The 57,671-nt window shown below is 35.7% G+C and carries 50 protein-coding genes and 2 pseudogenes; 34 read left to right on the forward strand and 18 right to left on the reverse strand.

Features of this window, described 5'->3' with window-relative positions; genetic code table 11:
* Positions 1–81: 81 nt before the first annotated feature.
* A complete protein-coding gene (locus tag AC1Q6O_RS21180) occupies positions 82–990 on the reverse strand; it encodes a C40 family peptidase (protein ID WP_090001490.1) in 909 nt (302 codons plus the stop codon).
* 951 nt (positions 991–1,941) lie between these two features.
* Here AC1Q6O_RS21180 and AC1Q6O_RS21185 point away from each other — a divergent pair.
* The 3 genes from AC1Q6O_RS21185 (at position 1,942) to AC1Q6O_RS21195 (ending at position 5,063) form a co-directional block, all read left to right on the forward strand.
* Positions 1,942–2,901, forward strand: coding sequence for a 2-hydroxyacid dehydrogenase (locus AC1Q6O_RS21185; protein ID WP_492402145.1), 960 nt, complete (start codon positions 1,942–1,944; stop codon positions 2,899–2,901).
* Between the two features lie 65 nt (positions 2,902–2,966).
* Positions 2,967–3,350, forward strand: coding sequence for a cupin domain-containing protein (locus AC1Q6O_RS21190; protein WP_008177563.1), 384 nt, complete (start codon positions 2,967–2,969; stop codon positions 3,348–3,350).
* A 459-nt stretch (positions 3,351–3,809) separates the two neighbouring features.
* Entirely contained in the window at positions 3,810–5,063 is a 1,254-nt protein-coding gene (locus tag AC1Q6O_RS21195) for an MFS transporter (protein ID WP_008177559.1), read from the forward strand.
* A gap of 230 nt (positions 5,064–5,293) precedes the next feature.
* Here AC1Q6O_RS21195 and AC1Q6O_RS21200 read toward each other — a convergent pair whose 3' ends face one another.
* Positions 5,294–6,907 (reverse strand): PucR family transcriptional regulator, encoded by a 1,614-nt coding sequence (locus tag AC1Q6O_RS21200; protein ID WP_008177556.1) that lies wholly within the window; start codon positions 6,905–6,907, stop codon positions 5,294–5,296.
* A gap of 826 nt (positions 6,908–7,733) precedes the next feature.
* Between AC1Q6O_RS21200 and allC the strand changes: the two genes are divergently transcribed.
* From allC to AC1Q6O_RS21240, 8 genes are all read left to right on the forward strand, one after another.
* Positions 7,734–8,963, forward strand: a complete 1,230-nt coding sequence (gene allC, locus AC1Q6O_RS21205; protein ID WP_090001487.1) for an allantoate deiminase — start codon at positions 7,734–7,736, stop codon at positions 8,961–8,963.
* A 59-nt stretch (positions 8,964–9,022) separates the two neighbouring features.
* Positions 9,023–9,826 carry a (S)-ureidoglycine aminohydrolase gene (gene allE, locus AC1Q6O_RS21210; RefSeq protein ID WP_008177550.1) on the forward strand — a complete coding sequence of 268 codons (804 nt, stop codon included), beginning with the start codon at positions 9,023–9,025 and terminating at the stop codon, positions 9,824–9,826.
* 132 nt (positions 9,827–9,958) lie between these two features.
* On the forward strand, positions 9,959–11,008 hold the full coding sequence (gene allD / locus AC1Q6O_RS21215) for an ureidoglycolate dehydrogenase (protein WP_008177548.1): 1,050 nt from the start codon (positions 9,959–9,961) through the stop codon (positions 11,006–11,008).
* A 17-nt stretch (positions 11,009–11,025) separates the two neighbouring features.
* Positions 11,026–12,780 carry an acyl-CoA synthetase FdrA gene (locus AC1Q6O_RS21220; protein ID WP_492402149.1) on the forward strand — a complete coding sequence of 585 codons (1,755 nt, stop codon included), beginning with the start codon at positions 11,026–11,028 and terminating at the stop codon, positions 12,778–12,780.
* Positions 12,780–14,045: a YlbE family protein gene (locus AC1Q6O_RS21225; protein WP_090001485.1), complete on the forward strand. Its 1,266-nt coding sequence runs from the start codon at positions 12,780–12,782 to the stop codon at positions 14,043–14,045. The genes AC1Q6O_RS21220 and AC1Q6O_RS21225 overlap by 1 nt, the downstream gene beginning before the upstream one ends.
* Positions 14,042–14,812, forward strand: coding sequence for an oxamate carbamoyltransferase subunit AllH family protein (locus AC1Q6O_RS21230; RefSeq protein ID WP_008177542.1), 771 nt, complete (start codon positions 14,042–14,044; stop codon positions 14,810–14,812). Before AC1Q6O_RS21225 ends, AC1Q6O_RS21230 begins: the two co-directional genes overlap by 4 nt.
* Before the next feature lie 5 nt (positions 14,813–14,817).
* Positions 14,818–15,750 carry a carbamate kinase gene (gene arcC, locus AC1Q6O_RS21235; RefSeq protein ID WP_090001481.1) on the forward strand — a complete coding sequence of 311 codons (933 nt, stop codon included), beginning with the start codon at positions 14,818–14,820 and terminating at the stop codon, positions 15,748–15,750.
* Positions 15,751–16,229: 479 nt separating this feature from the next.
* Positions 16,230–17,006 (forward strand): GNAT family N-acetyltransferase, encoded by a 777-nt coding sequence (locus tag AC1Q6O_RS21240; RefSeq protein ID WP_008177538.1) that lies wholly within the window; start codon positions 16,230–16,232, stop codon positions 17,004–17,006.
* 704 nt (positions 17,007–17,710) lie between these two features.
* On the opposite strand, the gene AC1Q6O_RS21245 is transcribed toward AC1Q6O_RS21240, so the two are convergent.
* Entirely contained in the window at positions 17,711–17,857 is a 147-nt protein-coding gene (locus AC1Q6O_RS21245) for a YrzI family small protein (RefSeq protein ID WP_008177535.1), read from the reverse strand.
* A gap of 1,164 nt (positions 17,858–19,021) precedes the next feature.
* On the opposite strand from AC1Q6O_RS21245, the gene AC1Q6O_RS21250 reads away from it, so the two are divergent.
* A complete protein-coding gene (locus tag AC1Q6O_RS21250) occupies positions 19,022–19,306 on the forward strand; it encodes a hypothetical protein (RefSeq protein ID WP_008177533.1) in 285 nt (94 codons plus the stop codon).
* Between the two features lie 200 nt (positions 19,307–19,506).
* Here AC1Q6O_RS21250 and AC1Q6O_RS21255 read toward each other — a convergent pair whose 3' ends face one another.
* Positions 19,507–20,529 carry an MBL fold metallo-hydrolase gene (locus AC1Q6O_RS21255; RefSeq protein WP_043990343.1) on the reverse strand — a complete coding sequence of 341 codons (1,023 nt, stop codon included), beginning with the start codon at positions 20,527–20,529 and terminating at the stop codon, positions 19,507–19,509.
* A 166-nt stretch (positions 20,530–20,695) separates the two neighbouring features.
* On the opposite strand from AC1Q6O_RS21255, the gene AC1Q6O_RS21260 reads away from it, so the two are divergent.
* Complete coding sequence (locus AC1Q6O_RS21260) at positions 20,696–21,706, forward strand: fumarylacetoacetate hydrolase family protein (RefSeq protein ID WP_043990342.1); 1,011 nt, start codon at positions 20,696–20,698, stop codon at positions 21,704–21,706.
* A 94-nt stretch (positions 21,707–21,800) separates the two neighbouring features.
* Complete coding sequence (locus tag AC1Q6O_RS21265; protein ID WP_090001475.1) at positions 21,801–22,376, forward strand: TetR/AcrR family transcriptional regulator; 576 nt, start codon at positions 21,801–21,803, stop codon at positions 22,374–22,376.
* Positions 22,377–22,878: 502 nt separating this feature from the next.
* On the opposite strand, the pseudogene AC1Q6O_RS21270 reads toward AC1Q6O_RS21265, so the two are convergent.
* Both AC1Q6O_RS21270 and AC1Q6O_RS21275 read right to left on the reverse strand, forming a co-directional pair.
* Positions 22,879–22,959 (reverse strand): annotated as a pseudogene (locus AC1Q6O_RS21270) (DUF2196 domain-containing protein); the annotation flags it as partial.
* Positions 22,960–23,070: 111 nt separating this feature from the next.
* The gene (locus AC1Q6O_RS21275; protein ID WP_008177524.1) at positions 23,071–23,265 is read right to left on the reverse strand and encodes a hypothetical protein; all 195 of its coding nucleotides are present in this window, start codon (positions 23,263–23,265) and stop codon (positions 23,071–23,073) included.
* Between the two features lie 344 nt (positions 23,266–23,609).
* Here AC1Q6O_RS21275 and AC1Q6O_RS21280 point away from each other — a divergent pair, with 344 nt between their 5' ends.
* The 9 genes and pseudogenes from AC1Q6O_RS21280 to bluB all read left to right on the forward strand — a co-directional run bounded on the left by AC1Q6O_RS21280 (position 23,610) and on the right by bluB (position 36,394).
* Positions 23,610–23,936, forward strand: a complete 327-nt coding sequence (locus AC1Q6O_RS21280) for an ArsR/SmtB family transcription factor (RefSeq protein ID WP_008177521.1) — start codon at positions 23,610–23,612, stop codon at positions 23,934–23,936.
* A complete protein-coding gene (gene arsB, locus AC1Q6O_RS21285; RefSeq protein ID WP_008177518.1) occupies positions 23,929–24,984 on the forward strand; it encodes an ACR3 family arsenite efflux transporter in 1,056 nt (351 codons plus the stop codon). The genes AC1Q6O_RS21280 and arsB overlap by 8 nt, the downstream gene beginning before the upstream one ends.
* 11 nt (positions 24,985–24,995) lie before the next feature.
* Positions 24,996–25,379: pseudogene (locus AC1Q6O_RS21290) on the forward strand (arsenate reductase/protein-tyrosine-phosphatase family protein).
* 290 nt (positions 25,380–25,669) lie between these two features.
* A complete protein-coding gene (locus tag AC1Q6O_RS21295) occupies positions 25,670–27,025 on the forward strand; it encodes an NAD(P)-binding domain-containing protein (protein ID WP_492402178.1) in 1,356 nt (451 codons plus the stop codon).
* A gap of 463 nt (positions 27,026–27,488) precedes the next feature.
* Positions 27,489–28,544 carry an ankyrin repeat domain-containing protein gene (locus tag AC1Q6O_RS21300; protein ID WP_090001469.1) on the forward strand — a complete coding sequence of 352 codons (1,056 nt, stop codon included), beginning with the start codon at positions 27,489–27,491 and terminating at the stop codon, positions 28,542–28,544.
* Between the two features lie 822 nt (positions 28,545–29,366).
* Positions 29,367–29,933, forward strand: a complete 567-nt coding sequence (locus AC1Q6O_RS21305; protein WP_492402180.1) for a TetR/AcrR family transcriptional regulator — start codon at positions 29,367–29,369, stop codon at positions 29,931–29,933.
* 57 nt (positions 29,934–29,990) lie between these two features.
* A complete protein-coding gene (locus AC1Q6O_RS21310) occupies positions 29,991–31,835 on the forward strand; it encodes an alpha/beta fold hydrolase (RefSeq protein WP_492402155.1) in 1,845 nt (614 codons plus the stop codon).
* A 972-nt stretch (positions 31,836–32,807) separates the two neighbouring features.
* Positions 32,808–35,114, forward strand: coding sequence for a glycoside hydrolase (locus AC1Q6O_RS21315; RefSeq protein ID WP_492402157.1), 2,307 nt, complete (start codon positions 32,808–32,810; stop codon positions 35,112–35,114).
* A gap of 638 nt (positions 35,115–35,752) precedes the next feature.
* Entirely contained in the window at positions 35,753–36,394 is a 642-nt protein-coding gene (bluB, locus tag AC1Q6O_RS21320) for a 5,6-dimethylbenzimidazole synthase (protein ID WP_008177504.1), read from the forward strand.
* Positions 36,395–37,273: 879 nt separating this feature from the next.
* On the opposite strand, the gene AC1Q6O_RS21325 is transcribed toward bluB, so the two are convergent.
* Positions 37,274–37,612, reverse strand: coding sequence for a winged helix-turn-helix transcriptional regulator (locus AC1Q6O_RS21325; RefSeq protein WP_008177502.1), 339 nt, complete (start codon positions 37,610–37,612; stop codon positions 37,274–37,276).
* Between the two features lie 368 nt (positions 37,613–37,980).
* Here AC1Q6O_RS21325 and AC1Q6O_RS21330 point away from each other — a divergent pair, with 368 nt between their 5' ends.
* The 6 genes from AC1Q6O_RS21330 (at position 37,981) to AC1Q6O_RS21355 (ending at position 42,302) form a co-directional block, all read left to right on the forward strand.
* Positions 37,981–38,532 carry an NAD(P)H-dependent oxidoreductase gene (locus AC1Q6O_RS21330; RefSeq protein WP_008177500.1) on the forward strand — a complete coding sequence of 184 codons (552 nt, stop codon included), beginning with the start codon at positions 37,981–37,983 and terminating at the stop codon, positions 38,530–38,532.
* Between the two features lie 32 nt (positions 38,533–38,564).
* The gene (locus tag AC1Q6O_RS21335) at positions 38,565–39,278 is read left to right on the forward strand and encodes an SDR family oxidoreductase (protein ID WP_008177498.1); all 714 of its coding nucleotides are present in this window, start codon (positions 38,565–38,567) and stop codon (positions 39,276–39,278) included.
* Positions 39,279–39,846: 568 nt separating this feature from the next.
* Positions 39,847–39,975, forward strand: a complete 129-nt coding sequence (locus tag AC1Q6O_RS21340) for a hypothetical protein (protein WP_008177496.1) — start codon at positions 39,847–39,849, stop codon at positions 39,973–39,975.
* Between the two features lie 17 nt (positions 39,976–39,992).
* On the forward strand, positions 39,993–40,121 hold the full coding sequence (locus AC1Q6O_RS21345; protein ID WP_008177494.1) for a hypothetical protein: 129 nt from the start codon (positions 39,993–39,995) through the stop codon (positions 40,119–40,121).
* A 383-nt stretch (positions 40,122–40,504) separates the two neighbouring features.
* Entirely contained in the window at positions 40,505–41,353 is an 849-nt protein-coding gene (gene accD / locus AC1Q6O_RS21350) for an acetyl-CoA carboxylase, carboxyltransferase subunit beta (RefSeq protein ID WP_089986506.1), read from the forward strand.
* Positions 41,346–42,302 carry an acetyl-CoA carboxylase carboxyltransferase subunit alpha gene (locus AC1Q6O_RS21355; RefSeq protein WP_090001455.1) on the forward strand — a complete coding sequence of 319 codons (957 nt, stop codon included), beginning with the start codon at positions 41,346–41,348 and terminating at the stop codon, positions 42,300–42,302. The genes accD and AC1Q6O_RS21355 overlap by 8 nt, the downstream gene beginning before the upstream one ends.
* Positions 42,303–42,729: 427 nt before the next feature.
* On the opposite strand, the gene AC1Q6O_RS21360 is transcribed toward AC1Q6O_RS21355, so the two are convergent.
* From AC1Q6O_RS21360 to AC1Q6O_RS21380, 5 genes are all read right to left on the reverse strand, one after another.
* On the reverse strand, positions 42,730–42,963 hold the full coding sequence (locus AC1Q6O_RS21360; RefSeq protein ID WP_043990338.1) for a site-specific integrase: 234 nt from the start codon (positions 42,961–42,963) through the stop codon (positions 42,730–42,732).
* Between the two features lie 609 nt (positions 42,964–43,572).
* Positions 43,573–44,391: an SPL family radical SAM protein gene (locus AC1Q6O_RS21365; protein ID WP_090001453.1), complete on the reverse strand. Its 819-nt coding sequence runs from the start codon at positions 44,389–44,391 to the stop codon at positions 43,573–43,575.
* 36 nt (positions 44,392–44,427) lie between these two features.
* Positions 44,428–44,961 (reverse strand): methylated-DNA--[protein]-cysteine S-methyltransferase, encoded by a 534-nt coding sequence (gene adaB / locus AC1Q6O_RS21370; protein WP_090001451.1) that lies wholly within the window; start codon positions 44,959–44,961, stop codon positions 44,428–44,430.
* Positions 44,945–45,583, reverse strand: a complete 639-nt coding sequence (locus tag AC1Q6O_RS21375) for a bifunctional transcriptional activator/DNA repair enzyme AdaA (protein WP_090001449.1) — start codon at positions 45,581–45,583, stop codon at positions 44,945–44,947. Before AC1Q6O_RS21375 ends, adaB begins: the two co-directional genes overlap by 17 nt.
* Before the next feature lie 87 nt (positions 45,584–45,670).
* On the reverse strand, positions 45,671–46,384 hold the full coding sequence (locus AC1Q6O_RS21380; protein ID WP_090001447.1) for a 2OG-Fe(II) oxygenase: 714 nt from the start codon (positions 46,382–46,384) through the stop codon (positions 45,671–45,673).
* Between the two features lie 164 nt (positions 46,385–46,548).
* On the opposite strand from AC1Q6O_RS21380, the gene AC1Q6O_RS21385 reads away from it, so the two are divergent.
* Positions 46,549–47,460 carry a DNA-3-methyladenine glycosylase 2 gene (locus AC1Q6O_RS21385; protein WP_090001445.1) on the forward strand — a complete coding sequence of 304 codons (912 nt, stop codon included), beginning with the start codon at positions 46,549–46,551 and terminating at the stop codon, positions 47,458–47,460.
* A gap of 89 nt (positions 47,461–47,549) precedes the next feature.
* Here the strand turns inward: AC1Q6O_RS21385 and AC1Q6O_RS21390 are convergent, their stop codons facing one another.
* Positions 47,550–48,464 (reverse strand): LysR family transcriptional regulator, encoded by a 915-nt coding sequence (locus AC1Q6O_RS21390; protein WP_090001443.1) that lies wholly within the window; start codon positions 48,462–48,464, stop codon positions 47,550–47,552.
* A 91-nt stretch (positions 48,465–48,555) separates the two neighbouring features.
* Here AC1Q6O_RS21390 and AC1Q6O_RS21395 point away from each other — a divergent pair, with 91 nt between their 5' ends.
* Positions 48,556–49,455, forward strand: coding sequence for a PhzF family phenazine biosynthesis protein (locus AC1Q6O_RS21395; RefSeq protein ID WP_090001441.1), 900 nt, complete (start codon positions 48,556–48,558; stop codon positions 49,453–49,455).
* A gap of 347 nt (positions 49,456–49,802) precedes the next feature.
* On the opposite strand, the gene AC1Q6O_RS21400 is transcribed toward AC1Q6O_RS21395, so the two are convergent.
* The 3 genes from AC1Q6O_RS21400 to AC1Q6O_RS21410 form a co-directional block, all read right to left on the reverse strand.
* Positions 49,803–50,459 (reverse strand): Type 1 glutamine amidotransferase-like domain-containing protein, encoded by a 657-nt coding sequence (locus AC1Q6O_RS21400; RefSeq protein WP_090001440.1) that lies wholly within the window; start codon positions 50,457–50,459, stop codon positions 49,803–49,805.
* A gap of 259 nt (positions 50,460–50,718) precedes the next feature.
* On the reverse strand, positions 50,719–51,234 hold the full coding sequence (locus AC1Q6O_RS21405) for a GrpB family protein (protein WP_492402164.1): 516 nt from the start codon (positions 51,232–51,234) through the stop codon (positions 50,719–50,721).
* Positions 51,235–51,493: 259 nt separating this feature from the next.
* Positions 51,494–52,372: a LysR family transcriptional regulator gene (locus AC1Q6O_RS21410; protein WP_107922274.1), complete on the reverse strand. Its 879-nt coding sequence runs from the start codon at positions 52,370–52,372 to the stop codon at positions 51,494–51,496.
* Between the two features lie 104 nt (positions 52,373–52,476).
* Between AC1Q6O_RS21410 and AC1Q6O_RS21415 the strand changes: the two genes are divergently transcribed.
* A complete protein-coding gene (locus AC1Q6O_RS21415) occupies positions 52,477–53,244 on the forward strand; it encodes a sulfite exporter TauE/SafE family protein (protein WP_089986494.1) in 768 nt (255 codons plus the stop codon).
* Positions 53,245–53,302: 58 nt separating this feature from the next.
* Here the strand turns inward: AC1Q6O_RS21415 and AC1Q6O_RS21420 are convergent, their stop codons facing one another.
* Complete coding sequence (locus tag AC1Q6O_RS21420; protein WP_492402167.1) at positions 53,303–55,024, reverse strand: sensor histidine kinase; 1,722 nt, start codon at positions 55,022–55,024, stop codon at positions 53,303–53,305.
* Positions 55,021–55,752 carry a response regulator transcription factor gene (locus AC1Q6O_RS21425; RefSeq protein ID WP_492402169.1) on the reverse strand — a complete coding sequence of 244 codons (732 nt, stop codon included), beginning with the start codon at positions 55,750–55,752 and terminating at the stop codon, positions 55,021–55,023. The genes AC1Q6O_RS21420 and AC1Q6O_RS21425 overlap by 4 nt, the downstream gene beginning before the upstream one ends.
* A 225-nt stretch (positions 55,753–55,977) precedes the next feature.
* Here AC1Q6O_RS21425 and AC1Q6O_RS21430 point away from each other — a divergent pair, with 225 nt between their 5' ends.
* Together AC1Q6O_RS21430 and AC1Q6O_RS21435 are read left to right on the forward strand one after the other, a co-directional pair.
* Positions 55,978–56,664: an ABC transporter permease gene (locus AC1Q6O_RS21430; RefSeq protein ID WP_008177797.1), complete on the forward strand. Its 687-nt coding sequence runs from the start codon at positions 55,978–55,980 to the stop codon at positions 56,662–56,664.
* Positions 56,664–57,572: an ABC transporter ATP-binding protein gene (locus tag AC1Q6O_RS21435; RefSeq protein ID WP_008177795.1), complete on the forward strand. Its 909-nt coding sequence runs from the start codon at positions 56,664–56,666 to the stop codon at positions 57,570–57,572. The genes AC1Q6O_RS21430 and AC1Q6O_RS21435 overlap by 1 nt, the downstream gene beginning before the upstream one ends.
* The last annotated feature ends 99 nt before the right edge of the window (positions 57,573–57,671 follow it).

The raw sequence follows: 57,671 nt of genomic DNA on the forward strand, positions 1-57,671 counted from the left end.
ATAAGCAAAAAGGGAAATCGAACAGCATCGATTTCCCTTTTATCTTGAATATTAGCTAGTTTTGTCCCAGCCTCTTTCATGTTATTGAGTTAATCGTTGGATAAAAGCATCTAAATGTTCGATTGTCACATTATCGTTCACACCAAATAAATTATCACCTTTACCTACCGTAATTTTATTGGATGCAAGAATGGATACATAGCTGTTAGCCCAATGTGATCCTGGAACATCTACAAAGTTTTCTGTTGCTCCCTGTTGTTTTAAGTTGAATGCTTCTACTAACACTTTTGATAATTGACCGCGTGTAATAGGTGAACCTGGATTGAATTTCCCGTTTTCATCACCAGTAAATACACCGATTTTTTTAAGGGCTTCAGCAGCACCTGCATATTTAGAACCTGGCTTTACATCAGGAAAACTTGAATTTGTATGACTAGTATCTAATTGTAGCTTCTTAGCTAATTTAAGAGCCACTTCTCCACGTGATGAATAAATAGTAAAGTCTATTTCAGCATCTTTTACCTCTCCATAATCAGAGAAGCTCGCAACACGTTTTGCCCCCACGTAACGAGATCCCCAATAATAGGGGTCATTGATTTTATCAATTTTAACCCCTGAACTTGTAGTAGCCGAAATAAAATTGCTGTCACCTATGTAAATGCCAACGTGTGAAACACCGCTTCCCGAAGTATTAAAAAATACGAGATCGCCAGTCTTTAAATTGTCTTTAGCAATAGAAGTACCTTGTTGATATTGAGCATTTGATGTCCGTTCTAATGAAATACCTAACTTAGAAAATACTAATTGTGTATAGGCAGAACAATCAACACCTGTCTTAATATCTGTACCTCCATATTTATAAGGAGCCCCAATATATGCTTTTGCTGTATTTGTTATATCTGTATATGTAGCTGCTTGCGCATCGTGAATACCTATTCCTGTAAAGAACATAAAAGATGCAAAAATCGGTAGTAATATTTTTTTCTTCAATTAATCCTTACCCCTTTCAAAAAGCCATCGCTTTTGAACTAAAGTAAGAATATCACGAAACGGTTAGGAGTTATTTTTCAATAATATTACTGATTAACACTTTCCTATGATTCTGACATGTTATTTTTAATTGTGTAATGTATCTGCAATAATTATGGTCAATTTTACTAAAAATATATGAATTAATTGGATATTAAGGGATATAAGAGCTATTAATTATATTTATGCTAAATGTGGATGCATTCGATAATTAATATCTCTTGCTAGAAAAATATAAAAAGTTGAGATGTAATAATGAATCATCGTTATAAAAATAGGAGGGCATGGAATTATGGTCAATTTAGCTTGCTTAAGGCTATCAACAAAAGTATTCTTAGTATGATTATTGCCCAGCGGCAAATGTGCCATCTTAGGTGAAGAATTTGCAATAGATAATAACTATTCAAACTTAATAGGTTTGATCAAGGCTACATATTAACTTATTCATTTGAAAGGCAAAGTTAAAGAGAGTTATATTGTTTTTATCGCAACTTTAGCATCCATATATAGATCGAATCAGTCCGATAATCTTAGGATTACCAGGGCTGGTTTTTTGTGCAGAGAGCAGAAAGGGAAAGTAATCCTAATTTAGATAAAGCGTATTTCTAGTTATTTTAAATAGTAGCTTTAGTCAAAAACATGTAATGTCGATTCTGTTTTTGTTTAAAGTGAACAATGTTATTTAAAGGCTCCTATCCTACAATGAAATTAAGCAATTAACATAATAAAAAATAAAAAAGGAAGTGATTGAAAACGAAAGTATCTGCTTTTTTTGTGCAAAATGTTCAAAAAAAATTATCCTCTTCTTACTGTGAAATAACAGTTTGAAGAAATGTATCTCTCTTCTATAAATCTATGGAAACTAGTTAATCAACAGACGTATTCAAAAAAAATAGGAAGGAATTGATTGAAATGTTAGTCAAATTATTAGAACCATTAAATGTCTCAGATTCGATCATTGAAAAATTAGCGGAGCCGATCAAACAGGCTGGTCATGAATTTGTTTATTACAACGAGAAAACAACGGATCGTGCAGAATTAGCAAGACGTAGTGAAGGTGCAGATGTAATTATGATTGCTAATAATCCTTATCCTACAGAAGTAATTGATCAAAATGCCAATTTAAAATTAATAAATGTAGCCTTTACAGGTGTAGATCATATAGGTATCGGACAAGCGAGAAACCAAGATGTTATGGTATGTAATGCAGCTGGATATGCGAATCAAGCAGTTGCTGAATTAACAATTGGTTTAGTGTTAGATGTGTATCGTCATATCACTCAGGGTGATAAAGAAATCCATGCCGATAATTTCCCAGGAGCATTCCAAGGTAGTGAAATTAAAGGGAAGACAGTTGGTTTGATTGGTACAGGTAAGATTGGTATGATGACTGCTCGTTTGTTTAAAGCATTTGGCGCAAAAATAGTAGCTTCAGACCAATCTAGAAGAAATCCGGCAGCAGAAGTTTTGGGTATCGAATACATGGAATTAGATGAGTTATTAGCACAATCTGATATTGTGTCATTACATATACCATTACTTTCAAGCACAAAAGGATTAATCTCTAAAGAAAAATTAGAATTAATGAAGGAATCAGCTATTTTAATCAACTGTGCACGAGGCCCAATTGTTGATAATGATGCATTAGCAGATGCATTAAATGAAGGGCGAATTGCAGGAGCGGGTATTGACGTATTTGATATGGAACCGCCTATTCCTGGAGACTATAAACTATTACAAGCCAAAAATGCGATTTTAACACCTCATGTAGGCTTCCTAACGAATGAGGCAATGGAATTACGGGCTAAAATTGCATTTGATAACACAATGGCATTCATAGAGGGAAAACCTCAAAATATTATTCGCAGATAATCATTTTCTGATAAACGGTAAATAACGTGGGTATAGTTTGAAATTCGAAACAAGGAGAAAATACAATGACATTAAAACAATTAGCAAGAGAAGATTTAAAAAATCGTATTTTCCATTGGCCTGATATTCAACAGTTTAGAGAAGATAAAGCGACAAAACATATTTTTTATGAAACACCAAATACTGTTGGAGCTATATGGTGTATGCACCCAGGTCAAACTTTGCCACTTCACTCACACGAGAAAGCTGATGATATTTGGGTTGTTGTTGAAGGGACAGCAGACTATTATCCAGAATGTGGTGAAATGGTTCAAATTAAAGCTGGTGATGTTGTAGTTTCACGTGCGGGTGAAAAGCACGGAATGACTAATAATTCTAGTAGAGATTTCGTCATGTTAGGGATTGCAGGTCCGACACCAATCGGCTTTATTGCGCATAAACATCATTAAGTTAACGATCACGTCTGTTGATTAACTAGTTTTCATAGTAAAAAAGATTCCTCCTTGTAGATGCATTATCTACTACGGAGGAATCTTTCGTGCGATCACAAAGAATTGTCACACCTGAGTAAAATTTTATTTTACAATTTAGGGTTTGAGCAAAGGTGTTTGCACGTAGATTGCGATCAGTCCGATTACCTATAGGGTAGTCGGGCTTATTTTTGTTTATTTGAGCCTTCTTTACTGTGAGGAGAGTTTGCAAAGGTACAAAAACACTGAGTAGGGATCGGCAAATGAGAATGCCATAAGTCATACTTTTATAAACAATTCAAACATAGGATTTTGTCTAAAATGTGCAATGCTGGTTCTGTTTTTGTTAAAAGTGAACAATGTTATTTACGTACTCATAACCTAAAATTAAATTAAGCACTACATAAGTAAAAAAAAGAAAAATGGGAGTGTCATATTATGGGACAAACAGTTAAGAATGACCCGAATTATTACAAAAAAATCATTTTTGCACTGTGTTTAGGTTGGGTAGCTATTTGGATTTATCGTACAATACTTACACCAATATATCCACAAATTCAAGAATCGCTTGGTAATATTAGCGATACTCAAGTAGGACTTATTGCCTCTATTTATTTCTTTGCCTATACTGGTATGCAAATTCCATCAGGAATACTCGTTGATAAATTTGGACAAAAACGAGTATTAATCCCTGCGTTTATCATTTTTGCATTAGCAGCATTCGTCATTGGATCAAGCACGACAATCACTCAAGTTTATGTAGGCGCTTTAATGGCAGGTCTTTCGACAGGCTCATACTATGGTGCGGCTTTCTCTTTATCAGCTAAATATATGCCAAAAGATAAGAAAAGCTTTTCTAATGCGATCATCAACAGCGGTTCGGCATTAGGGATGGTTATTGGTCTAGTAGGCTCATCTGTATTAGTAGGTGGCCTTGAAATCCAATGGAATAACATGCTTTATATTATAGCAGTCTTCATAGTAGCTGTAATATTTGTATTTGCGTTATTTGTTAAACAAGACAAAAAAACAGCTACAAATGAAACATCTGAAGATAAGCAAACAACACAAGCCACAGTATCTCAAGGCGTAGAATTATTCTCGCTCAAAAAAATAGTTATTTATTTCGTCTATTTTGCAACATGTTATGGTTATTACATGATTGTGACATGGTTACCATCATTCCTTGTTGCAGAAAAAGGATTTGAACAAGGTTCGGTAGGATATGTAGCTGCTTTAGTTGCAGTCACAGCAGTACCTGGCGCATTGATATTTTCTAAGTATATTGACAAAAATGCACATATGCGACAGAAATTAATTATCTTCTTGTTAATTGGTGCAGCCGTAACAATTAGTTTAACCGTATTTGCACCTAACCCATCTGTCCTTTATGCAGCATTAGTTTTATATGGTTTATTAGGTAAACTTGCCATTGATCCAGTTTTAATTACCTATGTAACAGATTCAGTACCTTCCAACAGCATGGCCAAGGCCCTAGGTATCTTTAACTTCTTTGGAATGACATCGTCAGTTATTGCGCCAACTCTTACTGGTTATATTGGTGATATCACTGGTTCGAAAGTATTGGCATTCTATATTGCAGCAATACTTCTTGCAGCAGCAGCGATTTTATTCTTCCTTGTCGTGATGGTGAAAGAGAAGAAAGCAATCAATCCCCTAACTAATGAATAAAGTAAAGCTACCTATCGATGGAGGTTTAGTACATCTTCCGCTGATAGGTAGTTTTGTTTTTACTGCCCAAAGGCAGAGAGGTCTTCCCATGAAGAAGCTAATTCTGTGAGTAGAAGCTACTACATTTGCATACTCATAATTGAGGTGGGGAAGCAAGTGTTCCGGTAAAATAGGCAAAAAGAATCCCGCTAAAAAGCATTCATAACAGCTTTTTAGCGGGATTTTTAAGTTTAAAAATTTACTTTCTCTGACGCAAATAATGCTAATCGTAGATCCAATGAAATATCAGGTGATTCGATAGACTGACCTAAAATCTCTTCACATTTTTTTATACGATATTTTACCGTATTCCGATGAATAAATATATCTTCAGAAGTCTTTGTCAGATCACAATGATTCGCCAAATAGATTTTTAATGTATATTTTAGTTCTTTTTCTTTCGTCGTTTTTGGATAGGCTAATGAACCTAGTGTATACGTGATAAACGGTTTTAATTTATTTGCTGGAATGAGTTGTAACAATTCTTCTACACTTTTAGATTTATAGAGTTCGATAAATTCAACTTTACCACTTTCTGACTTATGATCAAAAGCTTCATTCGCTTCAAAATAAGAGAGTGGTAACTGTGAGAATTCAGTAACTTCATTACCAATACCGAATGACATTGTGCTATTAAAAAGTTTTTGATACTCTTTTTGGATATATTTGCAGTAATCTAAATAATATTGATGTTTAGTTTGTAATAGTATCGTAAATCGATGATTACCTGGAGATCTATAAACACTGATAGAAGGATCAATGTCAGTAAACTTATGTGTTAGCCATTCAAAAGTCATTTGATAGCGCTCATTCAAATAGATATTATTTTCCATATCCCTTTCTTGATCAATCGCACAAACGATCACTTGATAGAAATTGGATGGTTGAATAAGGTGCTTTTTTAAAAACTCAGGGTGCTGTTTGACTGAAATAAGATTATCTGGATGTTCAGACATCAATGTTTCGAAAAATCGGTTTACATCTTGTTGTTCTGCTTCTTTGATTTTACTATTTTTATAAATGGCGAGACTGAGTGTATTCACGGCTTGTTCTATGGCAAGCAAACTAAATGGATAAGTGAGCGTATTAACATTTGAAACCATCAAATAATACGGAAAATATTTAAATGCTGGAACTTCAAATATAATATGTTCTTCTTGGAAAGATGCTTTATTATTAGGTGAGATTTGCTTGGAATTAACACATCTTTTGAAGTAACTAAGATTTTTCTGAATTTGCTCTGCGTGTTCTTGGAAGTGATGGCTCATCGATTTAATTTGATGAAAAGGATTTAATAGCATCACAGGGACTCTAAGGAGTCTGCTCATTCGTTCAATCATCATTTCCAAGCTCAAACCTCTCATAAGCATTGTATTTAACTCTTGTTGGATATCTAATGCAAAATATAACTTTTCAGTTTCTTCATCCAAGATATAGGATGATATATGGTGCGTAATGGATCCGAGATTCCAACTATCAGGGATTCTAATAATGGGGAATTTTAACTTGTTTGCATATTCTATTACTTCATCATCAATTTTTTCTAAAAAGCGTGATAATTTAACGCCTATTCCAGCAACTTGTATATCATTTAATTCTCGAATGAGATCCTTTAATCCGGATTGGTCGTGTTGATAACACATACCAGTAGTGACGATAAATGAATGAGGAGCTGTGAAATTTTTAATATCAGGCGTTTCTGTAATATCGACCATTTCTACTTCTCTTTCTAAATCTCCCTCATCATTTAATAATGTTAAATCAGAAAATTGTTGGACAGACATGATTTCTTTTAATGTTGTCATAAGAGTCATCCCCTTTATATTTGTTAAATAAATCCAAAATAAGTATGTAAAACGCTACAAGGATAACCTATCACTCTGATTGTATACTATTTTTGAAGGTTATTATATAAAATTCTTTATTTTGAAATAGTAAAGAAGAATCATATGCTTGACCTAGGTCAGAATATTCTACGTGATGCTTTGTTTATAAAATATGGTTACAACAAGGATAGCATGGCTAAAGTAGCTTGAACAAAGAAGTTCACCTTTGCACAACTAAACTCTGTTAGGAATAGCTATGTTAGAAAGAAGTGACAACAATGTGAGATCAACCATACAAACCACTTGGAACCGAAATAGTGAGTGGCATAGCCTTTCTTCCTGTACTTCTATTTCTACTTAGTTTAATAATCTTTAAATTAAAAGGGATTGATGCAGAAGCAGCCGTTAATCAAATTGAGAATGAGTCAAATATCTTTCAATACAATACGATATAGCTTAGGTTTGCTCCTACTTGTATGTGTCATGACACTCGGGCTATTGTTTATCTTTTAATCATTTTAATCTGGACTATACCACATGGAAAATCTAAGTTTTTACATAGATTTACTATGTGGCTTTTGTTTTTTAGTAAGATAGAATTGATTATTTACTTTACTCACAAGCCTCCTTAAACCCTTTCCATAATCGATAGCTACGTTCTTTTTTACTCCAAGATAGTTGCTCCTTATCAAAATTTGTTTGTCTAAAGTGCATAAAAAGACCATCCATTATTGTTTATTGTGTCAATGAATGGTTATGGGGTAGGACCTATAATAAATGTGAAGAAGGAAGGAGTGAAAGAGGTATGGATATTCAATCAACTTTTGAATCGTTAGATAAGAAATTCACAGGTTTTGGTGGCTTAGAACAAGGTGGAATTACACGACTTTTATATTCTCAAGAATGGAATGATGCAGTTCGAGAACTGGAAAAAGCATTCAAAGAAGAAGGGTTAGAAGCAAGCTTTGACGATATCGGGAACTTAACTGGGCGTCTTGTTGGCAGTAAATATCCGGAAGAAACCATTTTAACAGGATCACATATCGACACAGTAGTGGAAGGTGGTCATCTAGATGGCCAATTCGGTATCTTAGCAGCACTAGCGGCTGTGAAATATTTAAAAGCTAAACATGGCCAACCACTACGCTCATTAGAAGTATTATCCCTTGCAGAAGAAGAAGGTAGTCGGTTCCCTTACACATTCTGGGGTAGCAAAAACTTCTTTAACTTAGCTAAAAAATCGGATGTTGACACAATTGCAGATGCTGAGGGCATTAAGTTCGAAGACGCGATGCGTAAATCAGGCTTCGATTATCGTAAAACTACTGACGTTCGTAATGACATCAAAGCATTTGTTGAAATTCATATTGAACAAGGTAAAGTGTTAGAGACAGAAAACAAAACAATCGGTGTTGTTAATGGCATTGTTGGTCAAAAACGCTTCACGATCAACTTAAAAGGGGAAGCAAACCACGCTGGTACTACGCCAATGTCATTACGTCGCGATACAGTTGTTGCCTATAGTGAAATTGTCTCAGATTTAACAAAACGTGCTAGAGAAATAGGGGAACCACTTGTATTAACGTTCGGTCATATCACACTTGTACCAAACACAGTAAATGTAGTTCCTGGTGAAATTACATTCTCAGTAGACTGTCGTCATATTGATCAGCAAATATTAAATGATTTTGCAGCAGAAATCGAAGACAAAATTAGATTAGTCGCTGAAGCAAATAGCATGACTTACGACATTCATTTATGGATGGATGAGGCACCAACATTGATGGACAAAAAAATCGTTCAAATCATAGAACAAGCAGCAAAGAGCAATGTAGGGAATCAATATAAAGTGATGCCATCTGGTGCAGGACATGACTCACAAATCTTTGCTCAATATGTACCAACGGCGATGTTGTTTGTACCTTCTATTGGTGGAATTAGTCACAACATTAGTGAAGAGACTAAGATAGAAGACCTTGTTAAAGGTATTGAAGTATTAAGTGATGTACTTTATGAACTAGCATATAAAGAATAAAAATTATAAAGAATAAAAATTATAAAGAATAAAAATAATGAAAAAGGAGCCAGATACTTATGGGTTACATAAATCAAGTTCAAGGATACAGAGAAGGTTTATTAGAAACACGTTCAGTCATTAAAAAAGACAATTATGCGGTAATTACACCGGATGGTCTAGTTAATAATGTTGTACCTGGTTTCAAAGATTGTGACGTAACAATCTTAGGATCCCCGCGTTTAGGTGCAAGATTTGTAGATTACTTAGTAACTGTAAAAAACCAAGGTGGAAACAAAACTGGTTTCGCTGGTGATGGTATTCAATCTTTTGTATACGTCGTTTATGGCAAAATCAATGCGTTTGCAGATGGTAAGCGATACGAATTAACAGAAGGTGGGTATTTATATGTGCCTCCACACTTACAGTTAACTTTTGAAAATAATAATAACGGTGAGGATAGCCGCTTATTCTTATATAAAAAACGTTATCAACCTCTTAAAGGACAACCTCTTAAAGGATATACACCAGAAGTCGTTACAGGTAATGTGAACGACATCGAACAAGAGGCATATGAAGGTATGAAAGAAGTATTAATTCAAGACTTATTACCAAAAGAAATTGGATATGACATGAACATTCATATTCTTTCATTCAAACCAGGTGCTTCACATGGTTACATTGAAACACACGTTCAAGAACACGGCGCTTATGTTTTAAGTGGGCGAGGCATGTACAACTTAGACAATGAATGGATGCCGGTTGATAAAGGTGATTATATTTTTATGGGCGCTTATGTACCGCAAGCAACCTATGCAATTGGTTTAGATGAACCATTCTCATACATTTATTCTAAAGATGCAAACAGAGATATTGATTTATAAAAAGGGAGTATATTATCTCCGATAGCTATCCAAAGATAAATTAGGCATCTTAGTTACAAAAGAATTTCTTAAAAAAATTCTAGATTATTTAGAATCTGAAACAAAATATTAATTAAATGAGGAGTAAACAAGATGCGTGTATCTAAAGAAGAACTTTTTAATCTAATGAAACAAAAGTTTATGAAAGCGGGATTAAATGAAGGAGCGGCACATGATGTTGCAGACGTATTAACATACGCTGATTATAGAGGTATTCACTCACATGGGGCTGTACGTGTTGAATACTATTCTGAACGGATTGCAAAAGGCGGTATTACAACCAATCCAAACTATACATTTGAACAAACAGGACCAGCATCTGCGGTCTTTAATGGGGATAATGGTCCAGGTCACCAAATAGCAAAACAAGCGATGGAAAAAGCGATTGAAATGGCTAAAAAATCAGGTGTTGCCGTTGTTGGTATGAAAAATATCTCACATAGTGGTGCATTAGGTTACTTTGTTGAAATGGCAGCAGAGCAAGATATGGTTGCTCTAAGTATGTGTCAATCAGATCCAATGGTCGTACCGTTTGGCGGAACTGAACCTTATTTTGGGACAAACCCAATTGCTTATAGTGCACCGTCTGCTGATGACCGCATCATTACATTTGATATGGCGACTACTGTCCAAGCATGGGGCAAAATCTTAGATGCAAGAAGTAAAAATGCATCGATCCCAGATACATGGGCTGTGGATGCTACTGGTGCACCTACGACGAATGCAAGAGATGTTCATGCACTCGTGCCAATTGCAGGTCCAAAAGGATACGGGTTGATGATGATGGTAGATATTTTATCAGGTAGTCTTCTAGGAGTCCCACATGGTATACATGTGTCTTCTATGTATCAAGACTTAACTAAAGGACGCGATTTAGGTCAAATTCATATCGTCATTAACCCTGCTTATTTCACAGATTTGAATGCTTTCAAGCTACAAATTACAACAATGCTCAATGAATTAAAAACACAGCCAGCGGCAGAGGGCTATGGAGAAATTTATTATCCAGGTGAACGCGGTGTATTAAGAAGTAAAGAATATGATAAGGAAGGTATTGAAATCGTAGACGACATTTACAACTATCTTGTGTCAGACGACGTTCATTACGATCGTTATCATGGAAAAAATAGATTTGCAGAATAATAAATTGGAGGATCATCATGTTATACACAATTATAAAAGAAAACACTTATAAAGACTCCATCGTGTTAATGCTTTTATCCAACAAGTTGTCTGCAATTGATGGTGTAAACAAAGTTTCGATCATGATGGGAACACCAGCGAACAAAGACATTTTTAAATCTTCTGGCTTAGGCACGGATGAATTAGAAAAAGCAAAGCCAAATGATATCGTCATCGTTGTAGATACAGATCAAGAAGAAAAAGTAGACGAAGTGAAAGAAGAAGTAGAGATCGCTTTAAAAGGTGATTCAGATTCACAAAATACGTCTAAAGGTCAAGAAGCTCATAACTGGAAACGTGCAATGGAGCTTGCGAACAATCCAAATTTAGCATTAATTTCAATTCCTGGTCAATATGCTGCAATGGAAGCGGAAAACGCATTGAACGAAGGTTTACATGTGTTCATGTTTAGTGACAATGTTTCAAAAGAAGACGAAGTGAAACTGAAACAAAAAGCGCATGAAAAAGGTTTATTAGTGATGGGTCCAGACTGCGGTACGGCACTTATTCACGGCGTCCCTCTTGCTTTTACCAATAACGTAAACGAAGGTGATATCGGTATTGTTGGGGCATCAGGTACAGGGATCCAAGAAGTAACAACAATTATTGACCGTTTTGGTAAAGGTGTTACAAACGCTCTTGGTACAGGTGGACGTGATTTATCGACGGAAGTTGGTGCCATCACGATGTTAGATAGCATCAAAGCGTTAAATCAAGATCCGAAAGTAAAAGTAATTACAGTGATCTCCAAACCACCTGCAGAGGAAGTACAACGCAAAGTATTAAATTTATTAAGAAATATTGATAAACCAGTTGTTACGCTATTTTTAGGTGACAAACCTTCGTATCAAGAAGAGAATATCTATCATGCTTACACACTTGAAGAAGCAGCAGTTGTAGCTGTCCAATTATCAAATGGTGACAAACCGAATTTTGAACCAACAACAGCCGATGTAAACGTTGTATTAAAAGAATCACAAGTTGGTATTAAAGGTTATTATTCTGGCGGTACTTTGGCATCTGAGGCGGCTATGCTAGTGAGAGATGCTTTTAAAGATACAATGACTGAAGAGAAAAGCGAAAGCTATGTTTTAAAAACAAACACTCATAAAATCATTGATTTAGGTGATGATGTTTATACAAAAGGTAAACCACATCCAATGATTGACCCTGAAAAACGTATCGAAATGCTTGAAAAATCTATGAACGACCCTGCAACTGCAGTCATTATGATTGATAACGTGATCGGTAACGGTGGTCATGAAGATATGGCTAGTGAACTAGCACCAACAATCAAACGTATTTTGGATAGTGCATGTCAACAAGGTCGTCAACTTGCAGTGCTTGCAACGGTTGTAGGTACAGCACAGGACACTCAAGGGTACGATAAACAAATTGCCATTTTAAAAGAGAGTGGTGCAATTATTTGTAAGACAAACGATCAAATGGTCCGCACAGCTATCCAACTTGTAGGCGGTAAAGTGGAACAACCAATTACTGATGTACAAAAATTTAACTATACAGAAGAAAGCTTAGTAGTGGATGAGAAAATTATGTCCTTTATCAATATGAAACCAAGCGTTATCAATATTGGGCTAAAAAGCTTTACGGAAGCTGTTCAAAACAGTGGCTCAGAGTGTGTTCAATTTAACTGGCGCCCAATTGCTGGTGGCGATGAGAAGTTAATGAAAGTACTTCAATTCTTAAACTATTATGAAGGAGGTACAATCTAATGGGATACAAAACAATAAATGAAGCGAACGAAGCCGTTATCCAGAAGATCATAGCAGCGGCACCATTTTTAACGGATGTTGTACCTGCTAAATCTGTGATTCCTGAATTAGAAGAGTACGTGTTATTACATGCTGGACCTCCAATTAAATATGAAAACATGACAGATCCTATGCAAGGTTCCTGTGTTGGCGCAATCCTTTTTGAAGGATGGGCAGAAGACGAAAAGAATGCACGAGAATTACTTGAAAACAATCAAATCAAATTCATTCCATGTCACCATGTAAATGCAGTTGGACCAATGGGTGGTATTACTTCACCTAACATGCCAGTCCTTGTTGTTATTAACAAGGAGAGTGGTAACGAAGCGTATTGTCAAATGAACGAAGGGATTGGTGCCGTATTACGCTTCGGCGCTTATAATGAGCAAGTCATCAATCGTTTACACTGGATGAAAGATGTATTAGGTCCCGTATTAAGTAAAGCCCTAAAAACACTTGATGGAGGCTTGAACGTCAACGTATTGATTGCTAAAGCTATTGCAATGGGTGATGAGTTCCACCAGCGTAATATTGCAGCTTCACTTGCATTTTTAAAAGAACTATCTCCAATCATTTCTTCATTAGATGACGTTGAAAAAGATCAACGTACAGAAGTAATCCAATTCTTAGCTGACACAGACCAATTTTTCTTAAATATTGCTATGGCAACTGGCAAAGCGATGATGGATGCTGCACGTACAATCGAACACGGTACAGTCGTTACCGCAATGTGCCGAAACGGTGAAAACTTTGGTATCCGTATTGCTGGTATGGGAGACGAATGGTTTACTGGTCCTGTGAATACCCCGCAAGGATTATATTTCACTGGTTACTCAGCAGAAGATGCAAACACAGATATCGGTGATTCAGCGATTACAGAAACAATCGGTGTCGGAGGTATGGCGATGATTGCAGCACCTGCAGTAACACGCTTTGTTGGTTCGGGTGGATTTAATGATGCACTTGAAACAAGTAATCAAATGACAGAGATCTGTATTAGCGAAAACCCGAACTTTGTCATCCCAACTTGGGACTTTAAAGGCGCATGTTTAGGTATCGATGCACGGAAAGTTGTTGAAACAGGGATCACACCAGTTATCAACACTGGTATTGCCCATAAAATTGCGGGGTACGGACAAATTGGTGCCGGTACAGTACATCCGCCAATCGAATGTTTTGAGAAAGCTATCACAGCATATGCTCAAAAGCTAGGATTTAAAGGATGATTTTACAAGCAAGTGCGGTTGGTTCAATCGCACTTCAATTATTGAATGATGAAAAAACCTTTACCGTGCACAGTATGTTTGAAAAAGGTTTAAATATGGTTGATCAAGATGGCGAATTGATATTTGTTGGTACAGATGAAAATGGGACATTTCCGTTTGGGATCTTACTTGATCCTCAAACGCGACAAACTGTAAAGACCAATATTAAGGTAGGCGATACATTAATGTTTCGCAATAATCGTCTTTTTCATAATCGCTTCCAAATGGTGTTTAATGTAAAAATAATACCGTTAGATATGGATTTTGAACATGCAAATATAAATAAATTGAAAGAAAATTTTCAATACATTTCCTTTACATCCTATGAATCATCAGATTTTGAACGAGCACGTGTATTATCCTTGATTAATCGATTACAAGATCCAACGCAAAATCTTGACAAGACATTCCGTTATTTTATTGGGCGTGGACATGGTTTAACGCCAACAGGTGATGATATACTAGTCGGCATATTGTACGGACATTTTATTAAAAATTTTATCGAACATAAGCATCTAGAAACACTAAAAGCACTTATCAAGGAACCTTTAACAACCATTGTCAGTAAGCGTTTCTTAACCTGTGCTATAGACGGTGTATTTAGTTCGAAGATTACAGCATTGCAACATGATCCATCTTTAGAAAGCATGAACAGGCTTATAGAAGTAGGATCATCTTCTGGAATGGATACGTTATATGGCATCTACTTGTCATTAACTAAGGAGTGAAAGAAATGGGAAAAAGTGTAGTTATTGCTTTAGGTGGTAATGCCATTTTACAGCCAAAACAAGAAGCAACTTATGATAATCAATTCAAAAATGTAGTGTCGGCAACAGGCCATATGGTAGAAATTCGAGAAGCGGGTCATAATATCGTCATTACACATGGTAATGGTCCGCAAGTGGGGAATATCATTGCCCAAAATGAAGCTGCAAAAAATGTAGTCGAACCACTACCAATTTATGTTTGTAACGCAGAATCACAAGGTTTCATAGGTTATATGATGGAAACAGCTTTAAAAAACCATATGAAAGAACGTGGCATTACTACAAATGTGGTTACATTGCTAACGATGGTTGAAGTGGACAGGGATGATCAAGCTTTTAAAAATCCGACTAAACCAATCGGTGTATTTTTCTCAGAAGAAGAAGCACATCGTTTAGAAGAACAAGGCTTTACTATGGCAGAAGATGCAGGGCGGGGATATAGACGCGTTGTCCCTTCACCAGAACCAAAAGTGATTCACGGAATAGATGAAATTAAACGTTTAATTGATGAAACGATTGTTATTTCTTCTGGTGGTGGTGGTATACCAGTATATCGTGAAGACAGTGGTCAATTACATGGTATTGAAGCAGTCATTGACAAAGATCGGTCAGGATTAAAGCTAGCACAACAAGTGAATGCGGAAGTTTTCATGATGCTAACAGATGTACCAAATGTCTATATTAATTTCGGTAAAGAAAATGAGCAAAAGCTAAGCCACATTACCGTAGCTGAAGCTGAACGGTATGTTGCAGAAGGACAATTCCCGGCAGGTAGTATGTTACCTAAAATGCAAGCAGCTATAGAGTTTGCAAAATTAGGGAAAGAGTCAATCATTTGTTCAATCGATCAAGCAGTAGCTGCATTAAATGGAAAAGCAGGTACACGAATAACAAAATAAGTTTAAAGTATGGTTCAAGGACCATCATCCATTAAGTTTGCAAAGTCATGACGTGAGTAATCACGGACTATAGACGTTGCAAACTTTTTGACTTTCTTACTATTTTTTTACAAAACCTTCATTAAGCAAACGGGCTCGATTCTGTAGCAAGAATTGCGCTTTTTCTTTTTTTGAGGGGGATTTTATAGTGTATGAAAACAGTGATTTATTAGTTATTAGTGTATATTTGGGAAAAATCTGATAAAATTTATATAATTATCATAAGAAGGAGGCAGAATATTATGAAAATCGCTAACATATTTAACGGGGTGAATCTATTTTAAGGGATGAGCGTAGAACAAGGAAAAGTTGAATTTTTTACGGATAAAAAAGATTAAGTTGAACGTCTATTTCTGAAATAATTGGTACTAATCAATAGATTAATTAATGGAATAAGATGATTCAATAGAAAAAAATTAATAAATACTGGAGGGTTGCCCATGGATAAAAATGAATTAATATCACTATTCCACAAAGAACTTCGACAAGAAGCTCAAGTAAAAGGTTACATAAGAGAGGAAACGGGGCATGTCGTGCGCCACATTTCACAGTTTGGTGAAAATGGGTTCATTGTCTCATCTAATGTAAACGAAGGCAATGTAAGAGAAATTATTAAGAACGAGTTAAACTATTTTAGTAACTTTGAGCAGGATTTTGAGTGGAAAGTATATAGCTACGACAAGCCTGATAGTTTGAAAGATATTCTTAAACAAGAAGGATTCACAATAGATGATCCTGAAGCACTAATGGTCATGAAGTTAGATAATCAGCACCCCTTGCTTAACAATGATCAACACTTCGACTTAAAGGAAATAACGGATGAACAAGGCATTCAAGACATTATTGTTCTAGAAGATGCCATCTGGAATGTACCGCATGCTGAGCTGGGAGAAAGACTTTGGAGAGATAAACAGAATGATCCTGAATCCCTATACCTTTATGGAATTTATGAAGATGGTCAGCTTGTAAGTGCTGCTTGGATGTACTTAGAGAAAAACTCCTCCTTTGCTAGCTTATGGGGAGGTTCAACGCTACCGTTGTCCCGAGGAAAAGGTTACTATACAGCGCTTTTAGCAATTCGAGCAAAAAAGGCATATGAAAATGGGCATCCTATCCTTACGGTTGACGCCAGTCCGATGAGTAGACCTATCCTAGAAAAGTGCGGTTTTCTATGTCTTGCATACTCTTATGGCTGCCAGTCACCTTCTACCAAGTAGTAGGGCCTCATATTAAAAAACTAGCGAATAGAAGCTCGTAGGATAAGTTCGTCAGGTAATCCTAATCCTGGTTGAAATTGTAGTCGATGGAGTTTATGTGCGCAGAAAGGGAATAAATGCTATCAGTGTTCAAGGAGAGAATCACTGAACACCCTTATCCAAAGTGTTAGCAAAAAACCTATTGAAGGAAGTTTAACAATTAATCCAATAAAACCATTGCAGAAGAATTCTGGTCAATCCATATGACTACGGTAGCAGCAGTGACGTTTTATTCAGATAAAGATAGCTGATAGTTATGACGATTGACTTCGTTATTGAATAAAAAGTGTTCGATTTTTTCGAATAAATCTTTTAATAGCATAGCAATTACTATGTGGAAAATTTGTTTATTACAAATGAAATAGTAATAAACAACATGGAGCCGATAGGGCAGACTAATGGAATTAAGTTTAGTATTTTTTTAAAACTACATCAAGTTCTATGTGTAACATATCGCTTAAAAATTGCAAAATACCTCATGAAGCAACCCGTCCTAGATTAGAACGGGTTAGTTTCACGGAAATTATAAAATTAAATAGTTATATTGTCTCTTTATATTACTTCATCTGGTGGTTGTGTCTTTCTCCAGCCATAAAACTGCATGACGTCTTTTGATCATATAAATCATTTCAATTCCCACCTTTCATGTTTTTTAATGAAGAAAATTAATATTGACGAAGACGAATATAATTTTCTACTTTTCTTCGGTTCTCTTCAAAGATTTTTTTCGCATTTTCATTATGAAGTGCTTTCTCAAGAGAGTTCTCACGTTTTGTAATAGTTATCGTGAGAGCAAAAAAGTTTAATATCATTTATGATCACCTCCTTAAATTACCATGAAAAATGAAAAAACCGTAGAGAGACTCCCCCTACGGTGAAAAAAGGCACAAAAATACCGCAGGGGCACACTTCTCCCTGCGGTATGGGTATGCTAAATTACAAAAAACTTAAGCGATCCATTCCGAACTGGTCGAATGTGTGATTTTCATTTTTACTTTAGTTGTGGCTAATAATGACATCAATTTAACGATACGGATCATTTCATTCGACCTCCTTAAGAATTTTATGTTTACTTTGTAAGTATAGCTATATTTAAGGTGTTTGTAAACATCTTTTACTAAGATTTCCTGATTATTGAAGCGAGAGCCGTTTTTGATGTGACAGGTATAAGGGGAAATCCAAATCAAATTCTACTGGGGGATGGCTCCAAAATGAAAAAGCATTAGCAATTCACATTGAATAGGGTATCCCATACATTAATAAGAAGACTAAGTGATATGTATCGTCGGAGCTAAAAGTATGGACACGCACCAACATTTTTAATGTCAACGGACTACGAACAAGTTCGTTTAATCACAGCTCAATTTATCAGATGATGGAAGAAGCGGCAATACTAGTGGAATTGGAGTTACCCTAAACAGTATATGCAATATAAATCTTGCCAATCAAACAAATTCACTACATAATCGAATGCTTCCTATAATTTATCGTAAAAAAGGCGGTTATTCGTTTAAATAATGCTCATTATCGTTAATGTAGATTTATCCAATATTTATTAAATTTATTCATAAAGTGGGAATAATTTAAGTGGTTATGACTATATTTTGACAAAGGTTAAAAAATTGCCAAGGAGTATTTTTCCTTATATTTCAGTTAGTTGGTAGCAACATTAAGGAAATTCGGAAATTGAAAAAATTTATTCAGGAAGAATTGGCCGAAAAATGTGGACCGCAAACTTCATAATGGTTAGAGATTCGTTTCACACTTGCAGAGCTTATATTTGGTGAACCTAACCAAACAACTCTCACAATAGTCCTTATTCTTTGTGTGATACTTTTGTTCTTTATTATACGAAGCATATATAACAATATAAAAAATTATTGTAAATATTCTAGCAAATACAATAAAAACGGAATACTAGGTAAGTGTCTTTATTACTGTTACTGAACGCTACATTCATTAGGAGGAGCATTATTATGGAAGTATACTGGGTTAACGGACAATATCAAGAAGATGAACGGATTTTTGACTCTCAGTTTGAAGTTTATGAATGGACGGACTCATTATATCAAGATTTCTCCAACGGTTTTTTGAGAAAAGAAAATATTGGTTATGCAACTCCTGATGTAAAGGTAATTGATTGTTTAACGAAACTAATACCACAATGGGCGGGATACACAAATGTAAATGTTACAATGCATAGAGATAAGATTGAGGTAGACGGTAAAGATATGTATAGAATTTGGACATCTAGTAGATAAAGTTGTTCAACAAACGGGCGCAATTGTTGAACAACTTAGATATTGCTTAATAAGACTCTCTTTTGGTGAACTAATTTTCAGAAGAGAGTCTTTTAATTTATCATGGAATATGGGATTTATGAGATTTTCTAATTAAGTTTTCTACTAAAGCCACAAATTATTCTGATGGATATTCATACGTATTTAGGAGGATGCATACTCTATTCTTGCCACACGCTCATAGGGTCCCATGGCTTGATTCGATCGCCATATTTCCCGGATAAAAAAGCTTTCATGTCTTCCAGTTTTGTAGGAACCTCGTTCCAATTTGGAAGGGATGGCAACCCGCGTTTACTTTTTAAGAGAATATCCACCGTAACATACAAACGTTCTGGCTGAATCCAATGAAGGAAGCGAGAAATATCGATTTCCTTAGTCAGGGACAAGGAATCAATCTCGTCATTGTAATGTTTGTTGAACTCGCTTATCAAGTTCAAGAGGTAGTCTCTCTGTTCCTTCACGAAGTCCAGGCCACATATGGCACCATGTCCTGGAACAACGATTTCAGGTTTAATGTCATCAATAATGCGATCAAGTACTTTTATCCAGTTGAGGGTTCCTTCTTCACTGTATGCCGTACAGCCGTTAAACACGACATCGCCAGCGAACAGCACTTTTTCTTTTGGCATCCACAACAGCAAGTCACTGTCAGAGTGGGCCGGAGCTACATTGTAAATCATAACTTCCGTATCGCCAAGCCGTATGTTGATATCGTCCTTTATCTCAATATTCGGGTGCACCCATTCTACGCCCTCCAGGTCGAAGCCTTCAAATTCCGCTGCAAAGAACTGCTCTCCCTGAGTCGATTCCGGAGAATTCTTCCCTCTTTTGATGACGTTATCCATCCAGCCAATATTTTCAGTAAGACGCTCCCTGGCCGCTTCCTTGTGCATAATAATGCAGGCTTCTTCAAACACTTTGTTCCCCCAGGTATGGTCGCTGTTATAGTGCGAGTTCACTACATAGGCGGGAGAGCCGCCATTGCTTACTTCCTTAAAAGCATCTCGCATTTCTTGCGCATGGAACAGATCAAAGAACGTGTCATACACCAAGCCTTCACCTTTGTTGATAAACCCAGCATTGGCCCAACTAATGCCACGATACGGCGAAATACCAGCAAAGACGCCATCTGCGACTTCAAAAAATTTAACCCGAGGTTTTTGGATAATACTTCTATACTGCATAACAATTCTCCTTTGCATATATGTTTTTTTGAGTTAGTCACACTGACTACATCTTTATTATAGAGAATGGAAAATAAAAAGCAAGCGAGCACTTGCGTGCATTTACTCAATGTAATATGCTAATAACTGAACAACATCACACTACATGGATGGAGGCGCTACAAAGATGAAACTGGTAACCTATCACACTGAAACTTCGAAGGAATATTTTTTTGGGCTTGTCATTAACGAGGAATTTGTCGTGTCTTTTGCCGCAATCATGAAAAAGCAGGGGACATTCGTTGACAGTCTACAAAGTATGGACAGCTATCTACAACATTTGCCGGCAAGCCATACTGCCGCTAAGGAGCTGATGCAATACGCTGTTAGACAGCTGCATCAATTCAATGAAAATGAAATCTGTCCAATTACAGCAGTAAAATTGCTGCCACCTATTTTGAAACCGGCTGCACTTATTGATTTCGGGCTGACGCCAAGACATCTGAAAAACGCTGGCGTAAATCTGCTGCAAAGAGAATACACAGGAGCGGAAAGAGAAGAGTTTATACAAAAAATTGCGGAAAAATTCCAGCAAGAACCGAATAAAGTAACCTTCAGTTATTACAAATGTAACCATAATGCATTGATTGGAGATGGGGCTACAATCCATTGGCCTTCGTATTCTTCTTATCTGGATATCGAACCGGAGCTGGCCTTTGTTACAGGGAAGGGGAACTGTATTGCTGGTTATGTAATTTTTAACGACAGTACTGCTCGCGATGTGCAGTGGCCAGATTTTCAGGCGTTGACCGGACCAACGCGGTGCAAAGATTTTGATAACAGCAAAGGAATAGGACCATTTCTGGTTACACCGGATGAAATCGATAACCCGCTGGCACTGGATGTGGATGTACGAATCGGAGAGAGACTGCACTGGAAGGGAAGCACATCCGAGTATTCCGCGCACCCTGCGAAGGTGATGGAGGAGGTTCTCAAAGTTTTCACGCCGCTCCCGGGCACGATTATAGGAATGGGGACGATACCGGATTGCTGCGCAATCGAGACCGAGCAATGGCTGTTGCCCTCTGACCGAATCCGGATTACGTTCGATAAATTAGGAACGCTCACGCAATTGGTGCCTGATAATGTCAAGATTACGGAAGCAAGTCGCTGGGAAAGAAGAAGTGATTTACCTTAAATAAACGTTTACGAAGATGATGAACCCCCGAACCTATTGTGTATGAATAACTTGTTGTATAATAAGATTTAACATATGCAAAAGGAGTAATACAATGCATACTTCAGACAGAATTATCGAAGCCGCGACACGGCTCATAAAAAAGAATGGCTATCGGGGAGTAAGCACTAAAGCCATTGCAGCGGAAGCTACAGTCAATGAATCTACAATTTTCCGGAATTTTGGAAGCAAGCAAGGCATACTGGAAGCCATCATTGAAAGGCATTCGGATATCCCGCAATTTGAGAAGCTTCTAATGGAGGAAGCGACCGATAATCCGGAAGTTGATCTGCTGAATGTAAGCCAGCAGTACCGCTTGTTTTTCCATAAAAATACGGATATTATTTTGATTGGCATACGCGAAAAAGGAATATTTCCTGAATTAGACAGAGTGCTGGCTGAGCCGCCGGTGAAGCTGCACTCTTTGCTGGTTGAATATTTCGAACGACTACAGAGGAAAAAAGTCATACCGAGTCAGGATGCGCGCCTTGCCGCCATGTCTTTTCTCTCGACGTGCTACGGCTTTCAGATGAGCGAGCTGATTCACCAGCAATATCAGTCTCAATTCGTCACCGAGGAAGAGTTCTATAAGTACATTGTCTCATCGTTCGTAAAAGCTATATTGTCTTAGTCATAAAAAACCTGTAGCAGTTTATACGAATCTCTTATGGGTATGCTTCACTCGATGAAATAAAAAAAGGTATATTCCAATTAAGTGAAATTATTAAAATTCAATAGGTATAATATTTTAATTATCTAATGTATTAAAGAATTTTCTGAAGTCGAAATATATTTACATTATAAAAACTCATAAGACAAATTTTAACTTCTTTGGTTGAAAAACAGGGAAATGCACCATATCAATTCAACGTCGATAGTTAGTTTCATTGTAGAAATGAGGTGAATGTGTTAAGTAACAATAAAATCATAAAAATTATTAAAGTTATTTATTCAACAAAAGGGCCAATTAATGGAGTAACCTATTTTACGAAAATGGTTATAGTGAAGAGTTTGTGAGGTGTTGCACTTAAACTACCGTGGTATATAGCTACATCAGTTATAAAATGAAAAGAATTAAAGAAGTGAAAAAGCATACAGGGAACAGTTTACCCTTGAATGCTTTTTCACTTCTTTTATTTAGAGTGGATTTCCTGTATGCGTCCAACCTGTCCATCTGTTAGCCTAACTTTAATACCGTGGGGAAGGGTGCCTGATTTGTTAAAAATATCTTAAATGATATCTCTGGTAATTGTCCCTTTTTCCAACCTTTTTTAACAATATTAACAGCTTTTCCTGTTATATGTCTTTCCGATATTGTCCGTATATTAGACACCCATTTTTCTACGGGTATTGCTTGTTTTTTTCGTTTGCTGGCTTTTCATTTTTTTTGTTGAAAGGTCGTGATTCATTTTTCCTTGATTAGCAGAGGAACGGTTCTTTTTGTTTTCAAGCTGCTGTTTCACTGCCTCTTGCAGGCTGATCTTTTTTTGGGGTACTTCAGTTTGATTATTCTCGGTCATAGGAAATGCTCCTTTTTGAATATGTTATTTAGTCCAGTATAATCTATTTTTTATTATTTGTGAAACTTTCCCCTTTAACTTACAACAAGTGAAGACGCTTTTTTACTAACGGTGCAGTTTAATGGAATAATTAATATGGGATATTTCGGTAATTCAAGGGTGTAAAGGGGAAATCTAAATGGTTGAAAAAGAAATTTTCAAATTGGGTAAATATCTGTTGCAATTCAAAACATTAAATCATAATATAAGCATATAGTTATATATGTATCAGTTCACCTTTCTTTAACGAGGTGATTTATTTAAATCAAGATATAAGCAAATGATTATATAAGGAGTGCAGATAAATGGAAAACACACTAATTGAAAAACAACTAAAAGCAGCAGCTGATTTAAATCGTATTAAATTACTTGCATGCATGAAAAATGGGGAGGTATGTGTATGTGATTTTGTGGATGTGCTAGGAATATCGCAACCAGCAGTTAGTCAACATCTACGAAAATTGAAGGAGGCAGGCATTATTACGGAACGAAAAGTAGGGACTTGGAAACATTACCGTTTAGTAGAGGATCAAACACCACTGATGGAGGGTGTTTTAGAACAAATTCAACCTTTAAATTGGTGCAACTGTGGGACAGATTGCTGCCATGTAGGGGGAACTGATAATGAGTAATGAGTCTTTAACCAAACAACTTTCTTTTCTAGATCGTTACCTTACACTTTGGATATTTGTTGCAATGGGAATAGGCGTCTTATTAAGTATTTCGATGCCCAATATTGGTGAAGCATTAGAGTCCATGTCTATTGGCACAACGTCCATACCGATTGCTATAGGGTTAATTGTTATGATGTACCCACCATTAGCGAAAGTAAAGTATGAAGAAATGTGGCGAGTGTTTAAGGATTGGAAAGTGCTTTTGCTATCCCTTTTTCAAAACTGGTTACTCGGTCCGTTCTTAATGTTCTTTTTAGCTATCATCTTTCTGCACGATTATCCTGAATACATGGCTGGGCTCATTATGATCGGTTTAGCTCGATGTATTGCCATGGTGATTGTGTGGAATGATTTAGCGCGTGGGGACAGGGAATATGTAGCTGGGTTAGTTGCCTTTAACTCCATCTTTCAAATCGTGACGTATTCGATCTTTGCATACTTTTTCTTAAATGTATTACCGGGTTGGTTTGGTTTAGAGAATTTCCATGTATCCATTTCAATGTGGGAAATTACAAAGAGCGTACTTATTTTCTTAGGTATACCTTTTGCTGCAGGATTTCTCACACGTTGGATAGGGATTAAAGCCAAAGGTAAACAATGGTATGAGGAAAAGTTCTTACCGAAGATTTCACCACTGACTCTAATTGCACTGTTGTTCACGATTGTGATGATGTTTGCTTTAAAAGGTGAGCAATTAGTTGAACTACCACTTGATGTGGTCCGAATTGCGATCCCATTATTTATTTACTTTGTGGTGATGTTTGCTGTTTCATTCTTCTCTTCTCGTAAAGCAGGTGCATCTTATCCTGTCACAGCAGCTCTTTCTTTTACAGCTGCAAGTAACAACTTTGAACTAGCGATTGCTGTGTCAGTTGGGGTGTTTGGCCTGCATAGTGGAGTAGCATTCGCTGCTGTTATTGGTCCACTTGTAGAAGTACCTGTACTCATAGGACTTGTATGGGTTGCCTTACGTTGGCAGAAAAAATACTTTAAAACTATTAAATAGGGAACTATATTATGACACACACACTTTACTTCTTGTGTACTGGAACTCATACAGTAGTCAGGTGGCTAAAGGATAGGCAAATAAATTAATACCTACAAAATGGACAGTTAAAAGTGCAGGCATAGAAGCGCATGGAGTAAATACGAATGCCATTAAAGTAGTGGCAGAGGTAGAAATTGATACTTTAAATCATACATCAGATTTAATTGATTTTGAGATATTAAACAAAACCACACTAGTAGTTACCTTATGCGGGGTTCGAAGATCAAACGAAAGCAACTGGTACAGACGAAGAAAAATCGACTGTATTTCAAAATGCACCTGATGTAATAGGCAAACGAAATGAGCAATTTGTACCAGTAATACTGTCTGTTAGAAATTATTCAGACCATTGAATGGAGGATTAAAAATGACAGTAAGTCATACTAGACATATTAACTCAAGATACTCATTAAATCAGGCTAAAGAGTTTGCTTTTTATTTCTTCTATAAAGGAGAGATGGATCGTTTCGGGATTTGGATATGATTGCAATTTGAAAATGCTAGAAAAAATGATCAAATAATATGTGAAATTGAAATGTGTTAATTACATGCAAAGATTAAACGTCTAGCTACCTGCTAGACGTAAAAAATACATTTTATATAAGGAAATGCTTATATAAAGATGAAAGTGGAGAAGTGAATGATGAAAACACTAAAAATAATCAACCAAAATGAATCTTGTTGTCCTACTACTAAGGAAATTAAAGTACAGGAGAGTATTAATAACCCTAATAAGAATTTACCGATTGTCATAATGGGCGCAGGCCCCATTGGATTAGCTGCAGCTGCTCATTTAGTGGAACACAAGCAAGCCTTTATTTTATTAGAAGCTGGGCATGAAGTAGCGCACAATATTCATACTTGGGGGCATGTTACATTATTTTCACCATGGCGATATAACATCAATAAAGCTGCTAAGGCTTTATTAGATACCTCCTATTGGGAAGAACCTAATTTAGATACGTTACCGACAGGACATGAATTAATTGATCTATATTTAAAACCATTGTCTAATCTAATGCAAATAAAGCCTCACATTCAGTTGAACTCAAAAGTGGTAGGGATTTCACGACAATTGAATGATAAGATGAAGACAAAAAATCGTGTAGAACAGTCCTTTATTATTTATATTGAACAAGAGAATGACATCCGTGTGATTGAGGCGAGAGCTATTATTGATGCGACGGGTACATGGGGAAATCCCAACCCAGCAAATTCTACAGGTATATGGCTCCAAAATGAAAAAGCATTAGCAAATCACATTCAGTATGGTATCCCAGACATAAATATGAATACTAAGCGATATGCCAATAAGAAAATTGCAGTTATTGGTGGTGGCCATTCGGCTATTAATACCTTATTGGCACTTGCGGAATTACAAGAAGAGAATCCTGCAACAAAGCTAGTGTGGATTATGCGTAAAAAATCTGTTGAAGAAGCTTATGGTGGCGAAGAAAAAGATGCATTAGCAGCACGTGGCGCACTCGGTGTTCGCATTCACGAATTAGTAGATACTGGTAAGGTTGAAGTAATAACACCTTTCTATATCTCACAGGTGAAGAAAGATGAGAACATTCATATTGTAGGTATTATAAACGGAGAACAAAAAGTATTAACAGGTTTTGATGAGCTTATTGTAAATGCGGGAAATAGACCAGACCTATCAATTAACAGTGAATTACGCCTTTCGATTGATTCAGCAACTGAAAGTGTGCATGCATTAGCGCCATTAATTGATCCAAATGTGCATAGTTGTGGCACAGTAAGAGCGCATGGAGAAGAGATTCTACGCCAACCAGAAAAGAACTTCTATATAGTCGGAGCTAAAAGCTATGGACGCGCACCAACATTTTTAATGGCAACTGGCTACGAACAAGTTCGTTCAATAACGGCTTATTTATCTGATGATGAAGAAGCGTCAAAACGTGTGGAATTGGAATTACCTGAAACAGGTGTATGCGGTATAAATCTTGCCAATCAAACCAATTCATGTTGTTAAAAATTTGACTGTTAGCGAAAGCTAGCAGTCCTTTTAAAAACTAAGGAGAGAAATGGGATGGACACAAAGTTCTTGTCCATATACAACAACAACTCATGGGTAGTTTACAAAGGATAAAAAATTGATTTGGAATATTCCTCCTTATCAACTTTTTTATTATCATGAAATGATTTTGTGGGATAGTTTAGTCAAATTAGTTGGTAGCTACATAAAGAAAAAGATTTTGAGAGGTAATTGTTTTGTTTGCTCGATCACTTCAATGCTTGGATTATCAAAAACGTAATATCCATCTTCTTTATAGTCATTTTCCCAAAACAGTTGCATAGTATAACCTCTTTTCTTAATTAACTGCAAACTCTCTTAGCAAAGAAATTAAAACATGGTAAAATACAGATTGGTATATATTTGGTAAATGAAGTGATGAACTATATTCAAAAATCTAATGTAAGGAGCGAAAATACATATGGCGAGGAAGAGAAAAACGTTACCTAAAAATTTTAATGAACTAATTGAAGCAGGTGATATTACGGCATTACAAGAGGTATTTACAATGTGCGAGCTAGATGCATATGGTGGTTATAGTAAAACAACAGCCTTAAGCTTTTTCAATGTACCGGATGAATTGGTTCGCTGGCTCGTGGAACAGGGGGCAAATATAAATGCGAGAGACAATTACAAAAGATCGGCTTTACATAATCAAGCAATAAGCTGGCGGGGGAATATTGAATTACTTCTTGAGTTAGATGCAGATATAGAAGCCTTGGATTATCAAAACGAAACACCTTTATTTGCTGCGGCCTCTTTTTTTAAACCAAATGCGGTGCGCACATTGGTTTCTAAAGGAGCAAATATAAGCGCGGTAAATATGATGAATGAGACCCCTTTGGACAAAGCTTTAGCAGTATGTAGAAATATAAATATTGTTGATCTAGTGAAAGTATCTGAGATTTTTCTGAGCGCAGGTATAGCTGTAACGCCGGAAATGAAAAATTCTATTAAGCGAATTGGGAAAGACTTTGAATTTCACAGAGAAGGTTTTAATAAAGAATATTTGAACGAAACGGATGAGGCACTTTCCCGTCTTTATAAGCTATTTGATGTTCCACCAGTAGAGAAGCGAAAAACGCATGATGGTACGTCTCCAATAACAGTATGTACAAAGGGCTGGCAGGCTCAACATAATGAACTTTGGGATTTACTAATTCCTTCGCAAGGACATGCGCAAACTGTACAAGGAGAGGTTATTCGTATTACTGGTAAAGTCTCATACGAAATTTTAGATAACGGCGGCATCAACTGGGATAATGATTTTCGTAAAATGCTCAAAAGTTTGAACCATTACATTAGCTTAGGTACCCCATTACATCCTGCTGAACTTCAGGAGTCTATCATTTTAGTGAAAGAACTTCACAATGGTGATGGAGGTGAGGAACCTGCGAGACTATGCGAGTTGGCAGTGCAATGGGTACTTAACAATCCGAATCCGATTGTTTTAGAGCAGCCCGAATATAAGCGCTAACATAATTAATGAATCCAATAAGCATTTTTATAAACAATACCATCCCCCTTTCTAAGCACTCAACGCTAAGAAAAGGGGATAGTATGCCGTAAGTGTTGCAACATAAGTGGGTAGGTGAGAGACCTGCCTTTTTTGATACTATATCTTAACAAAGGATAAAAAGTTGATATGGAGTATTTCTCCTTTCAACTTTTTATTATCATGAAATTATTTTGTGGATGGTTTAGTCAAATTAGTTGGTAGCTACATCAAATTTAAATATCGATAATAAGTTGAGTATGATCTTGCAAAATCTAACAGAAGACAAAGTGAAACCGAAATACGGATAGTATTATATATGAGTTATTTAATACATACAAATATTGTAGGTATAAGGAAAAGCTGAAGTCTATAGTTGTAGAAAATCAATGAGGTATTCATCCTGTATTATGTAAAATATTATGTGCTGAGAGAGCGATCGAGATGGGCAAGGGTACGTATTGAATCTCGGTACGTTACATAACGTCAAGAGCAACCTTTCTTGGGAGCTTAACATTTTTTCTCATTATTTCGTTATGCTGATAATAAAGACCACTAGAGAATAGTTCTGTAGTTACATTTCAAAAATATATGAACCTAGCGTTAAAACCCAAGTAAAGAATTGCAAGCAATCCCAAACAGTTTTGGGGTTCAGTTCAACTTTGTTCAAAATGAGATTAATTTTTAGCAGTAAAATCAATTAAAGTATAGCTTTTTTGATCAATTTTTTTATTAAACTAACAAAAATACTTGCAACACCTATTATAGTACTGTACAGTACTAATTATGACAAAGGTAAAATTAATGAATCAAAAACGTGTGATTGAAGTAGCTGCAACATTATTTTTAGAAAAAGGGTTTGCTTATACAAGCATGGATGAATTAGTTCGTGTAAGTAAAGTTTCAAAGTCTAATGTGTATTATCACTTCTCTAATAAGGAAGAATTGTTAGAAGGGGTCGTTGATTATTGGATTGAAATGTATCAATCTGCAATTGATGATTTACTATCGCAAAACCAATTATTAGTTGAAGATCGTATCCAACTGTTTTTAAAGCAATTATCAAAAGGAGTTCAGACGAGAGAATATAATGGGAGCTGTCCATTTATTACGCTTTATATTCAAAGCCCTACAAATGCCACAAAAGTAAAAGAAAAAATAGGTCTTTTCTTTATAGGATTACAAACGAAAGTTTCTCTATTACTTAAACAAGGAGTAGAGAATGGTGAATTTAGAAAGACAATTAATATTGACGAGGTTGCATCTCTTTTTATTACAAATCTTGAAGGAGCGCTATTTATTTCAGAAACACTGAAGGATGCAACTGTAATCATGAAAACAGCAGATCATTTTTTTAACTTGCTTCGATAAAAGAAGCATTTTTTTTACATCAAATTAGTACTGAATAGTACTAAAAGGAGGATTTATATGAGAACAGTATTTTTAACAGGTGGAACAGGCTTTATTGGAAAGCAATTAGTGAAGGAATTAGCCAAAGAAGAGCATGTTACAATTCTTCTATTAGTGAGATCGAAAAGTAAAGCAACACGCATTTTTCAAGAAAAAGGCATCTTAAAAGAGGGAGTTATGCACTTTATTGAAGGTGATTTGACGAAAATAGACTTAGGTCTAAGTGCTGAAGATAAGGAGTTGGTATTGAAAACGGATGTGATTATTCACGCAGGTGGCCCCATGGATATTCAAGCGACAGGCAAGGAGGCAGCTTCCGTATTTTTGAATGGTGCCCAACATATTAGTGAATTTGCTAAAAATATTCATCAATTGAAGGGATTGCAACAATTTATTCATGTAGTAGGCTATATGAGTCCCTTTGATGATAAAAATAGCAAGATTGCGATAGATGTGTTTAAAGAAGGAAACAATTTTTTGAAAATAAAAAATCCATATGAGAAAACAAAGTTTTTAGCAGATCTTTATATCCGTCAGCAGGCATCAACAGTAGGTTATCCGCTTTCAGTAATTAATCCACCAACTGTAGTTGGTAGTAGTAAAACAGGGAGTACGGAGCAAACAGGAGGCTTAGGCTTGCTTGTGATGAGTATGCGAAAAGGGCTCATGCCAGTGATTCCTGGAGGTAAGGAATATAGATTACCACTTATTGCAAACGATGAACTAGCAAAGTTTATTGTGCAGGTTTTCAGATTGGAGCAACCAACTATACAAACATATACACTTGTTGAAGATAAAGAACAAGATCAAAATATTTCAGAATTATTAGATGCTATGTCAGAAAGTATGAATATGACTGCACCTAAAATTTCTGCCCCATTGCCATTTATGAAAGCACTTATGAATAGTGGCGTAAGCAAAATAACCCAAATTCCTGCTGATGGGCTGAACTTTATTACAAATCGAACTTTTTCAAATGGTTCAGCGAAAAAGATTATGGGAGAAGATTGGTTTAAGGAGACAAATGTAATGAAATTTTTTCCAGCCGTAGTAGCTGATCTGGATTATCGCATGATGTATAAAAATGGTCAGGACAGTCAATTATTTAAACGAACATTATGTAATAATACTACCATTTACCAATCACAAGGAGAGGGTAAACCGTTTATTTTATTACATGGTTTATTAAGTGATGGAGAGGATTTATTTCCTTTAGGGAAAGAGCTTCATGAAAAAACGGGTCGACCTGTATGGATCATGGACCTTCCAGGTTTGGGACGTTCTCCTTTTAAACGAGAGAAAAATCTTTTAAATATCTATTTGAATGTAGTGAAAAAGTTATTGGAGAAAGCTACTAATGGTGCCCATCTAATTGGCCATTCATTTGGTGCGTATATTCTTTTGGAAGCATTAGTACAAAAGTACATAGATAAGAAGTATACAATTACTTTACTTCAGCCACCTGTTGCTAAAAAAAATGCTAACTCGATAAATTTTCCTCAATTTATGAACAAATGGACATTGAAATTGGCTCCTACTAATTTGATAGAGCGTTATTTATTAAGTAATGGTTTATTTGAAAATACGGAGAGTATCCCTAAACATTATATTGAAAAAATAAATAAAAGTTTTACTTCTCCTAGAATTTTAAATACTACGGTTCAGCTTAACAGTTTACTTTTGAAAAACGTTCAAGCTGATTTCAATGAAGTAACAAAGTATAATCTTCGCATTATTTGGGGGAATTATGACAGAGGCTATTCTGCTCCTTCGCACCTGGGTAAGGTTGATTTTGTCCCATATGGTCATCATTTTCCTCTTAACCATCCGAGTGAAACAGCTAATTTGGTAATAAAATTGTAGCACTAGCAAATGAGAGTGTGGGACAAATAAAAAGCGTGGAGTAAGATCGTGCAAAAAAAAGATGAGATCTTGTCTCAAGTGTCCGAAACTATCTGACATTTAAGAAAAAGAACGTCAATTAATTTAAGTAACATCCAATAGTTTAATAGTAATCAGGAACAAAAAATAAAATTAATAAAGACACCTAGGATTAACTAGGTGTCTTGAATTCTGTCTAAATAATATAGACTTTAAATGTGTGAAAATCGCCTAATCTTAATGGATTTTTATGGTAAGACTATACTTAATTTTTTTGTGTGTATGGATGTTCTTATCTAAAATGAAAATAAATCAAGATATACGAGAGGGTGTCAGGAAGTCCATATACAGCTGAGATGAAAACTTTTCGTATCCAAGCCCTCCTCCACGCCAAATAATTTTAGTTTACATAATATAAATACCTTGGTCACTACTTTCTTATTATTAAAAGCTTCCTATAATTTATCGTTCAAAAGGGAATTATTCGTTTAAATAATACTAATTATCGTTTAATCTAGATTCTCCTTAAGACGAATAAAATATTCATCGTAACAATTAATTGCACTTCCAATTGTCAGACAATAATCTAATCTAAGCCAACAGATGCAGCAGAGAAGCGCTAGAAGAGTTAGGTGTAAAGGTAATAAGGGTCAAGGATTGTAACGCAGAAGTTAAATTTAATGGCAATCAATATTTTTTCATAGCGGAAATAATTGAAGTGGATTTTGGAACTGGGTCTTTATTCTTTATCTGAGAATAGAAATTATAAAAGGGGTCACTGAGTTAAACTGACCCTGAATGAGGGAAGATGTGACGGTCAACCAAAATCTGATTGACGAGATTTCTAATAAGGAGCTTGCTACTAAGGATTTGAATTAAAAAATAATAAGGTAGATTTTTTTTGTGACATTCGTGTAACAAACCGATATTACACTTGGTATGGAGGTGTGTTACATGAAAAAAATTCTATCAATCATGTTAATTGCTGCAATATTAACAAGCGTTCTTACGGGATGTAAGAAAGAAAAAATTAATACAGGTATAGAGAGTAAGCCACAAATAAATAATTTAGACTTTAACTTTAGTGTGGATCCTGAGACACTTGCGCTTGAGGTGGAATCCAATGGAATTACTGAGAAATTATCTGAACCATTGGGGAAAATGAAAGTTTCAAATTTAAAAGACAGTGGAGATAACATTAGCTGGACCTATTCAGAACAGGGAATTAAGGTGGATATCGAAAAAAAAGATAAGTATGTTGATGTAACCATAAAATCCAGCAAGGATGAAGACAACATGTTTGCATGGCCAAAAGTGAAAGGTGACGGATATATGCTCCCATTTAATCAAGGGAAGTATATTCCAAGCAATGATTCAATTTGGAAAAATTACTTAAGTGAAGAAAAAATGAAGGTAATTGAGGCTTTATCTATGCAATTTTTTGCAGTTGATAAAAGTGGGTATTCACTAGTATATATAATTAAAAACCCTTATAATAGTGAAATTGTTTATCATACAGAAAACGATATTGAGTTTACTTTTAATCATGAGTTTCCAACTATTAATAAAGAGAAGGAATATGGTTTCAGAATATATTTAACGAAAAAAAATCCAGTAGATGTTGCAAAAACCTATAAAAATTATTTGATTGAACAGGGGGACTTCAAAAGCTTGGCGGATAAGGCTAAAGAAAATAGTAATATCGAAAAGCTTTATGGAGCACCTCATGCTTATTTTTGGGACAGAACTGTGATTTCAGAAGAAAATATTAAATGGGCAAAGCTGAGAGACATTTTTCCCGAAAAACTGAAATTATGGATTCAGGGGCTATTAACTACTAATGTTGAGGATGGATCAGAGCTTTCATCAGCTTTTGAAGATTTAAAAAGCTTAGATTATGTAGATAAATACAATAAGAAAAGAATAATAAAATCCTTAAGTGCAGTAATGCAACTAAATGAATTCTATAATCCGGAAGTATTTACTGAAACAGATAAAGATACTCAGAGGCTGTTAAACAAAGGAATAGAAAAATTAAATCCCGTTGAATTAATTGACCTAAATAAGAGATTATTAAAAAGCATACTTGGAGATGTAGTTGACCCAATAAAGAAGTGGGCAGATGCTAATACTGTAGATGTGATAAAGGACATGAAGGATTCTGGGCTAGAACATATGTGGATCGGCTTGGATGATTGGCAGGAAGGATTCATTAAACCTGAGTTAGTAAAAGATGCAGAAGAATTCGGCTTTCTATTTGGTACCTATGATTCATATCATTCTATCCATGAACCAGGTAAAGAGAAGTGGGAAACTGCTAAGTTTAAGGATGCTTCACTTTACGAGAATGCAACTGTAACAAATAAAAATGGAGAAAAGATTGAAGGATTCCAAGGTTGCGGTAGAAAGTTGAATCCGACGCTTGCAATGCCTAGTGTAAAAGAAAGAGTAACTTCGATTTTAAATACCGGCTTAGCATTTAACTCATGGTTTTTAGACACAGATGGCACTGGAGAAATCTTCGATGACTATTCGCCAGAACATATTACTACTGAAAAGGAAGATATCCAGGCTAGGATTAAGAGAATGGAGTATCTGCAAAAAGAATGGGATATGGTAGTAGGCACTGAGGGCGGAAATGATTTTGCTAGCAAATCTATTGCCTTTGCACATGGAATAGAAACGCCATCATTTTCTTGGATGGACGAGGATATGGCAAAAAACAAACAAAGTGAGTATTACGTAGGGAGATACTATTCGAGTAATGGTGGAGTTCCCGAAATGTTTTCTAAACAAATACCACTAAAGGATAAGTACAAGAAGTTATTTTTGGATTCAAACTACACGATTCCATTGTATAAGTTGGTTTACAACGATTCAGTGATCACAACTCATTGGTGGGGATGGGGAACCTTAAAATTTAAAGACGAAATAACAAATAGAATGTTGTATGAGATACTTTATAATGTTCCTCCTTTATATCATATAGATAAACACGAGTGGGAAAAACATAAAGAAACAATTGTAAGGCATTCAAGGGTATGGTCATATTTTAGCAAAAAAGCAATAACGAAAGAAATGACAGATTTTAAAATTATATCAGATGATAGACTCGTTCAAATGACTGAATATGGTGAAGCATTAAGAGTAGTCGCAAATTTTTCAGAAGATGAATTTAACTATCAAGGCAAGACAATACCTGGAAAATCGGTGTTAATTATTGATGGAAATAGTAATACTATCTATTCACCGGAAAAATAAGCGTGAAATTCGCAATAGTATAACTGCTAATAATTTTCCTTGAGATAATCTTCAGAGAGGCTAAATCTGAACGCTAAGGAATAAGTTTACAAGAAGACATAGAAGTAGCTTATCCATTGTGGGGGTTCATTGAAAAAAGGATTAAAAAAGTAATATTTACGTATGCTGCAGTTAGCGTAAAAGTATTAGAAAAAAGGTGAAGTTTACGTTTTAAAAAGTACCCTATAAGATAGACACTTTCAAAGAGGTCATCTTATAGGGTATTTTTGTTTATGTTGTAGAAGAAACGCTGAAGTATGAACTTTCTCACAGCAAGAGCTTCGTTGGCTATTAGAACGACTATCAATTCAGCAGCCAAAGGCAATTGTGAAATCTGCGAAGGGTGTCTTTAAACCGGTCTATTATTAATGATGCCATTATCCATATATGAAACTGAAAGGAAATGTGGTAATCGATTTGACGAATGTTAATCCGAATTAAGAAGAGGTGGAGTCAGATTTATGCGGATACAACGATAAGGACAAACATACCCAAACCACGCTTTTTGGTGTATTTTTACTTCAACTTACGTGGCAGAATAATGAAAAATTAGTTAATATTAAAAATAAATATTTTTGTAAAGAAAAGGGGAGAAATTTATGTTTTCTAATGAAGAAAGAGAGTCTATTTATAAAGTTATTTATAATAGGAGAGATATTCGAAGTTTTTTATCAACTCCTATCCCTGAAAACATTATACAAAGAATATTAAATGCAGCTCATCATGCACCTTCAGTAGGATTTATGCAACCTTGGAACTTTATTTTGATTTCCACGGACGAAATTAAAGAAAAATTGGCTTGGGCAGCAGAAAAAGAAAGCAGAGCATTAGCTGTTCATTATGATGGGGAGAAAAAAATGAAATTCCTTGATTTAAAAATTGAGGGTTTAAAAGAAGCTCCTATAACTATTTGTGTTACATGTGACCCTACAAGAGGAGGTTCCCATGTATTAGGACGAAATTCCATTCCTGAAACAGATATATTATCAACAGCTTGTGCTATTCAAAATATGTGGTTAGCTGCTTGTGCTGAAGGACTTGGAATGGGGTGGGTAAGTTTTTATAAAAAGAATGATATTAGAGACATTTTAGAAATACCACCACACATCGATCCCATTGCTCTTATATCAATCGGTTATACTGAAAATTACCCAGAAAAACCCATTTTAGAGTTAGCTAATTGGGAAAAAAGGCGTTCTTTAGAACATCTTATTTTTGAAAATAAATGGGGACAAAACTAAAAACTTATTAATCTATCAGGGTGCGTTATGGGTAGTTTTGAATCACAAAAAAAGCTATTTCTTCCTTAAAGATTGTAAAGCAATGTACTTAAAGTAACGGAGGCTTTAGTGCTACAAGGATTTATAACTTATACATAAATAAACCTAATAACGTTCCCGAATCAGACTTTGGTGACTCTACGAAGAAAGCTTTCTAAACAACGTTTGGGAACTTGTTTAGAAATTATTTTACTGATATAGAAACAAAAAAGGAATAATGTTACAATCTGTAGGATTATATTAATATATGAGGTATTTTTTATGAAATTATTACTTAGATGAACTTAGTTTGTTGTTAAAGAATCACGATTCAAGTTCATAAGAAAATATATATTGAGATTCTAAAACGGGAATACTTGAAGAGTCGAACATACAAATTTGTATGTTCGACTCTTTTTACACATTATATAGAACCAATGGATAACTTTTTTTATATTGTTGAATTGACTGAGAAAAGATTACTAAAGGATTGAAAGTAGCGACAAGTAATAAATTTGATACTCTAATTTTTAAAAAGTATTTAAAAAAGGTGTTGATTATGATCTTGCAAAATCTAATAAAAGACAAAAGTGAAGCAGCCTAGGTTCATTTAAATAAATTTAAACAAGTGTTAATGAACACTTTAAGGAAAAAAATAAAAAGGGTCACTTGGGATAGGAGTGACCCTAAGTAACAAAATTCGGAGGTGTAAGGCTAAAATAGCTTTACTTTACTATCAATATGCGGTGATAGCGTAGTTTGTTTAGTTCATAGCCTGAGAAATAGATTTAAAAATAAAAATGCTCTGATATGATTCATAATTAACTTACCAAAATTTAAAGAATGACTTATTTTAATTTTTTATAAATTTAATCCAAATCTCTTTAATTCAATGAAAATACCTTCCAATTGTTTTCCTTTGTCTGTTAACGTATATTCCACACGAGGGGGAACCTCCGGGAATACCTTTTTATTCAATATCCCATGATCTTCTAGTGTCTTAAGACGGAGTGAAAGTGTTTTCGGGCTAATTCCATTCATTGATTTCAATAGGTCACTGAATCGCATTGTTCCTTCTATAAGCAGATCGCGAATAATTAAAAAAGTCCATTTAGTCCCAATCACGTCGAGCGTTTTAGCAATGGGGCAAGTCTCATCTGGTGCTCCTTTGGTTAATATTACTGGCTCAATAACACTCATATGAAACATCCTCCCGAAAAATTTTTTTGTTTAATTCACCTTATCATATCACAATAGTATACTTTCAGAAACTTTATGAAATAAATATCACTACTTCCATAAATGAAGTTACTATATTTATAATATCGTTGTACTTATAATTTCATCCCTTATTGAGGAGGTGACTAAAATTATTGCAAGAAATCAACGAAACAAACTACCGTTTGCTCTCATTGCTATATAAATCAATGCTTTGCTATTGAGACATAATCATGAGTATCTTCCGGATGAAGCAAACGATTTGAATTTTACCTTAAGTGCAGTAGGGTTATCAACTACACGCTAGGCAGTTTTTTTAGAAATCATATAATTGAAGGAGCTAGATAAAGATGAAAAATATACTTATAATTAACGGTCATCAGAAGTATAGTTCAGCAGAGGGGAATTTAAACCAAACATTGATGAACAAAATGGTCAGTTTTTTAAGTGAAAAAAACAATGTAAAAACAACAATTATTCAAAAAGGATATAAAATCGAAGAAGAACAACAAAAATTTATATGGGCTGATATTGTCATTTACCAAACACCTATCTATTGGTTCAGTGTCCCCGGCTTATTGAAGTCCTATATGGATGAAGTATATGCTTATGGTTTATTTTTTAGGGGTGCCGATCAGTATGGAAAAGGCGGGTTGTTGACTGAAAAGAAATATATGTTTTCGACTACCTGGAATGCTCCTGAAAAAGCATTTAACGATCCAAGTCAATTTTTTGAAGGGAGCAACCTAGAAGATGCATTAAGTCATTTACATCGTATACATAAATTTCTCGGAATGAAGCCTTTAAAGAGTTTCTCTTGTTATGATGTAGTCAAAAATCCGAAAGTTGAAAAGTTTGTATCTGAACTTGATTTACATCTGCAAGAGGTATTGAATTTTTAATCTATTAAGTAAACGTATAAGGGGAGAAAAACATGTTAAAAGATAAAAAAGTTGTAATTATCGGTGGAAGCTCTGGGATTGGTTTGGAATCAGCTAAACAGCTAATAGCTCATGGGGCAGAAGTAATCATTGCCAGCCGTTCCGAAGATAAATTACGGAATGCCAAAGAGCAGCTAGGAGATAGAGCAACGGCTTATACTCTAGATACAACGCAAGAACAGCAAGTTCAGTCTTTCTTTGAAAAGATCGGCCAGTTCGATCATCTTGTGGTAAGCGCGGCAGAAACATCCGGCGGGTCATTCCTCCAAACGGATACAGCCCAAGCCCGAAAACTATTTGAAAACAAATTCTGGGGACAATATTATGCAGCGAAATACGGTGCTTCGAAAATTTTACCAAACGGTTCAATCACTTTGTTCTCTGGGGTTGTAGCCTACAAGTCTATGGTTGGCTCAGCAATTCTAGGTGCAGTCAATGCGGCTATTTCGAATCTAGGCCAGACTTTGGCTTTAGAACTTGCTCCGATCCGAGTAAACATCGTTTCACCTGGAATAATTGATACACCTTCCCGTAGCAAAATGGCAGAAGAAGCACGTAATAACTTCTATAATGCAGTTGAAAACAAACTCCCTGTGAAACGAATAGGAAGAGCTGAAGATGTTGCACAAAGCGTACTATACTTGCTACAAAATGGTTTCGTGACTGGAACCGTTCTTCATGTAGAAGGCGGTCACATTTTAACTTAGGTGTTGGATTAACTCCAAGTACTTTTTTTGAATAATATCCAAAATCAAACGTGATTCGAGACACTAAAGAAACTGTAATACTTAATATTTCAAATGGAATCCCACTTAAATCAATAACTGTAATATTTGCTTCACTACCAGAACTGTATCCCATAAAAGTTCTTAGAGTTTCTTCAAATGATATATGATGAATTGCTTTACATTGAGAGAACGCTTGAAAAGCGCTTTGGTAGACCTCATGTGAAAATAAAATATGTACAAACGACGAAAAGAATATGAAATTGAAGGGAATTTTAGAAACTGCATAAATTTTTATGCAGTTTTTTCTTTACTTTCAAATAATTATTTTGTAAGATAAAGCCAAATTCAAAAGTGGCCAGACCACTTTTGAATTCATTCAGTAAGAGACGCCATCATCTGAAAATGGTGGATTTTGTTTCTTTTTAGTAGGTTTCCAAACACCTACTGAATGAAGATAAAGCCTTTGGATGCATTGTTTATCTGCGCGAAAGGAAAGCGACAGTAATAATTATTCCAAGGCGAATAGATTGACCGAGGAGTTGATCGTATGGATAAAAAAACCAAACAAAAGAAAGTGTTTTTAGATATCGTCCAACAATTACGACAACTTATTAAAATAGAAAAAATACAGGCTGGTGAAACGTCACCTTCCGAAAGAGTCCTTTCAGACGTCTAGGTGTCGGGCGATCCTCTGTGAGAGAGGCATTGCGAAGTTTAGAGTTATTAGGTCTTATTGAAACGAGACATGGGGAAGGTACGTTTCTAGCTTCTACAAAAGCATCAGCTCGTAGAAATATTGTCGATGTTTATATTAGAAGATGAAAAATCAAAAAGGATTTCGAATTAACGCGACAATTCATGAAAAGGAAGCCATTCGCATTATAAGTTGTACAGAAACTCTGCGAGCACTACCAGTGTGGGGCAGTTTTTTTGTAAAGCTAGAGATAGAAAGTACGATGAATTGTCGGGATGTTTTACGAGAAATAATCATCACGTAAGGAAATCGTCTTTCACTAAAAGTCTGGTTTCAGTTAGTAGTTTATGGCGATGACCGTTTAAATCGAAACTCAACAGAAGAAGAAAAATTAATCATTCAAACTATGTTGAAATCGATGCAGCTTGGCTATGAAAAAGAAGCATTTAAAGCTTACGAACAGTGGATGAATGCTGAACAAGGCATTTAGACAACAAAGGGGGAGTCAAACATGGCAATACGTAGCTTTTTTAGTAAAAAGAAAGAGGACGGACAGGAAAAGGGATTTCCAGAAGGACTTATGACAAAATGTCCAGAATGCCGTCACATTCAGTTAACAAAGGAATTAGAAAAAAATCATAAAGTGTGTACAAAATGCGACCATCATTTCAAAATGACTGCACAGGAGCGCGTAGCATATTTCTTAGATGAAGGTTCATTTGTTTCAATGGATGATCATTTACAAACAAGTAATCCACTTAATTTCCCTGATTATGTAGAAAAAATTTCAGTGGCTAAACAACAAACGGGATTAAGCGAAGCTGTACTGACTGGCGTAGGTACTCTTGATGGAGAAGAAATTGTTGTAGCCATTATGGATTCTCATTTCCGTATGGGCTCAATGGGCTCCGTTGTAGGAGAAAAAATCACACGTGCCGTTGAAAAAGCTATTGAATTACGTGTACCGGTTATTATCTTTACTGCTAGTGGTGGAGCGCGCATGCAAGAAGGTATTCTATCATTAATGCAAATGGTAAAAACGAGTGTGGCATTAAAACGTCATAGTGAAGAAGGACTATTATTTATTTCGATCATGACGCACCCTACTTACGGTGGCGTTTCAGCAAGCTTTGCTTCTGTTGGAGATATTAATATTGCGGAACCACAAGCATTGATTGGCTTTGCTGGTCGCCGTGTCATTGAAGAAACATTAAGAGAAAAATTACCAAGTGATTTCCAAAAATCAGAGTTTTTACTAGAGCATGGTCAGCTTGATGCAGTTTTCCATCGGAAGGATTTACGAAATCAAATAGTAATGCTTGTAAAAATGCATACAAAAGGCGGTGTGCAACATGTCTAAAAATTTAGCTTTTGAAGAACCAGTAATACAATTACGAGAAAAAATTGATGAATTAAAAACGATTGCTACAGAGGCAGATGTAGATATGACAAGCGAAATCGAAAAGCTTGAAACACGTCTAACACAGCTAGAACAATCTATTTATGCCAATATGAAGCCATGGGATCGTGTACAGGTTGCTAGACATCCAGAACGACCAACAACTTTACAATATATAGAAGCTATGTGTGAAAACTTTATTGAGTTACATGGAGATCGCACATTTGGTGATGATGCAGCTATTCTTGGAGGAATTGCTCTCTTTGAAGGACTGCCTGTAACAATTGTTGGACACCAGCGCGGAAAATCAACTAAAGAAAATATTCGGCGGAATTTTGGTATGCCACACCCTGAAGGATATCGTAAAGCATTACGCTTAATGAAGCAGGCTGAGAAATTTAAGCGCCCAATTATTTGTTTTATTGATACGAAAGGTGCCTATCCAGGAAAGGCAGCCGAGGAACGCGGCCCAAGTGAAGCCATTGCCAGAACTCTTGCTGAAATGGCGATTCTAACAGTACCAGTTATTAGTATTGTTATTGGGGAAGGCGGAAGTGGTGGTGCCATTGCATTAGGCGTAGCTAATCGAGTCTTTATGTTAGAAAACTCAACGTATTCGGTTATCTCGCCTGAAGGGGCTGCATCGATTTTATGGCGAGATGGTAGCCTAGGGAAGCAAGCTGCAGAAGCAATGCGTATAACAGCACCTGACTTAAAAGAGCTCGACGTTATTGATGGAATAATCCCTGAAATAACTGGTGGTGCACACCGCAATGTTCCGAAGCAAGCATCCTATATAAAAGAATGTATAAGCGTCACACTAAAAGCATTGAATTCTCTAAATGGCGAACAATTAATTGAGGATCGCTATGAGAAATTCAGAAAGATTGGACAATATACAGAAGCTTAAATTCATTTTTAGGTTTTTGGACATGTGAATTTGTTCGTAAAGAGATAAAAATTGTTTCTTAAATAAATTAATATCCTAATGATGGAAGAAAAAAGAGTTGTAGTTTGTAAAAAAGATTGATCATTTATAATTAAGTTCGATTATTTGTAATATAGTTTGATAAAAATAACTTCGCATTTAAATAAAACCCACGCATTTTGATCAAACTTTTTTCAAAATTCGTGGGTTTCTTCTATATTGAATAAACGATCTTCAACAATCGGGCAATTCGGTACTGCACCCCAAAAGTTAGGTGTCGAAACAAAAACTAAAAGGGTCACATAAAATTTTCGGAACGCCTATTTCTCCTTATACTATCGACTTAATAAATAAGTATTTATTATGGGTTTGCTTTTCAACATCAACTGTACAATGAAGAATATTTTCTTTACTTTAAGAAGCAAATAGGAGGTTTTTGTTTTAATGATCCTAATAAATATTGGATAAAGCGACGTACTTGGGTCTTGGTGATCTCATTTAAACAGGTTGAACAGCCATGGTCCGTTAAAAAGCTTAAGAAGAGCTGTAAATTGTATTCATAACTCGTAACCGTATTTTCCGAGTAATTTTTTTCAATCTCAATATACAATACAAATTCATCGATGGCTGCGTGTAGTTGCAAGTATAAAACCTCCAGATATCGTATTAAACAATAATTATTATCTGTACAAAATCATCCCATTATCGTAAAAAAGGAGAGTTATCGTTCACATGAAAATTATAAGGAACTTCAGAATTACAAGTCGAAAAGTACAGATATTATGGATAGTTGACGTATCTAAACCCTCCTCCTCGCCAAATAATTTTAGTTTACATAATATAAATTATAGGAAGTTATGTTTCATTGAAAAGTATACTAATAATAGTGAGACGGAATTAAAAAAATAAGTGTAGTAAACGCTCAGTTAATTTTGTTTAGGACAACAAAATTTTATATGCACTAGACCATAAATGCTGTAGACTCTGCTTAAATTAAATTTAATGAAAAGACAACAAGCAAGTTATTTATACCTGCTTGTTGTTACCAAACGTTTTTTATTTACAGATGTCATCTTTACTTTACGTGCTTATTAATTAATAGTACCCATAGTATCAATCCATCATCCCCTTAAATAATTCGCTATTACAGCTAAAACTCCAATTAAAAAATGCACCCTTGATAAAACCTTTAATTGCATGATTATTTGGTATGGTTTTCAAATCTCTATTCATCGTTCCAAATACAGTCTTTTTAAGGCTCAAACCCAGCCTGGCTCACATACACTTGATTTTCGGGAAAGACTTCAATAAATCGGTTATATACATTTTTAAGAACATGTGGTCCGTACCATTCCTCTAAACCAAGTTGGGCGTATTTCTTTTCAATACCGAGTTTTCGTGTGCGTTTACCGCCACTACCATCGCCCATGAAGTAGTCATCTATACAGATCCGATCGACATATGGCTTTAGTTTCAACGGAAAATGGTTCCCACTTGGTAAAATGGGAGCTATAGCAACTTGGGTTGGTATGCCTGCAGCTGCTAATTTTCCCAATGTTTTAAAGCGTGCCTGGATTGGAGGTGCCTTTGGAGTAAAATGTTTTCGTATCGTTTCAGAATCGGTTTCAATCGTCATACTAACTCGAACTTTGTCCTTCAATTGTTGCAGCAAATCGATATCTCGACTTACCAGTGGGCTTCTAGTCTGTATTAATAAGAAGTCAGGTGGATCTTCTACCATAACTTCTAGTAGAGATCGTGTCACCTTTTCCTTTTGCTCTATTGGCTGATATGGATCTGTACTTGATGACATAAAAATAGTTACATTTCCTTTAGCTTTGGCGCGATGAAGTTCTTTTTTTAGTAAATGTGCAGCTCCATTTTTTACATCTACCCAATTTCCCCATTCTCCTTCCCGAAATAGAGATACTGGCATTTCACGGACATAGCAATAGGAACACCCAAATGAACAGCCTGTATAAGGATTAAGTGAATGCGTATATCCGGAAAGGAAGCCAGTCCCTTTATTCAGAATGGTTTTTGGATTTTTATAGAATAATTCACTACTCATGAAGGCATCTCCAATCGTTGTACAGCAATAATTAGATTACTCAATGTGTAATGAAGCTCGCTTTTCCAGATTAAGTAGCATTGTTTTCATTTCTAACCCGCCTCGATAGCCAGTTAATGAGCCATTTTTTCCTATTACGCGATGGCATGGCACCGTAATTAATACTGGATTAGCCCCAATAGCCGTGCCAACTGCCCGAACAGCTGCTGGTTTATGAATATCATTTGCAATATCAGAATAGGATTTCGTCTGTCCATAAGGGATATCACAAAGTGCCTGCCAAACTGCTTGCTGGAATGGTGTACCTACGTACTCAAATGGGATCGTAAAGGATTTCCGTCTTCCGTCTAGATACTGAGTGATTTCAACGACAAAGGGCTCAAGTTTTTCAGCATTTTCAACAAGCGGACTTCCTGGAAAGTGTTTCGTCGCCCATTCGACTAATTCCTCAAATGGTTTGTTCTGTGAACCTATAAACACAAGACCCTTTGACGTTGACGCTATATAGAAGTTCCAATCTTTAAACTTTAGTAAAGACCAGTAAAGTGTTGGTTTATTCAATTTTTCCATTGTCCTGTTCCTCCATCTTCCTCATTTGACGAAATTGCGCTGGGGTCTGGCCCGTTTTCTTTTTAAATAAAGTAATAAAATAAGGCGTATTAGCCATCCCCACACAAATGGCGATATCTCCAATCGCTTTATTTGTCTGAATCAAATACTTTTTAGCTACGTGAACTCTAACTTGCTGTATATACTCAACTGGCGTAATGCCCTTAATCTTTTTAAATGTTCGCTGCATATGATACGGACTTCCATGACAAATGCTTGCTAACGATTCTAGCGTTAGTTTTTCTGTGAAATTTTTATCAATATATTCCGTAATTAAATTAACCCACTCGCTATCAGGTAGATTTTCATTTGTAGGCTTGCACCGTTTACAAGGGCGAAAATTTGCACGGAGAGCTTGTTCTGCGTTTTGAAATATACATACATTTTCTTTTTTCGGAACGCGTGATTTACAAGAAGGCTTACAAAATATCCCTGTTGACTTCACAGCGTAAAAAAATTGATTATTGTACGTTATATCATTATTTATAATGGCTTGCCATTTCTCTTCTGTTATCAGTTCTACATCATTCGAATGACTTTGAGTGTAGCTCTCTTTGTGGCCGTGATCCATTCTATCTGGCATTTTCTCACCTCAACTTATAATATACTCCCTATCCATTCAAAATGGACATTTCAAAGAATGAAATAGCAACATATTGAAATTTAATGTTTATTTAGAATCGTGAAAAATGATTCCAAGGCCATATCGTTCTCCCGAAATAACCGTGCTTACACCGTGCCGTACTGTATTTTTATAATAACCCTTTTTACCGAGAACAGGTCTGTGGTTAGTTGGAAAAATAAGTGCACTGCCTTGCTCTAACGTAATGACATGTCCCCTGCTTTGGGCACGTGGGATTTGTTCTACTAATAAAGATTCTCCACCGGAAAAGTCTTTCTCACGTTGATTTAATACAAACACTACTTGAAACGGAAAAAATAGATCGCCATATAAATCGTGATGCAAACAATTAAATCCGCCTGTTTCGTACTTTAATAGTAAAGGTGTCGGTCTCGTTTGATTAAACTCCTCACAGGTATTCAAAAAATCTTGAAGTTGTTCTGGATACTGCTCCGTTTTCTTTAAATAGCTCAGCCACCGATTAGCTGTTTTCGCTAATTCTAAATAAAAAGACTCTCTTAAATGTTGAAGGATGTCGGGTAATGGATATGAAAAATATTTGTACTCCCCATTTCCAAAGCGATATCTCGTCATATTGATTGTCGTTCTGTAGGACTCTTCCTCCCCATACATTTCCATGAAAAATTCACATTCCTCTTTTGTTAAAATTGCTGGAAGCTTTGCAAAACCTTGCTCATCTAATTCATTTTGAATGGACTCCCAATCTAAGTTTTCGACACGTGCCTTTATGTCCTGTATCATGTTATCCCTCCTATTTAGCATTCTTGATAACTAACACTATAACCTCATCCATTGAAAAAAATAAGGTGTTTAGAATGTAATAGCAAGATAACAAAATTACTAAAGATGATGATGTGATAAAGTAAAAATGACATCAATGTATTTTGTAAAGGAGAATGAAAAAAATGATATGGCATGAAGTCAAGAATGGTATTGTCATTACCCTACCTGAACAGTTCAACATGAATGCCAATCTAGGCTATCTATCAAGAGAACAGAATGAATGCATGTATGAAATAGAGAATGATAGCATTACAAAAGTAATAACTATCGGTGAAATTCGGTCCTTAGTACAGATAAACTTCATTAATAATAAACAAATGCTTGTTCAATTCTTAAATGAATCTAAACCTATTGAGAGGTGGAAATGCGAAGAGATTGTCAAATTTATGGATGAGTGGTTTGATCTTAATAACGATTTAACACCCTTTTATGAAATGGCAAAAGCAGATCCTTTACTTAAAGTACCTGCCCGAAACTTCTATGGATTACGAGTAATTGGCATTCCTGATTTATTTGAAGCTTTATGCTGGGGAGTTTTAGGCCAACAAATTAACTTAGCCTTCGCGTACATCTTAAAGAGGCAATTTGTAGAAAAATTTGGCGATTTCATCGAATGGAATGGTAATAAATATTGGGTGTTCCCATCGTACGAAAGAATTGCACAGTTAACACCCTCAGACCTTGCAGATATTAAAATGACGGTGAAAAAAAGCGAATATATCATTGGCATTGCGAAATTAATGGCAAGTGAAGAATTGTCGAAGGAAAAATTAATGAAAATGGATTTTAAAGATGCTGAAAAAAGCTTAATTAAAATACGAGGAATTGGCCCTTGGACAGCCAATTATGTTTTAATGCGCTGCCTTAGGTTCCAGACAGCCTTTCCAATCGATGATGTGGGTCTTATTAATTCGATAAAACTATTACAAAATATGAATCGAAAGCCGACGAAAGATGAAATCACGGAATTATCGATACCATGGAAAAACTGGGAATCCTACGCCACCTTTTATTTATGGCGTGTCCTTTACTAAATAAATTCTATTTGAGACCAATTATAAAGAGCATGCTTTGAAAAAATGAATCAAAACATGCTCTCTGCCTCTTCGTTTCTAAATTCATATTAAAGCTGTAAATCTTCTATACAATCCATCGTTGTCTTTATAAACGCTTTGACAGCAGGAAGGGATTGCTTCTTTGATCGAGTAATAATGCTTATTTCACGGGAAGGTTCGGGTAAGAGAGGTTTTACAATGGTACCTTGTAAATTATAGGGTAAAGCTAGCTCTGGCATGATGGTAATGCCTAATCCTTCCCGTACCATTGCAATGATAGTTTGATTATCTTCCACATTAAACTGGATGTTTGGGGAAACTTCTTGTTCCTTTAAAAATTTCATAACACTTACCTCACATCCTAGCTTGGGCATAATAAAAGCCTCCCCCTGAAGATCTTCCACTTTTACTTGTCCATTTATTGCAAGATGATGATGAATTGGTAATGTGAGGACCAATCTATCGTTTAATATAGGAATTGTCTTCAAATGATCCAAGGGGTTACTTAAAGACGTGAAACCAATATCCACTTTCCCCTCTTCTACCCAACGCGTTATTTGATCATAGCTGCCATCATAAAAGTTTATTTCAATTCCCTTAAATTCTCCTCTAAACCTTGATATGATAGTAGGCAACAATTTTGATGAGAAGCTTGAAAAACTACCAATATTTATTTTTCCATTTTGTATACCTAAAATGGAAGCGGTTTCTTGTTTAATGCTTTCAGCTTCTGATAGGATATTTCTCATATGTTTTATAATACGTTCTCCACTATCTGTTAATGAGATTCCATTTCTCCCTCTATTCAAAAGTGTAATACCGAGTTCTGACTCTAAAGAAGCGATATTATGACTGATTCCGGATTGTGTCATCGCCAAAATTTCCCCTGCTCTTGTGAAGTTACCTATATCGACTACTTTGACGAATATTTCTATTTGCAACAGGTTCACAATATAACCCCCATGTACGATTAATCTTTCCATTCGACTTCCTCATGTTGATGATCAAAAACATGAATTTTACTTATTAATTCTATCATAATACAATAATCTTAGAATAAAGGAGGAGATAGTCATGACTAAAAAGATAGAGTTCTTTTATGTAGATGCTTTCACAACAGAAACTTTTGGAGGGAATCCGGCAGGCGTTATACCGAATGCAGAAAACTTAACAGACGAGGACATGCAAAAAATAGCGAATGAATTAAACCTTTCGGAGACGGCCTTTCTTTTACCGACATCGAATGCTAATGCCAATTATAAAATAAGGTATTTTACACCAACCAAAGAGGTTGATTTTTGCGGTCATGCCACATTAGGTACAGCATGGTTAATGGCTACTAAGTACAATTGGATGGATAAGGACGATAAAATAGTCTTTGAATCCAATATAGGCCTAATTCCCGTAAAATGGCTGATGGAAAATAATCAATTAACGCGAGTATCTATGACTCAAGTACGTCCCCAAGTAAAAAGTATCGACATTAGCCCAGCAGTCGTTGCGGATCTTGTAGGTATACATGAAACAGACCTTGATGATAGATTTCCAATAAAAATAGCGAATACAGGTGTCCCACATCTTATGGTTCCAGTGAAGACCCGTCAAGCAATTGACCAAGCAGAGCCTAACTTAAACGAGCTTAAAAAGATGAACAATGATTTTAACATTTCAACCACTCACCTCTTTACCTTTGACACAAATGGGCAATTTGATATTTACACAAGAGATTTTTGCCCCAATATAGGAATTGATGAAGATCCAGTTACAGGTGCGGCAAACGGTGCATTAGGCGGTTATTTATATCTTGAGAATATACTAGCTCAACAAGAAAGACATCAATTAATGATTGGTCAAGGACATACGATCAATAGACCAGGGATTCTTTATGTAACGATTACACCTGATGCGGAGAATGCTGTTATTGAAGTAGCAGGAGCTGCAGTTGTTTCCATTGAAGGAAAAATATTTGTATAAAGAGCAATATATATATTATTTTCTGAATTTTTAGTATTTAATTCCGAGATAGAATAAACTTCTCTAAATTCTTCGCTTTTTGCGCATTTAGAGAAGTTTTATTTTTGGTGGAAACACATTTTAAAGTCAAAGAAGGTACCTCAAACCATTACCAATCATATCAATGTGGTACTACTATAACTCTCCACAATTTCTAGACCCATCTCGAACAAAAAGTACACTTCATGATAAAGCCTAAACTTTTTGTTGCCAAGGTTTGATCAAATTGATATTAAAAAAAGAAAAGAGCGTGTTTTGGACATAAGTTTGATCCAAACACGCTTTAACTTTGCATAATTTCACCATAGCTAGAGCGTCTCATCCAATTTCTGAATTTTGGTGTGGGACATTAAATAGACATTGCCTAAAATGTCGATGTTGCCTCCCTTTACACGTACAGCGCAATCCTTGTTCGACGCATAAATATTTATTTCTTCCGATAAAGCAGTCAGCTCGTCTTGCACCAACTCCATGTTATTTTCAAGATCAAAATGCGACAGGATGGAAAAATTGTCAAGACCAATTCCGTCGTATAAAGTGCTTTTTTCAACTGGATAGCCAAAGTTTTTTGAGCATAACCATTTAGCGGACATATTGATAGCTCCAGCACTTGCCCCCATTACAACAGCCCTGCTTTTTTTAATCAAATCCGACAATTCATAGTCTAGTAAAAACTCATTTTGTTTAAGAGTATCTCCACCTAACAAGAAAATGGCTGACGCATTTCGAATAAAGGCTTGGGCATCTTCCTTCTGTACGTGATAATTAATTAAATGATAGTCATCGAATAGAATACCTGCTTGGTCAAGCCATGAGCGTTCAGTAGCACCCTCCTCTTCATACAAAAGTGGATTCGAGCTAATCATAGCAAGCGATTTTCTATCAGTTATATCCTCCTGTAACACCCTGCCTAGATTCTCTGGAAAAAAATCATTAAACCAACCTAAATAATAGTGTGTTTTCATGTGTACCTCCGTTACTCATTCTGTTTCTTATCACTTACACAATAAGCTCAATATGTTCTGCTTGTGGTACTAATAGTAATGATTGTAAATTAATTTTATCAAATTTTTCCAAAATAATACATTCCCAGTTACCCTCTTCATAAGTACATCAACTATAATTCTTTGAAGCAAATATGAATTGGGATTGGAAATCCGCCAACTTGCCATCCCCCTCAACTAACAGGTTTAGTTAAAAAAGCTGTCTATGACAGCCTCTAGATTATCGTCCGTCATACCATGCCAATGCTTTTCGTTCTAATTCTTTAGCAAAATAATCTTTCCCAGCTATGTATGACTTCATGTTATTAGAAAATTGTTGTGCTAATCTTTCCTTTAAATCTCCATAAAGCTTCATTTCATCAGGATGTGATATTAAATAATCCCGAAAGGCCAGATGCCTTGTGATTTCACCGCTTCCAATCTGATAAAAGTGAACGTGATGCGTGCGATTATCACCACCTTTTTGAAAGTATCTACGCTGAGCTATTCCATTTTCCCCTTTAGCAACATACCCAATTTTTTGCATCTCCAAATTGAAATTATCAACGTGATGAATATCTTTCACAACAGGCAGGATGTCTATGATTGGTTTAGACTTTAACCCAGGAACAGAGGTACTTCCTATATGATAGATGTCTATGATTTCATTTTTAAATATAAAATTCAGTTTTTCAGCCTCTTCCATAAACAGTTGAATCCATTGCTCATTGTACAAACTGACTACTAGTTTTCGCAAAGTATTTCCTCCTAACCACTTCAATAACCAATATTTTATAATGTTCGTGTTTTACGAAAAAGCAAACGTGTCCAGCCGATGAACAATTCGCATTTCATTATTATAAACACGAACAATTAAATATTTTAATAACGTTAATGTACGTGTTTTTTCTCTTTATTGCCAACAATTACTACTAACTATATATCTCGCTCTACGTACTTAATTGATTAAATTGAGTCAACCGAAACAGCATTGTACTTTTTCACGGTTTTATTAGTTAAGCATTTATATGAGCTTTTAAAAATTGTATAAATGGTTGTTCGATTAGATCAGATTTCCGCGAGCAAATAAATAAACTTTGCTGAATATTTGCCTGCTCAATATACACTTGAGCTAATTTTCCACTTGTTATACTTTCAGACACACTGTAGGACGGAGCTAAAGTCATACCGTATCCTGACTCCACTACTTTAATGGATTCATGTAAGCCCTGCATTTGAAGTCCTAGTTTAGGTAATGGAGCATTGAACGTGTAAAAAATAGACTCCAATAAATCGAGTGTCGAGCTGCCGCGTTCCCGATATATAAAATCTTCGTTCGATAATTCATTCATGGAGACCGTTTGATTGGCTAAAGGATGTGAGGGATGGACGACAAACCAAAACGGGATATCTACTACCTTTTCAAACTGTAAATCGGTATGACCGATTTTACTTTGCACGACAAAACCAAAATCTACTTCATAATTCAGAACTTGGTCTTCCACAGATTGCACATTGCCTAACGATACAAAAAATTCAATATGAGGATGAGCAAGCTTGTACTTAGCGATGATAGGCGGAAGTATGTAATTTATAGGGATATAAGACGAGGCAATATGTATTTTGTTTTCCTTGGCTAAAAATTTACCAAGCTTTTCATCGATTTGTGCTTCTAAGTAAAATAAACGCATGCCTTGCTCGTATAAAAACTTCCCCTCTGGAGTTAATTGAATGCCACGCCCTTTGCCTTCAATCAATTTAGCCCCTATTTCATTCTCTAATTTCCGAATTTGTATGGTAACCGCAGGCTGACTGAGTAGCATACTATTCGCTGCTGCAGTAATTCCGCCAAGTTTGGCTACATTCGTAAAGATTCTCAAAGCATGTAAATTCATGCCATTCCCACCTTTCTATCCATAAATTATATTTATGAATAAGTAATAAATATATATTTGTTTTATGTATAGTTTATCAGTAATTTAAGGATAGAGGTGATGAAATGGAAATTTTACTACAGGAATGGTTATCAATAAAAGGGTTTATTTTATTTACGATTGGTTTACTCGCGGCCATAATAGGAGTTCTGTTTGGTGCAGCAGGCTTTATTTTGATGCCTTCCTTATTACTCGTTGGCATTCCCATTCATACAACGGTCGCTGTTAATAAATTTGCGACAGGAATATCAGCCCTATCGAATGTAGTTTCATTTGTTATAACAGGACGTTTATCTGTGAAAAAATACTTTTCTTTCATGATAGTTTCTTGCTTAGGAGGTGTCTTAGGTGCAATATTTGCAATCCTCTTATCGGAGCGAATCATGAACGTGGTTGCTTGTATAAGCTTAATTTTCGCATTTATGATGGTTCTTCGCAGTAATAAATGGATTGTAAAAGATGTCAAGGAAATGGAGGAACAACGTATTAACAAGCTTGTTCCATTTGCAATTTCAATATATGACGGAGGTTTTGGACCAGGCTCAGCACTTATGAATATAACCTATTTCTTAAAAAAACAACACCATTATTTAAAAGCAGTGGAATTAACAAGAATGATTTCGTTATCAAGCTGTACAGGCGCTTTCCTCTTTTATTATTTTACTGGCATTGTTAATTGGGGCATTGCTATTCCTGTTTCACTTGGCTCTATTGCTGGCTCTTTCTTAGGCTTAAAGATTATTCCCTACATCCAAACAAAATGGATTCAAATTATATTACCCATCATTTTTTTATTCTTACTTGTTCAAGTTGTGACGGATTTAATAAAATAAATGTACAAGTCCTACCCTTTATATCCAAAATTTAAGGACATAAAAGGCAGGACTGCCATCATGAATAAAATTTTAAAACAATGACAGTACCCTCTCCAGGAGTACTAGAAGCAGCTATTTCCCCTCCATGGGCTACTGTTAGTTGTTTAGCGATGCTCATGCCCAACCCCGAACCACTTGTATTTTCCTCTGAATTCGTACCACGATAGTAGCGTTCAAATAATTGATCTAACGTGGAGGAATCCATTCCAATACCATTATCCTGAATACGAACAGTGAAGTAATGATCGCTTTCCTTCTGCACAATAATAGCAATTTTCGTATTTGTCGGATTATGCTTAATAGCATTAGAAATCATATTATCAATAATACGCGTAAACCATTTCATATCAAGAGGGTATGATATCGGCTCTTCAGAAGCATGAAATGAAATATCATAAGAAGTAAATTGCGGATCATTTATAAAATGAATAACGGCTCTTCGAATGACTTCGTTTACTTCTTGCGTTTGACGAACCATGGGCAATGCATTGTTTTTTAGGCGATACGTTAAGCTTAAATCATCGATTAATTCAGACATAAAGGTTGATTTTTCACGTAATGTTTTCCCAATCTGCTGAAACTCTTCTTGTGACCAATTGTAGGGGGCTGATTCAAGGACATGCGCATAACCATTTATAGAAGATAAAGGTGTTTTCAAATCATGAGAGACACCAACAATCCACTCTTCGCGAGTTTGTTCAATTTGTTTACGAAGCTTTTCGTTCTGCTTGAGCTGCTGGTTCAATTCATTCAAGGAATCATTAATTTCTCGAAATAAACGGAAGGACCGCTTCTTCTTACCACGACGATTTAGTGATTTATCTTTTTTCTTAACCTCTTGCTCGTGATAATTACCATCCGCTAATCGTTGAATAAAGTTAACAATATAGAGAACGGGTTGCCCAAAACGTTTACCGTACCAAAACGCTGTGGCGATGATAAATAAAATAAGGGCTACTCCATATAGAAGAAATGCTTTTCCTAAATAGGTATTATGCTTACCTTCCCCCACCTTTACTGCAGCGAATGGTACTTCAATGACCCATGTCTGCTGTTTCTCTGCATCAAAATGTATATATTGGCTGCCATTATTTCTAAGCTGATCAGCCTCATCCCCAAGTAAATGATCGAGTGAAAGTTTTGCTTGAGGATTTTCCACATTCCCGTATTGTTGGAGGATCTCCCCATTCGCTGAATAAATGGCTAGCGTTCCGTGAGTTTCTTCCAATAGCCGCTCCCCTTGCTGAGAGAGGCGCTTTCCATCCCATTCAATTGGAAGTTTTTCTGCTAGCTGTCGTGCAGGACGTTTTTGACCAACTACAACAAAATAGGTTTGTCCACCCTTCTCCTCCTGGCTAATAATGAGCTCGTATGGGAACGGGATGCTTTTTTGCCAAAAGGCTATTAATTGACCAGCTTCGTAATGCGTTGGAACATCAGATGGTAGTTTGGAAGAGGCCAACATATTTCCGTGAGCATCGATTATTTGTAGCCATTCCTCACGCTTTTCTATATCAGAAATTTTGTTAGCATCTAACGACACATGGCCATTTTCAATTGAAAATGTTTGCCTTAATGTACTATTGCTTCTACTTGTTACATGCTGTGTTTCAGGTTTACTTTCTAACTGCAACCCAACATACACTAAAAAAATGATGGTACCTATTGCTAAAGCCACTAATACAAAAACAATTTGTGAAATAAAGGTAAAGGCAAGTCGACGACTAATTCGATTCATACCATCCCCTCTTTTTGAATTAATTTATAGCCTAGTCCTCTAATGGTTAATAACAATTCGGGGTCCTTCGGGTCCTTTTCTATCCTCTCGCGTATACGGCCAATATGTACGGTAACCGTATTATCATCCCCAAAGCTATGATCACCCCAGACAGCTTCATATAACTGACTTTTCGTAAAGATTTGATTGGGATGCTTGCAAAAAAAGAGTAGTAATTGATAGACCTGAGCGGGACAAGAAATGACTTGTCCATCCACAATTAATTCCCCTGCACGCTCATTCACCTGGAATCGGCCGAAATCATAAATGAACATATTTGAAGATAGATGCAGTGGTCTTTCCTCCTCATATAATTTAACGCGGCGTAGTTGGGCTTTCATTCGAGCGACTATTTCTAATGGGTTAAATGGTTTTGTAATATAATCATCCCCGCCCATAGCAAAGCCTGTTAATTTTTCTAAGTCTGAGTTTTTTGCTGTAATAAATAAAATCGGGGCCTCTGTTGTCTCCCTAATAAATGGACAAATATCAAAGCCACTCCTATCTGGCAGCATGACATCCAATAAAATCATGTCGTATGGCTTCTTATTACATGCATTTAACGCTTCTTGAGCAGTACTTGCACGATCTATTTGTCGAAAGCCCTCTTTCGTTAAAACCATTTGTAACATATCTAAAATGGCTGATTCATCATCAACAAGTAAAATGGCCACATCTTGTAAATTCATATTTAAAATCTGTCCTTTCCCGTCTAACATGGAATTCATTTTAACATGTTTTTTCCAATGAATAATACTGCTAGTTTGTCACCACTACAAAGCGAATATAAACAGAACATAAACAGCGTTCAAAAAAGTTTATTAACATGTCATCCACCGTTTCGGTTTACGTAAAAATCAGCCTTTATACTCTAGAGAGTGTTAAAAATATATTTCTATTATGGAGGAACCACTATGATTGCTATTTGGAAAAAGGAGTTTATTCAATCATTTCGCAGTATCTTTTCACTTATTACGATTGGCATTTTTATTGCCGTCTCCTATTATTTATCTGATTTTGTCACAAATAGCAGTCTCCTTACTGGCATTAAATTTGCTGAGGCTGGCTATGTAAGTGGACTGGTATTTCTAATTTATATAATGGGCTTTTTATTTATCTTTTCTTTATTTCACGACACCATTAATAGGGAAACAGAAAGTAGGACAATTCGGTTCCTAGTAACCAAAACATCTCGATCTTCTATTATTGTAGGCAAATTATTAGGAATTTTTTCATACTGGTTTATTTGCTTATTAGCGTCATTTAGTATAATCGCATTCTTTTCTCATGAATTTTATATTAAAACATTCGGTAGCTTATTTGTTATGCTAGCGTACATCGTATCATTATGTGTGCTACTATCATGTCTCATTCCTAAGCGATCGATGTCCATGTTTATTGGATTACTAATTAGTATGGCTATTCCTATATTCGGTTTATGGAGCCTTTTTTCAGAAAAACTCTGGTTAAAAATCATTAAATATATGACTCCGTATCATTATATGCTTGAGGGCGGAACATGGGGATGGCTCGTTGTTCTGTTATTTGCAGCTATTATGGTAGGAGTCTCGATACTTAGTCTTCATAGGAGGGATTTGTAATGACCGTAATTGAAACAATGGATTTAAAAAAATCCTATCACAAGCATTTAGTTGTACGGGGCATCGATTTACAAGTACAGGAGGGAGAAATCTTTGGCTTTTTAGGAAGAAACGGTGCAGGGAAAACAACTTTCATTAATATGCTTACAGGGATTGTTCTTCCAACTAGTGGGCAATTTCGAATTTTAGGTGTACCTAACAATCAGCTTGATCGTGTGAAACACAAGGTGGGTGTTCTACCAGACTATACCGAGTTTTATGGCAATGATACTGCTCTGGAACATCTTCAATTTTTTGCAAAATTACAAAAGCACAAGGTAACTAAACAACAATGTGTAGATTTATTAGAGCAGGTAGGCTTAAAGAATGCGGTCCATGTTAAAACAAAAAAATTCTCGTTCGGGATGAAAAAGAAGCTAGGCGTCGCACAGGCTGTCGTCGGAAATCCAGATTTAATTTTCCTAGATGAGCCTACTTCGGGGATGGACCCGGAATCTGCGTTAGAGATGCAAAAATTCATACGAACATTAGCCAGTCAAAACAAAACTATTTTTATGACATCACATAATTTAAATGAAGTGGAAAAGCTATGCAGCCGGATTGCTATTATGAAAAACGGCATTATTTCAGGTCTAGGAACCATCGATCAATTACAAAAGCAATTTCAGACTACTATTGAAACAACTATTAAGCTCTTACCTAAAAATGACACGTTGTACCGTCATGCTCGCGAAGAAATCGAAGCTTGGACGACGATTAACTATTCGGATAATCAACACATTACTGTGGCAATACGTGATGAATCAGATATTGCTAGCATTGTGCATTCCTTATGTAAATTTGATACAGACATTTTTGATATTCAAACAAATCGACCTTCATTAGAAGAGATATTTATGAATGACTAACAATACGTAAGCAACTACTTTTAAAGGAGTTGCTTACGTATTCGTGCTTTTGGTATTTTCTCGTTAAACCATTAATGGAGTCCAGCAAAGCAGTACATG

The sequence above is a fragment of the Lysinibacillus sp. GW823-FHT06C08 genome (assembly GCF_058795135.1).

Coding starts and splice junctions, on each gene's coding strand:
- AC1Q6O_RS21225 (WP_090001485.1), top strand. CDS start 12,780: ATGGGATACAAAACAATAAATGAAGCGAACGAAGCCGTTATCCAGAAG.
- AC1Q6O_RS21310 (WP_492402155.1), top strand. CDS start 29,991: ATGAGAACAGTATTTTTAACAGGTGGAACAGGCTTTATTGGAAAGCAA.
- allE (WP_008177550.1), top strand. CDS start 9,023: ATGGGTTACATAAATCAAGTTCAAGGATACAGAGAAGGTTTATTAGAA.
- arsB (WP_008177518.1), top strand. CDS start 23,929: ATGAGTAATGAGTCTTTAACCAAACAACTTTCTTTTCTAGATCGTTAC.
- allD (WP_008177548.1), top strand. CDS start 9,959: ATGCGTGTATCTAAAGAAGAACTTTTTAATCTAATGAAACAAAAGTTT.
- AC1Q6O_RS21410 (WP_107922274.1), bottom strand. CDS start 52,372: ATGAATTTACATGCTTTGAGAATCTTTACGAATGTAGCCAAACTTGGC.
- AC1Q6O_RS21195 (WP_008177559.1), top strand. CDS start 3,810: ATGGGACAAACAGTTAAGAATGACCCGAATTATTACAAAAAAATCATT.
- AC1Q6O_RS21240 (WP_008177538.1), top strand. CDS start 16,230: ATGGATAAAAATGAATTAATATCACTATTCCACAAAGAACTTCGACAA.
- AC1Q6O_RS21355 (WP_090001455.1), top strand. CDS start 41,346: ATGTCTAAAAATTTAGCTTTTGAAGAACCAGTAATACAATTACGAGAA.
- AC1Q6O_RS21230 (WP_008177542.1), top strand. CDS start 14,042: ATGATTTTACAAGCAAGTGCGGTTGGTTCAATCGCACTTCAATTATTG.
- AC1Q6O_RS21420 (WP_492402167.1), bottom strand. CDS start 55,024: ATGAATCGAATTAGTCGTCGACTTGCCTTTACCTTTATTTCACAAATT.
- AC1Q6O_RS21425 (WP_492402169.1), bottom strand. CDS start 55,752: ATGAATTTACAAGATGTGGCCATTTTACTTGTTGATGATGAATCAGCC.
- AC1Q6O_RS21255 (WP_043990343.1), bottom strand. CDS start 20,529: ATGCAGTATAGAAGTATTATCCAAAAACCTCGGGTTAAATTTTTTGAA.
- AC1Q6O_RS21190 (WP_008177563.1), top strand. CDS start 2,967: ATGACATTAAAACAATTAGCAAGAGAAGATTTAAAAAATCGTATTTTC.
- AC1Q6O_RS21340 (WP_008177496.1), top strand. CDS start 39,847: ATGGATAAAAAAACCAAACAAAAGAAAGTGTTTTTAGATATCGTCCAA.
- AC1Q6O_RS21200 (WP_008177556.1), bottom strand. CDS start 6,907: ATGACAACATTAAAAGAAATCATGTCTGTCCAACAATTTTCTGATTTA.
- AC1Q6O_RS21265 (WP_090001475.1), top strand. CDS start 21,801: ATGCATACTTCAGACAGAATTATCGAAGCCGCGACACGGCTCATAAAA.
- AC1Q6O_RS21435 (WP_008177795.1), top strand. CDS start 56,664: ATGACCGTAATTGAAACAATGGATTTAAAAAAATCCTATCACAAGCAT.
- AC1Q6O_RS21300 (WP_090001469.1), top strand. CDS start 27,489: ATGGCGAGGAAGAGAAAAACGTTACCTAAAAATTTTAATGAACTAATT.
- AC1Q6O_RS21325 (WP_008177502.1), bottom strand. CDS start 37,612: ATGAGTGTTATTGAGCCAGTAATATTAACCAAAGGAGCACCAGATGAG.
- AC1Q6O_RS21275 (WP_008177524.1), bottom strand. CDS start 23,265: ATGACCGAGAATAATCAAACTGAAGTACCCCAAAAAAAGATCAGCCTG.
- AC1Q6O_RS21415 (WP_089986494.1), top strand. CDS start 52,477: ATGGAAATTTTACTACAGGAATGGTTATCAATAAAAGGGTTTATTTTA.
- AC1Q6O_RS21295 (WP_492402178.1), top strand. CDS start 25,670: ATGAAAACACTAAAAATAATCAACCAAAATGAATCTTGTTGTCCTACT.
- AC1Q6O_RS21280 (WP_008177521.1), top strand. CDS start 23,610: ATGGAAAACACACTAATTGAAAAACAACTAAAAGCAGCAGCTGATTTA.
- AC1Q6O_RS21365 (WP_090001453.1), bottom strand. CDS start 44,391: ATGAGTAGTGAATTATTCTATAAAAATCCAAAAACCATTCTGAATAAA.
- AC1Q6O_RS21395 (WP_090001441.1), top strand. CDS start 48,556: ATGACTAAAAAGATAGAGTTCTTTTATGTAGATGCTTTCACAACAGAA.
- accD (WP_089986506.1), top strand. CDS start 40,505: ATGGCAATACGTAGCTTTTTTAGTAAAAAGAAAGAGGACGGACAGGAA.
- AC1Q6O_RS21305 (WP_492402180.1), top strand. CDS start 29,367: ATGAATCAAAAACGTGTGATTGAAGTAGCTGCAACATTATTTTTAGAA.
- AC1Q6O_RS21250 (WP_008177533.1), top strand. CDS start 19,022: ATGGAAGTATACTGGGTTAACGGACAATATCAAGAAGATGAACGGATT.
- arcC (WP_090001481.1), top strand. CDS start 14,818: ATGGGAAAAAGTGTAGTTATTGCTTTAGGTGGTAATGCCATTTTACAG.
- AC1Q6O_RS21385 (WP_090001445.1), top strand. CDS start 46,549: ATGATATGGCATGAAGTCAAGAATGGTATTGTCATTACCCTACCTGAA.
- AC1Q6O_RS21430 (WP_008177797.1), top strand. CDS start 55,978: ATGATTGCTATTTGGAAAAAGGAGTTTATTCAATCATTTCGCAGTATC.
- AC1Q6O_RS21220 (WP_492402149.1), top strand. CDS start 11,026: ATGTTATACACAATTATAAAAGAAAACACTTATAAAGACTCCATCGTG.
- AC1Q6O_RS21390 (WP_090001443.1), bottom strand. CDS start 48,464: ATGGAAAGATTAATCGTACATGGGGGTTATATTGTGAACCTGTTGCAA.
- AC1Q6O_RS21335 (WP_008177498.1), top strand. CDS start 38,565: ATGTTAAAAGATAAAAAAGTTGTAATTATCGGTGGAAGCTCTGGGATT.
- AC1Q6O_RS21375 (WP_090001449.1), bottom strand. CDS start 45,583: ATGCCAGATAGAATGGATCACGGCCACAAAGAGAGCTACACTCAAAGT.
- AC1Q6O_RS21315 (WP_492402157.1), top strand. CDS start 32,808: ATGAAAAAAATTCTATCAATCATGTTAATTGCTGCAATATTAACAAGC.
- AC1Q6O_RS21380 (WP_090001447.1), bottom strand. CDS start 46,384: ATGATACAGGACATAAAGGCACGTGTCGAAAACTTAGATTGGGAGTCC.
- AC1Q6O_RS21330 (WP_008177500.1), top strand. CDS start 37,981: ATGAAAAATATACTTATAATTAACGGTCATCAGAAGTATAGTTCAGCA.
- adaB (WP_090001451.1), bottom strand. CDS start 44,961: ATGGAAAAATTGAATAAACCAACACTTTACTGGTCTTTACTAAAGTTT.
- AC1Q6O_RS21185 (WP_492402145.1), top strand. CDS start 1,942: ATGTTAGTCAAATTATTAGAACCATTAAATGTCTCAGATTCGATCATT.
- allC (WP_090001487.1), top strand. CDS start 7,734: ATGGATATTCAATCAACTTTTGAATCGTTAGATAAGAAATTCACAGGT.
- bluB (WP_008177504.1), top strand. CDS start 35,753: ATGTTTTCTAATGAAGAAAGAGAGTCTATTTATAAAGTTATTTATAAT.
- AC1Q6O_RS21400 (WP_090001440.1), bottom strand. CDS start 50,459: ATGAAAACACACTATTATTTAGGTTGGTTTAATGATTTTTTTCCAGAG.
- AC1Q6O_RS21245 (WP_008177535.1), bottom strand. CDS start 17,857: ATGATATTAAACTTTTTTGCTCTCACGATAACTATTACAAAACGTGAG.
- AC1Q6O_RS21260 (WP_043990342.1), top strand. CDS start 20,696: ATGAAACTGGTAACCTATCACACTGAAACTTCGAAGGAATATTTTTTT.